General features: G+C 33.7%; 58 protein-coding genes (2 of these 58 only partly in view). 23 read left to right on the top strand and 35 right to left on the bottom strand.

Annotated elements, in window-relative coordinates; genetic code table 11:
* From JS605_RS14135 to thrA, 10 genes are all read right to left on the bottom strand, one after another.
* Positions 1-507, bottom strand: the start of a protein-coding gene (locus tag JS605_RS14135) for an alpha/beta fold hydrolase (RefSeq protein ID WP_203258368.1). Its footprint begins 537 nt before the window's first position; the window shows 507 of its 1,044 coding nt (coding positions 1-507); it begins with the start codon at positions 505-507; the stop codon falls past the left edge of the window.
* A complete protein-coding gene (locus tag JS605_RS14130; protein ID WP_203258367.1) occupies positions 504-1,154 on the bottom strand; it encodes a hypothetical protein in 651 nt (216 codons plus the stop codon). The genes JS605_RS14135 and JS605_RS14130 overlap by 4 nt, the downstream gene beginning before the upstream one ends.
* A 146-nt stretch (positions 1,155-1,300) precedes the next feature.
* Positions 1,301-2,569, bottom strand: coding sequence for a mechanosensitive ion channel family protein (locus JS605_RS14125; RefSeq protein ID WP_203258366.1), 1,269 nt, complete (start codon positions 2,567-2,569; stop codon positions 1,301-1,303).
* On the bottom strand, positions 2,566-2,856 hold the full coding sequence (locus tag JS605_RS14120; RefSeq protein WP_203258365.1) for a DUF3817 domain-containing protein: 291 nt from the start codon (positions 2,854-2,856) through the stop codon (positions 2,566-2,568). Before JS605_RS14120 ends, JS605_RS14125 begins: the two co-directional genes overlap by 4 nt.
* 62 nt (positions 2,857-2,918) lie before the next feature.
* Positions 2,919-3,536 (bottom strand): YqaA family protein, encoded by a 618-nt coding sequence (locus JS605_RS14115; protein ID WP_203258364.1) that lies wholly within the window; start codon positions 3,534-3,536, stop codon positions 2,919-2,921.
* A gap of 125 nt (positions 3,537-3,661) precedes the next feature.
* Positions 3,662-4,675 (bottom strand): T9SS type A sorting domain-containing protein, encoded by a 1,014-nt coding sequence (locus tag JS605_RS14110; protein WP_203258363.1) that lies wholly within the window; start codon positions 4,673-4,675, stop codon positions 3,662-3,664.
* A gap of 87 nt (positions 4,676-4,762) precedes the next feature.
* Positions 4,763-6,052 (bottom strand): threonine synthase, encoded by a 1,290-nt coding sequence (gene thrC, locus JS605_RS14105; RefSeq protein WP_203258362.1) that lies wholly within the window; start codon positions 6,050-6,052, stop codon positions 4,763-4,765.
* Between the two features lie 60 nt (positions 6,053-6,112).
* Positions 6,113-6,469, bottom strand: coding sequence for a four helix bundle protein (locus JS605_RS14100; RefSeq protein ID WP_203258361.1), 357 nt, complete (start codon positions 6,467-6,469; stop codon positions 6,113-6,115).
* A 51-nt stretch (positions 6,470-6,520) separates the two neighbouring features.
* Entirely contained in the window at positions 6,521-7,444 is a 924-nt protein-coding gene (locus JS605_RS14095; protein WP_203258393.1) for a homoserine kinase, read from the bottom strand.
* A gap of 71 nt (positions 7,445-7,515) precedes the next feature.
* Entirely contained in the window at positions 7,516-9,960 is a 2,445-nt protein-coding gene (thrA, locus tag JS605_RS14090; protein ID WP_203258360.1) for a bifunctional aspartate kinase/homoserine dehydrogenase I, read from the bottom strand.
* A 343-nt stretch (positions 9,961-10,303) separates the two neighbouring features.
* Here thrA and JS605_RS14085 point away from each other — a divergent pair, with 343 nt between their 5' ends.
* A complete protein-coding gene (locus JS605_RS14085; protein WP_203258359.1) occupies positions 10,304-11,857 on the top strand; it encodes an NAD(P)H-hydrate dehydratase in 1,554 nt (517 codons plus the stop codon).
* Between the two features lie 58 nt (positions 11,858-11,915).
* Here the strand turns inward: JS605_RS14085 and JS605_RS14080 are convergent, their stop codons facing one another.
* From JS605_RS14080 to JS605_RS14055, 6 genes are all read right to left on the bottom strand, one after another.
* Positions 11,916-13,295: a TlpA family protein disulfide reductase gene (locus JS605_RS14080; RefSeq protein ID WP_203258358.1), complete on the bottom strand. Its 1,380-nt coding sequence runs from the start codon at positions 13,293-13,295 to the stop codon at positions 11,916-11,918.
* 88 nt (positions 13,296-13,383) lie between these two features.
* Positions 13,384-14,238: a substrate-binding domain-containing protein gene (locus JS605_RS14075; RefSeq protein ID WP_203258357.1), complete on the bottom strand. Its 855-nt coding sequence runs from the start codon at positions 14,236-14,238 to the stop codon at positions 13,384-13,386.
* Complete coding sequence (locus JS605_RS14070) at positions 14,239-15,102, bottom strand: nucleoside phosphorylase (protein ID WP_203258356.1); 864 nt, start codon at positions 15,100-15,102, stop codon at positions 14,239-14,241. It abuts the gene before it with no gap.
* A complete protein-coding gene (locus JS605_RS14065; protein WP_203258355.1) occupies positions 15,092-16,036 on the bottom strand; it encodes a DUF1835 domain-containing protein in 945 nt (314 codons plus the stop codon). The genes JS605_RS14070 and JS605_RS14065 overlap by 11 nt, the downstream gene beginning before the upstream one ends.
* A 3-nt stretch (positions 16,037-16,039) precedes the next feature.
* A complete protein-coding gene (locus tag JS605_RS14060; protein ID WP_203258354.1) occupies positions 16,040-16,369 on the bottom strand; it encodes a translation initiation factor in 330 nt (109 codons plus the stop codon).
* 82 nt (positions 16,370-16,451) lie between these two features.
* Complete coding sequence (locus JS605_RS14055) at positions 16,452-17,402, bottom strand: isopenicillin N synthase family dioxygenase (RefSeq protein WP_203258353.1); 951 nt, start codon at positions 17,400-17,402, stop codon at positions 16,452-16,454.
* Between the two features lie 159 nt (positions 17,403-17,561).
* On the opposite strand from JS605_RS14055, the gene JS605_RS14050 reads away from it, so the two are divergent.
* Positions 17,562-19,538 (top strand): alpha-ketoacid dehydrogenase subunit alpha/beta, encoded by a 1,977-nt coding sequence (locus tag JS605_RS14050; RefSeq protein ID WP_203258392.1) that lies wholly within the window; start codon positions 17,562-17,564, stop codon positions 19,536-19,538.
* Here JS605_RS14050 and JS605_RS14045 read toward each other — a convergent pair.
* Together JS605_RS14045 and JS605_RS17655 are read right to left on the bottom strand one after the other, a co-directional pair.
* Complete coding sequence (locus JS605_RS14045) at positions 19,535-20,098, bottom strand: ExbD/TolR family protein (protein WP_203258352.1); 564 nt, start codon at positions 20,096-20,098, stop codon at positions 19,535-19,537. The genes JS605_RS14050 and JS605_RS14045 overlap by 4 nt on opposite strands.
* Positions 20,099-20,164: 66 nt before the next feature.
* The gene (locus JS605_RS17655) at positions 20,165-20,296 is read right to left on the bottom strand and encodes a hypothetical protein (RefSeq protein ID WP_262896326.1); all 132 of its coding nucleotides are present in this window, start codon (positions 20,294-20,296) and stop codon (positions 20,165-20,167) included.
* Positions 20,297-20,825: 529 nt separating this feature from the next.
* On the opposite strand from JS605_RS17655, the gene JS605_RS14040 reads away from it, so the two are divergent.
* Positions 20,826-21,500: a hypothetical protein gene (locus JS605_RS14040; protein ID WP_203258351.1), complete on the top strand. Its 675-nt coding sequence runs from the start codon at positions 20,826-20,828 to the stop codon at positions 21,498-21,500.
* A gap of 298 nt (positions 21,501-21,798) precedes the next feature.
* Here the strand turns inward: JS605_RS14040 and mgrA are convergent, their stop codons facing one another.
* Together mgrA and JS605_RS14030 are read right to left on the bottom strand one after the other, a co-directional pair.
* Entirely contained in the window at positions 21,799-22,812 is a 1,014-nt protein-coding gene (mgrA, locus tag JS605_RS14035) for an L-glyceraldehyde 3-phosphate reductase (protein ID WP_239000354.1), read from the bottom strand.
* A 95-nt stretch (positions 22,813-22,907) separates the two neighbouring features.
* Positions 22,908-25,214 (bottom strand): S9 family peptidase, encoded by a 2,307-nt coding sequence (locus JS605_RS14030; protein WP_203258350.1) that lies wholly within the window; start codon positions 25,212-25,214, stop codon positions 22,908-22,910.
* A 219-nt stretch (positions 25,215-25,433) separates the two neighbouring features.
* On the opposite strand from JS605_RS14030, the gene JS605_RS14025 reads away from it, so the two are divergent.
* From JS605_RS14025 to JS605_RS13985, 9 genes are all read left to right on the top strand, one after another.
* On the top strand, positions 25,434-26,987 hold the full coding sequence (locus JS605_RS14025) for a DEAD/DEAH box helicase (RefSeq protein WP_203258349.1): 1,554 nt from the start codon (positions 25,434-25,436) through the stop codon (positions 26,985-26,987).
* Between the two features lie 16 nt (positions 26,988-27,003).
* Positions 27,004-27,846 (top strand): DMT family transporter, encoded by an 843-nt coding sequence (locus JS605_RS14020; RefSeq protein WP_262896325.1) that lies wholly within the window; start codon positions 27,004-27,006, stop codon positions 27,844-27,846.
* A 285-nt stretch (positions 27,847-28,131) separates the two neighbouring features.
* Positions 28,132-29,232, top strand: coding sequence for a Re/Si-specific NAD(P)(+) transhydrogenase subunit alpha (locus JS605_RS14015; RefSeq protein WP_203258347.1), 1,101 nt, complete (start codon positions 28,132-28,134; stop codon positions 29,230-29,232).
* A gap of 4 nt (positions 29,233-29,236) precedes the next feature.
* Entirely contained in the window at positions 29,237-29,545 is a 309-nt protein-coding gene (locus tag JS605_RS14010; RefSeq protein WP_203258346.1) for an NAD(P) transhydrogenase subunit alpha, read from the top strand.
* Entirely contained in the window at positions 29,545-30,924 is a 1,380-nt protein-coding gene (locus JS605_RS14005) for an NAD(P)(+) transhydrogenase (Re/Si-specific) subunit beta (protein WP_203258345.1), read from the top strand. Before JS605_RS14010 ends, JS605_RS14005 begins: the two co-directional genes overlap by 1 nt.
* Positions 30,924-31,973, top strand: a complete 1,050-nt coding sequence (locus JS605_RS14000) for a glycosyltransferase family 9 protein (RefSeq protein WP_203258344.1) — start codon at positions 30,924-30,926, stop codon at positions 31,971-31,973. Before JS605_RS14005 ends, JS605_RS14000 begins: the two co-directional genes overlap by 1 nt.
* Positions 31,974-31,987: 14 nt before the next feature.
* On the top strand, positions 31,988-33,289 hold the full coding sequence (locus JS605_RS13995) for an MFS transporter (protein ID WP_203258343.1): 1,302 nt from the start codon (positions 31,988-31,990) through the stop codon (positions 33,287-33,289).
* Positions 33,290-33,365: 76 nt separating this feature from the next.
* On the top strand, positions 33,366-33,926 hold the full coding sequence (locus tag JS605_RS13990) for a DUF4251 domain-containing protein (RefSeq protein ID WP_203258342.1): 561 nt from the start codon (positions 33,366-33,368) through the stop codon (positions 33,924-33,926).
* A 230-nt stretch (positions 33,927-34,156) separates the two neighbouring features.
* Entirely contained in the window at positions 34,157-34,630 is a 474-nt protein-coding gene (locus JS605_RS13985; RefSeq protein ID WP_203258341.1) for an Hsp20/alpha crystallin family protein, read from the top strand.
* A gap of 63 nt (positions 34,631-34,693) precedes the next feature.
* On the opposite strand, the gene JS605_RS13980 is transcribed toward JS605_RS13985, so the two are convergent.
* From JS605_RS13980 to JS605_RS13955, 6 genes are all read right to left on the bottom strand, one after another.
* Positions 34,694-35,596 carry a hypothetical protein gene (locus JS605_RS13980; RefSeq protein ID WP_203258340.1) on the bottom strand — a complete coding sequence of 301 codons (903 nt, stop codon included), beginning with the start codon at positions 35,594-35,596 and terminating at the stop codon, positions 34,694-34,696.
* Between the two features lie 73 nt (positions 35,597-35,669).
* Complete coding sequence (locus JS605_RS13975) at positions 35,670-36,293, bottom strand: response regulator transcription factor (RefSeq protein ID WP_203258339.1); 624 nt, start codon at positions 36,291-36,293, stop codon at positions 35,670-35,672.
* Positions 36,290-38,053: a tetratricopeptide repeat-containing sensor histidine kinase gene (locus JS605_RS17715; protein WP_203258338.1), complete on the bottom strand. Its 1,764-nt coding sequence runs from the start codon at positions 38,051-38,053 to the stop codon at positions 36,290-36,292. The genes JS605_RS13975 and JS605_RS17715 overlap by 4 nt, the downstream gene beginning before the upstream one ends.
* Entirely contained in the window at positions 38,053-38,559 is a 507-nt protein-coding gene (locus JS605_RS13965) for a hypothetical protein (protein ID WP_203258337.1), read from the bottom strand. The genes JS605_RS17715 and JS605_RS13965 overlap by 1 nt, the downstream gene beginning before the upstream one ends.
* Positions 38,560-38,570: 11 nt before the next feature.
* Entirely contained in the window at positions 38,571-39,566 is a 996-nt protein-coding gene (locus JS605_RS13960; protein ID WP_203258336.1) for a hypothetical protein, read from the bottom strand.
* 4 nt (positions 39,567-39,570) lie between these two features.
* On the bottom strand, positions 39,571-39,909 hold the full coding sequence (locus JS605_RS13955) for a hypothetical protein (protein WP_203258335.1): 339 nt from the start codon (positions 39,907-39,909) through the stop codon (positions 39,571-39,573).
* Between the two features lie 383 nt (positions 39,910-40,292).
* Here JS605_RS13955 and JS605_RS13950 point away from each other — a divergent pair, with 383 nt between their 5' ends.
* Positions 40,293-40,679 (top strand): pyrophosphohydrolase domain-containing protein, encoded by a 387-nt coding sequence (locus tag JS605_RS13950; RefSeq protein ID WP_203258334.1) that lies wholly within the window; start codon positions 40,293-40,295, stop codon positions 40,677-40,679.
* Positions 40,680-40,797: 118 nt separating this feature from the next.
* Here JS605_RS13950 and JS605_RS13945 read toward each other — a convergent pair whose 3' ends face one another.
* Entirely contained in the window at positions 40,798-41,862 is a 1,065-nt protein-coding gene (locus JS605_RS13945) for a branched-chain amino acid aminotransferase (RefSeq protein WP_203258333.1), read from the bottom strand.
* A 91-nt stretch (positions 41,863-41,953) separates the two neighbouring features.
* Between JS605_RS13945 and JS605_RS13940 the strand changes: the two genes are divergently transcribed.
* Positions 41,954-42,457, top strand: a complete 504-nt coding sequence (locus JS605_RS13940) for a DUF4920 domain-containing protein (RefSeq protein ID WP_203258332.1) — start codon at positions 41,954-41,956, stop codon at positions 42,455-42,457.
* A gap of 140 nt (positions 42,458-42,597) precedes the next feature.
* On the opposite strand, the gene JS605_RS13935 is transcribed toward JS605_RS13940, so the two are convergent.
* From JS605_RS13935 to JS605_RS13925, 3 genes are all read right to left on the bottom strand, one after another.
* Positions 42,598-43,437 carry an OmpA/MotB family protein gene (locus tag JS605_RS13935; RefSeq protein WP_203258331.1) on the bottom strand — a complete coding sequence of 280 codons (840 nt, stop codon included), beginning with the start codon at positions 43,435-43,437 and terminating at the stop codon, positions 42,598-42,600.
* A 111-nt stretch (positions 43,438-43,548) separates the two neighbouring features.
* Positions 43,549-44,538, bottom strand: coding sequence for a glycosyltransferase family 2 protein (locus tag JS605_RS13930; RefSeq protein ID WP_203258330.1), 990 nt, complete (start codon positions 44,536-44,538; stop codon positions 43,549-43,551).
* Complete coding sequence (locus tag JS605_RS13925; RefSeq protein ID WP_203258329.1) at positions 44,535-44,981, bottom strand: type I restriction enzyme HsdR N-terminal domain-containing protein; 447 nt, start codon at positions 44,979-44,981, stop codon at positions 44,535-44,537. The genes JS605_RS13930 and JS605_RS13925 overlap by 4 nt, the downstream gene beginning before the upstream one ends.
* Before the next feature lie 63 nt (positions 44,982-45,044).
* Here JS605_RS13925 and holA point away from each other — a divergent pair, with 63 nt between their 5' ends.
* The 9 genes from holA to JS605_RS13880 all read left to right on the top strand — a co-directional run bounded on the left by holA (position 45,045) and on the right by JS605_RS13880 (position 53,440).
* Positions 45,045-46,049, top strand: a complete 1,005-nt coding sequence (gene holA / locus JS605_RS13920; RefSeq protein ID WP_203258328.1) for a DNA polymerase III subunit delta — start codon at positions 45,045-45,047, stop codon at positions 46,047-46,049.
* The gene (locus tag JS605_RS13915) at positions 46,049-46,714 is read left to right on the top strand and encodes a uracil-DNA glycosylase (RefSeq protein ID WP_203258327.1); all 666 of its coding nucleotides are present in this window, start codon (positions 46,049-46,051) and stop codon (positions 46,712-46,714) included. The genes holA and JS605_RS13915 overlap by 1 nt, the downstream gene beginning before the upstream one ends.
* 453 nt (positions 46,715-47,167) lie before the next feature.
* A complete protein-coding gene (locus JS605_RS13910) occupies positions 47,168-48,007 on the top strand; it encodes a 1,4-dihydroxy-2-naphthoyl-CoA synthase (protein ID WP_203258326.1) in 840 nt (279 codons plus the stop codon).
* Entirely contained in the window at positions 47,995-48,909 is a 915-nt protein-coding gene (gene menA / locus JS605_RS13905) for a 1,4-dihydroxy-2-naphthoate octaprenyltransferase (protein ID WP_239000352.1), read from the top strand. Before JS605_RS13910 ends, menA begins: the two co-directional genes overlap by 13 nt.
* Positions 48,910-48,974: 65 nt before the next feature.
* A complete protein-coding gene (locus JS605_RS13900; RefSeq protein ID WP_203258325.1) occupies positions 48,975-49,652 on the top strand; it encodes a metal-dependent hydrolase in 678 nt (225 codons plus the stop codon).
* Between the two features lie 5 nt (positions 49,653-49,657).
* Positions 49,658-50,350 (top strand): DUF2490 domain-containing protein, encoded by a 693-nt coding sequence (locus tag JS605_RS13895; RefSeq protein ID WP_203258324.1) that lies wholly within the window; start codon positions 49,658-49,660, stop codon positions 50,348-50,350.
* A gap of 6 nt (positions 50,351-50,356) precedes the next feature.
* On the top strand, positions 50,357-51,391 hold the full coding sequence (locus tag JS605_RS13890) for an o-succinylbenzoate synthase (RefSeq protein WP_203258323.1): 1,035 nt from the start codon (positions 50,357-50,359) through the stop codon (positions 51,389-51,391).
* Positions 51,392-51,394: 3 nt separating this feature from the next.
* Entirely contained in the window at positions 51,395-52,354 is a 960-nt protein-coding gene (locus JS605_RS13885; RefSeq protein ID WP_203258322.1) for a CPBP family intramembrane glutamic endopeptidase, read from the top strand.
* A gap of 9 nt (positions 52,355-52,363) precedes the next feature.
* Positions 52,364-53,440 carry an AMP-binding protein gene (locus JS605_RS13880; RefSeq protein WP_203258321.1) on the top strand — a complete coding sequence of 359 codons (1,077 nt, stop codon included), beginning with the start codon at positions 52,364-52,366 and terminating at the stop codon, positions 53,438-53,440.
* 261 nt (positions 53,441-53,701) lie between these two features.
* On the opposite strand, the gene JS605_RS13875 is transcribed toward JS605_RS13880, so the two are convergent.
* From JS605_RS13875 to gcvT, 5 genes are all read right to left on the bottom strand, one after another.
* Complete coding sequence (locus JS605_RS13875; RefSeq protein WP_203258320.1) at positions 53,702-54,448, bottom strand: YebC/PmpR family DNA-binding transcriptional regulator; 747 nt, start codon at positions 54,446-54,448, stop codon at positions 53,702-53,704.
* Positions 54,449-54,550: 102 nt separating this feature from the next.
* The gene (locus JS605_RS13870) at positions 54,551-54,844 is read right to left on the bottom strand and encodes a 4a-hydroxytetrahydrobiopterin dehydratase (protein ID WP_203258319.1); all 294 of its coding nucleotides are present in this window, start codon (positions 54,842-54,844) and stop codon (positions 54,551-54,553) included.
* Positions 54,845-54,956: 112 nt separating this feature from the next.
* Complete coding sequence (locus tag JS605_RS13865) at positions 54,957-55,787, bottom strand: sugar nucleotide-binding protein (RefSeq protein ID WP_203258318.1); 831 nt, start codon at positions 55,785-55,787, stop codon at positions 54,957-54,959.
* A 23-nt stretch (positions 55,788-55,810) separates the two neighbouring features.
* Positions 55,811-56,725: a glutaminase gene (locus JS605_RS13860; protein WP_203258317.1), complete on the bottom strand. Its 915-nt coding sequence runs from the start codon at positions 56,723-56,725 to the stop codon at positions 55,811-55,813.
* Positions 56,722-57,671: the 3' portion of a glycine cleavage system aminomethyltransferase GcvT gene (gcvT, locus tag JS605_RS13855; RefSeq protein WP_203258316.1), read on the bottom strand. Its footprint extends 133 nt past the window's final position; 950 of the gene's 1,083 nt are visible here — the last part of the coding sequence; the start codon falls outside the window, past its right edge — the gene reads right to left on this strand; it ends in the stop codon at positions 56,722-56,724. The genes JS605_RS13860 and gcvT overlap by 4 nt, the downstream gene beginning before the upstream one ends.

Raw genomic sequence — 57,671 nt, 5'->3', positions numbered from 1 at the left:
TTTGGTGTTACCAGAGCCGTCTACATTAATCCACCCTAAAAAGGTGCTTTGGTCTTTAAGCAAGGTCGCTGGTCCTAATGTACCACCCCAACTATGTCCCATTAGAAATAATTTAGAATCCTTTCCATATTTATGTTGAATCACTTTTACAAGTGCTAAAACATCTTGAGCCATGATATCAATACTGATTCCGCTTTCTGAATAGTTACTTTGCGACATCCCTGATCCTCTTTGATCAAAATATACTACTGCGCATTCTTTTTCTATTTCACTTTTAATTGTAGAGTTTCTGTAGCTTAATCCAAAGCCTCCAGGACCTCCATGAAGGATTATAAGAAAAACTTTTTCTGAGGCATTGCCATGAATATAAGCAGGCATATCTGCATTTTCATGACGTACAAATATGGTTTCATTTAAGTTGTTCAAATTCTCATCATTAGAACATGAAAAGGAGGTACATATAATAACTATTAGTACTAATGTATATCTATTTATTATTTTTTTCATCTCTTTTTTTTCTTTTTGAAATTAAACCGGTATCCATATTGGAAATTAAAACTTGGTAAAGCTCCAGCGTTGTATGGAGTTCGTAGCATAAAGTTTATGTTAAAATAGCGTCCTGTTATTTTTTTACCAGGTCTTTGTTTTCCAATTCCTATAGAAATAGATGGCGCATAATATCCTCTTCCTGGAAGAAAAACTTTTGATACATTGTCTCCATTAACTTCATACGTTTCAGGTAAAAAAGAGCGGTAGTACCCAAAAGGGTTGAATTCAATATTGAATTCTTTACCTTTTTTATTGATACGTCTCCAGGTAAGTCCATAGTTTGTAAAAACTCCTGTATCTGTAGAAGTAGAAAAATTAGTAGTAAAACCCAAATTACCATTTAACAAAAACTGATGTGTATTTGTTCTTTCTTTTCCTCGTCTATTTTTTGTTTTTAGTGTTTCTTTTAGAAGGTATTCTGAACCAAAATTTAAACCGTTGTTCCAAAAGATATTTCCAGAATAGGCTATCTTAAATTCAGTTCTTTCTAAAAATGATTTTGAAGAGAGTTTAGGTGGTTCTTTAGTAGTTTCTAGGTTTTGTGTAAATCCTATTCTCCAGAATAGTATTAAACACATGCCGAGTAATCGTAGTTTTAATTGCATATATATAAGTTATGATTGATGGCGTAAAACTATCTTTATAACTTATCTTTATCTGTTAAAGTATGCGTAATTAAAAACTAATGAAATCACAAAAAACCTTACTATATCATAGTTTTATTATGATAACATTAACTTAATAGTGTTTTCTATGCACTTGGGAACTTAGTGGGCAACTCAAAAATCTCTAAATCAAAATATGATACTGAAGCAAGTACATGGTCGAAAATATCAGCCATGATATATTCGTAGTTTACCCAACGTTTGTCACTACTAAAGGCATAAATTTCGATGGGCAAGCCTTGTGCTGTTGGGGCTAATTGGCGCACCATAATCGTCATATCTTTATTGATGGCCGAATGGTTTTCAATATACGTTTGAATGTATTTTCTAAAAACCCCTATGTTCGTCAGGTTTCTACCATTTAAAGCGATATCCTTATTGATATGGTGTTCAGCGTTGTATTTGTCAATATCCCTTTGTCTTTGCTCTAGATAAGGTTTTATTAATTCGATGCTCTTTAATTTGTTGATATCATCCTCATTAAGGCATTTAATGGTATCTTGTTTTATATTAAGAGCTCTTTTAATTCGGCGTCCTTCAGAACTAGACATGCCTCTCCAATTTTTAAACGATTCGGAGATAAGTGCATAAGTTGGAATAGTGGTAATGGTTTTGTCAAAATTCTGCACTTTTACCGTTGCTAGAGTAATTTCTATAACGTCTCCATCTGCTCCATACTTTTCAAAAGTAATCCAATCCCCAATGCGCACCATATCGTTAATTGATACCTGAATACTTGCAACAAAACCGAGAATTGTGTCTTTAAAGACTAAAATAATAACAGCAGAAATGGCGCCTAGTCCAGTTAAGAATTTTAAGAAAGGAATTCCTGTTACAATTGCAATTGCAGACATTATACCGCCTAACCAAGCAAAAATCATGAATACTTGAATATAGCTATCAATTGGTTTATCCTTAAATCTAGGTAAGGTTTTTAAATAGTCTTTTAGTGTGTTTAGCAAACTTCTAGCTATCCAAAGTGTTAATAGGATTGCAAATACTTTTAGACCCTTTTCTATGATAATTTCAAAATTCCCAAAATCTACAAATACATCAGGAACAAATTCAATAGCAACTAAAAGCGGTATAATATGCGCTATATTAGTCGGTACCTTATTGGATATGAGTAAATCATCAAAATTGGTTTTTGATTTTTTTGCAAACTGGGAGAATGTACCAATAAGTAATTTTTTTATAATAATATCTATAAGGAAAATTATCAATAACAATCCTACAAGTAACACTAGCATATTGAGATACTCAGCAGATTGCTCTGAGATACCAAGCTCAATAAGTTTTTTGTAAAGCCAGTGTTTTATGCCTGTTTCACTTTCAAAAGCATTCTCTTGTATCATTTTACTGCTTTTAGATATTTTCTATCAATATAAAATGTTCCAAATGGAACTATGGCGGCTAACAGCACATAGCTAAATTCTTTATTAGTCCATTTAAAATCTGGTTTAATAAGAAAGGCTAATGCTATATAAGCAACAAACAATAACCCATGTGGCATACCGAGTAACTTTACATATTGCGGATCATCTGCAAGGTATTTAATGGGGGTAGCAATAAATAGTAAAAGTATATAAGAGAGTCCCTCTAAAAAAGCAACAACTCTAAATATATTTATAAATGAAAACATAAGATATAGTTTTCAGCAAAAGTAGTATAGAAGTGCTATAAATACTAGGTTTTAAGATTTTTTTAAAGCACATTAAAAATAATTAGCCCATAGATTACAAAGCGCAATAAACGTAACGATCCATAAACCACAACATTTTTAAAAGGGAAATTAATAATTCCTGCAGCTATGCAGGAAATTGAAAAAGGTAGTGGTAACAAAGCTCCAACTATTATTAAAAAGCCTCCCCATTTACGGGAGTTTTTTAACTGCTTTTCCATTTTTACCTCTAAGTATTTATGTACTGATGGAATTTTAGTAATCATTTGTCCGATCCAATATGATAATAAACCACCTGTATAAGATAACACAGCTAATACGCTTAAATATGACCAGGGACTAGGCATTTTTCCTGACCATGCAATAAAAATTTCTGGAGGGATAAGGCCTAACAATGTCTCAGAGACAAAAAAGAAACTTAATATACCGTAAGCGGGTAGTATTTCAGTAAGTTTTACTAAAGCTCCATTAATATCTAGAAAATAATCTAATAGATAGATTAAGGCAACAGCACCAATGATGTATGGTAACGCTTTTTTTACGGCATTCCACACAAAACCATAAAACCCAGTATAACTATAATATTGATGTAATAGTTCTAGTTTAGACTTGCTGGACTTAGTTTTTCTTTTTTCTTTCATAGCAAAAGCAAAGATAGATTTATGGGCTTAATTTTTAAATTCTAAAAGTGTTAATTAAGTTTTGTTTAACATGTATTGAAAAAAAATCCAATTGAAACCCAATTGGATTTGAGATTATATGTTGTTTATAATTTAACAAACCGTTTCGTAAAATTGATTGTTGCGGTATCTTTAAGGGATAGGGTATAGACACCGCTTTTTAAATCGCTAATGTTTATTAAGGTCTTATTATTTTGAAGCTTAACTTCACGAATATTAGCTCCTAAAACGTTTCGTATAATTAATGTTCCGCTAATATTGGATGGGTTACTCAATTTTAGTGTATTGGTGGCGGGGTTAGGAAATAATTTTACTTCTGCAAGTTTTGAATTTTCATCAATTGATAATGTAGTGCATGAGGATTCGCTGTTTGTAAGGCTAAATGCATTACTGTCGCTTACGTTAGTACGACGTAATACCATTTTATCCATAAAAAAGAAACTAGATCTGGCATCAACAATAATGGAATAGTTACCAGGATTATTAAATGTCGCCCAGATAAATCTAAAAGAGTCTCCATCATTTGTATTAGTAACAAACCCCCAACGTTGATCTATTGGTAAATTTACGGGATGTCTATTCATAAAAGCTTTGAAATATCCGGATGTACTTGAGCCTTCTGGACAATCTCTATCAGGATTACTAGTACAACTTGGTCTAGGCTCCACAGCTTGAGTAGAAGTTGCACTATTTTGTTTTGTAGCATAAAAGTCATCGGCAACTATACGTAACCAAGCATCATTATGCTCACCTCCAGAAGTTCCTGTGCCTATACGTCCTCGCCATGCAAATCTGTAAGTGCCAGTGGTATTGATTTTTATGTTGTATGTTATTTGCGCATTGGAAAGCGCATTAAATGATTGAGGCCCATCCCAATAAATATAAGTAATTGTTGACCCGGATAAATTTGGATCAGCCTCACTTCCTGTTTTCCAGTTTGATCCAGAAGGTAAAATACCAGACTCCATTTCAATGGTTAGCAATCCATTTTGTTCCTCAAAAGGTAGTGAGCCATCACATGGCGAGGTTTGTGCGTGTAATTGCACACTAATAATTGAGAGGATTAATAAAAAATTTAGTTTAAATGTATTTTTTTTCATTGCACAAATTTTATGTTACAATTTCTAAAAAAAAGAGCTTTAAACCGTCATGAGGTATCCTGTAGTTTTTGGTTTTAGTATATGGGCTTACAAAAGATAATCCTTTAAATCATCATAAGTAGAAATTACTGTTGCTTCCTTTTCCTTCCCCATTACTGATTGAATCTGTTTTGGCAAAGATTGTTTGGTTTTAATAACATCTTCTACTACATCTAAAAACTTAGTAGGGTGTGCGGTTTCTAGAAAAACACAGTGCGCATTAGGGTTTTCTTTCAAATACGATTTACAGCCTAAATATCCAACAGCCCCATGAGGATCGGCAACATAATTGTAATTATTATACATTTCTAACATTGCTTCTTTAGTTTCTTCATCAGTAAAACTATAAGAAGACAAGTTGTGCTTTAACGTTTCAAACTGATTTTTATAAATCTCTTGAATTCGTATAAAATTACTAGGCGCACCAACATCCATAGCATTACTTATGGTTTGTATAGATGGTTTTGGTTCGTATAATTGAGATATTAAATAACGTGTTACAACATTATTTGCATTATTTGATGCTATAAAGTGCTTAATGGGAAGCCCTAATTGCTGTGCCATCATACCTGCGCAAATATTACCAAAGTTCCCACTGGGAACGGAGAATACAATATCATCATATTGTTTGTGTAACTGTTTATAGGCAAACATAAAATAGAATAGTTGTGGTAACCAACGTGCTACATTAATAGAGTTTGCTGAAGTTAATTGCATTTTGCTTGTTAGTTCTTCGTCAAGAAATGCAGTTTTTACCATGGCTTGACAATCGTCAAACGTACCATTTACTTCCAGTGCTTTTATATTTTGGCCTAGCGTTGTTAGTTGCTTTTCTTGTATATCGCTAACTTTTCCACTTGGGTATAAAATCACAACATTAACACCTTTAACTCCCAAAAATCCATTAGCAACAGCACCGCCAGTATCACCAGAAGTTGCAACCAAAACTGTAACTTCTTTGTCATTGTCTTGGTTAAAATAGCCTAAACAACGTGCCATAAAACGTGCACCTACATCTTTAAATGCCATGGTTGGTCCATGGAATAACTCTAATGTTGAGATATGGTCGTTTAGCTTTACTACAGGAAAATCAAAAGACAAGGTTTCTTCAACAATAGTTTTTAAAACTTCCTTAGGAATTTCAGGAGAAACAAATTGCTTTATAGCTTCAAACGCTATTTCTGTATAAGATAAACTATCAAAATTATCCCAGAATGATTGTGGTAATGGCGTGATGCTTTCAGGAAAATACAAGCCTTTATCTGGTGCTAAGCCTTTTATAACCGCATTTTTAAATGTTGAATTTGGTGCTTGTTTATTTAGTGAATAGTAGTTCATGGTTTAAATTGACCGAAGACTAAAGACCGAAGACCGATCAATGGTTACGGAAACTTTCTTTTATTTAATGTTTTTTCTAAAAGCGATCATCATATTCATTAAATGATGGGCTTCTTTATATAATTTAGTGAAATTTAATTCTGTTATATAGTTTCTTCTTTTTGCTTTAAATAAACAGGTTACTACTTCTGCTAGTGAACGAATTGCATACCCTAAGAATTTCTTTTGCTCAGGATTGGACTGACCTATTGAACCTTCTGAAATGTTTAAAGCAATTGAATCAGCAGCTCTACATATCTGGGAGGATAAATTGAATTTTTCCCTTTCTGGGAATGACAAACTCAATTGGTAGAGAACCTCTCCTATATCCATGGCTTTTTGCCAAATATCAAGTTTTTCAAATTTAAACTTATTCATTTTTAAGCTATTGTTGAAGACGTCAATCTTCCGTCTTCAGTCACCTGTCTTTTAAGCAATAATCTTTACCCCTTCAGTGTTTATTTTTGAAATGTGTATATCAAAATCAATATCAGAATTTGCATAAACACCTAGCATGGCTTCTTTTATCTTGTTTGCCTGTTCTAAACCTTTACTTAGTGCAAAAATTGATGGTCCTGAGCCAGAAATGCCAGCGCCTAATGCTCCTGCATTTAATGATGCTTGTTTTACTTCAGTAAATAGAGGAATCAATTTGCTTCTGTAAGGTTCTACCACAACATCTGTTAAAGCGCTTTTAATTAAATCGTAATTGCTAGTATGTAGAGCATGTACTAAACTCCCTAAGTTGGCCCATTGTGTTATGGCTTTGCTCAAAGGTACTTTGTTAGGCAGTATGGCTCTGGATTCAGAGGTCTTTATTTCTATTTGAGGATGAATTATAGTTGCGTATAAATCATCAGGAGAAGGGATTTCTAATATTTGTAACGGTGCTACACTTTTTACCAAAGTAAAGCCACCAAAAAGAGCAGGAGCTAAATTATCCGCATGTTCACATTTGCTTGCTAAAGCTTCTCCCTTTAAAGCGAACTCTGTTAATTGGGTTTTGTTAAAGGGTCTACCGATTAGCTCATTCATGCCAAAAACACTCCCTACTGCACTTGCAGCACTACTGCCAATACCACTACCTGGTTTGATATTTTTATAGATCTCAATTTCAAAACCAAAATCAACATCCAAAGCGTCATACATAGCTAATGCGGAAACACCAGCAACATTCAATTCCGCTTCTTTAGGGAGATTAAAACCTTCAACTCGGGAAATAAAAATACCTTTTTTATCAATTTTCCGGACTACCATTTCATCTCCCACATTATCTAAGCAGAATCCCATAACGTCAAAACCGCAGGAAACATTGGCTACTGTAGCTGGCGAAAATAGTTTTATTTCATTCATTTTTTCTATTAAATATTGTTCGGCTGCACTGCTGCAGGTAATATCACTTTCTATGTGTAACTCCATTACATTTAGTTGTTACCTAATCTTATAATGTCTGCAAACAATCCTGAAGCTGTAACATCTGCACCGGCACCTGCACCTTTTATAATCATAGGCTGCTGTGAATAGCGCTCTGTATAAAACATCACAATATTATCACTGCCCTCCAAATTATAAAAAGGATGACCTACAGGGATTTCTTGTAAACTCACACTAGCTTTGCCATCATCAAATTTTGCAACATATTTTAATTGGCAGTTATTTGCTTTTGCTGAAGCATATAAACTTTGGTAATGGGCTTCATCTGCTATTAGTGTTTTATAAAACTCTTCTACAGAACCGCTTTTTAAACCTGATGGAGATAAAAAGGATGTATTTTCTATATCGTCCAAATTTAATTCAACTCCACTTTCTCTTGCGAGTATTAAAATTTTACGTGCTACATCAACACCGCTTAAATCAATCCTAGGATCTGGCTCTGTATACCCTTCGGCTGCTGCTTGTTTTACTACATCGTAAAACTTGGTAGAGTCATTAAAATTATTAAATACAAAGTTTAGGCTTCCTGAAAGTACAGCCTGTATGGATGTAATTTTATCTCCAGAAGCTACCAAATTATTTAAGGTGTCAATAATTGGTAAACCTGCGCCAACATTAGTTTCAAATAAAAATGGTGCATTATATTTTAACGATAGACGTTTTAGTTCTTTATAATTGGAAAAATCACTAGAACACGCAATTTTATTACAAGCCACAACCGCAATGCTTTCTCTTAAATAGTTATTGTAAAGTGAAGCAACATCGGCATTTGCCGTAACATCTACAAAAATACTATTGCGAAGGTTTAAAGATTTTGCTTTTTCAAAAAAGCCTTTTAATGAGGCGGTTTCGCCATTGTTTAAATCTGTTTTCCAATCTTTAAGATTTAATCCAGAGCCATCAAAAATCATTTTACGAGAATTAGATAATCCCGCAACTCTCAAATTAATTTTTAAATGTTCTTTAAGATACTTTTTCTGTTGTTTTATTTGTTCCACTAATCGTTCTCCTACGTTACCAACTCCGGTAATAAAAACATTTAACTGTTTAGTAATGCTTTCAAAAAACGCCTCGTGTAGCGTGTTTAAGGCCTTGTTGACATCGTTTTCGTTTATGACAATGGAAATATTACGCTCTGAAGCACCCTGAGCAATAGCCCTGATGTTGATGTTGTTTTTCCCTAAAGACGAAAACATCTTACCACTAATACCTTGATGGTTTTTCATGTTATCTCCAACCAGAGCTACAATAGATAAATTCTTTTCTACAATTAAAGGTTCAATTTTGTGTAACGCTATTTCATTTTCAAACGTAATATCGATAGACGTTTTTGCTATTTCAATATCTTTTTCTTCAATACCTATACAAATAGAATGTTCTGAAGAGGCTTGCGTAATTAAAATAACATTTACTTTTTCATTAGAAAGCGTCTCAAATAAACGCTTAGAAAACCCCGGGATTCCTACCATGCCACTTCCTTGAAGCGTTAATAATGCAATGTTTGAAATATTACTAATGCCCTTAACAGGTGTACTTATACCATTTGTATCTTTGGAAATAATTGTTCCTACAGCTTCTGGTTCCATAGTATTTTTAATATGGATAGGTATGTTTAAATCTAGTACAGGCTGTACTGTTGGAGGGTATAATACCTTAGCACCGAAATGAGACAATTCCATGGCCTCTTGATACGATATGGTTGTAATAGGATAGGCTTGTTTTACTATTTTAGGATTTGTAGTATACATACCGCTTACATCTGTCCAAATTTCAAGCTGTTCAACATGTAATGCAGCAGCAACTATAGCTGCCGTAAAATCTGAACCACCACGCCCTAGAGTAGTCTGTTCCCCAAAAGTGGAATTTGCAATAAAACCGGGTAGGATAGTAATATTTTCTTTAGTAGACTCGAAATATGTTTTAATATTAGCATTGGTAACTTTGTAGTCTACTTCGGCTTTAGTGAAATTAGAATTTGTAATTACCAATTCTTGAGAGTTCTTTCTACTAGCCAAAATAGTTCTGTTTTTCATAGTTTCGGCTATAATAAAAGAAGACAACAATTCGCCAAAGCTTACTAATTTATCTGATGTTTTGGGGGAGATTTCATTAATTAGAAAAATACCCTCTAATAAACTATACAGTTCATTTAATTTTTCTTCAGCGTAAGCTAAAATAGAAGTATTGTTATCTGGGTTTAACTCTTTAATAATAGAGTGGTGTGTGTCTTGTATAGTTTTAAAAGTATCTTTAAAACTTTCATCCTTGCCTTGGGCTTGTCTCCCTGCTAATAACAATTTATCAGTAATACCTCCAACAGCAGAAACTACACATATTACTTTACTATTCTGCGCATAAGAGTTTAAGATATTTATAACTTTATTTATATTTTTTGAAGAACCTACAGAAGTTCCTCCGAATTTTAAAACTTTCATTTTATGTAATGAATTGAAATTGTAACTTAAAATTTAAAAAGATGTAATTGTAGAAATTACACGTAAGCCTGAAATAATATATAACTAATAACCCCAAAGGGTTGTTGTGTTTGTAGTTGTAGCTAAAATAATAGTTGTGTTTGAAGACTGAGTAAACACGATTGTAAATTTATTTTGGCTTGAATGATTCATTTTCGTTATATAAAACATTTCAAAAGTATTACTTTTAGCCTAATAAAAAAACTAAACTTATTTTTTTGCAAGATTCTTATCATCGTTAATTTTTCATTTAAAAAAAACGACTAATTGCGAAAAGAATTGAAAGATTGATAATAGACGTTTTATGAAGATATTTTCTAAAGAACAAATATATGCGGGAGATAAACTTACCGCAGAACGGCAAAACATTACATCTACTGAATTAATGGAGCGTGCAGGTACCCAAATTTTTAATTGGATGCACGCACGCATGCAAGGTGCTCAAGTGCCTGTACACGTATTTTGTGGTATTGGCAATAATGGTGGGGACGGATTGGTATTAGCTAGGCATTTGGTAACACATGGTTATAATGTACATACTTACGTTATTAATTACAGTGATAAACGTTCTAAAGATTTTTTGATAAATTATGATAGGATAAAAAACGTTACTAAAAAATGGCCCACACTTTTAAAATGTACAGAGGATTTTCCACAAATACATCCAGATGATATTATAGTTGATGCAGTTTTTGGTATTGGGCTAAACCGACCTGTAGATGATTGGGTAAAAAAACTATTTCAGCACTTTAGAGCTACAAAGGCATTTACGTTATCTATTGATATCCCTTCTGGATTGTACACTGATAAAGCTGTAGAAGATCCTGACGCTGTTGTTTATGCAGGGTTTACTTTAAGCTTTGCTTCTCCAAAATTAGTGTTCTTTCTGCCAGAAACAGCCAAATATACGGTGCAATGGGAAATTTTAGATATTGGATTGGATCCAGAATATTTATATACTACCCAAACTGAAGTTGAACTTATAGGTAAACATGAGGTTTTGCCAAATTATATCCCTAGAGATAAGTTTTCGCATAAGGGACAATTTGGACATGCATTAATTATTGGAGGGTGTTATGGGAAAATTGGAGCTGTAACATTAACAAGTAGGGCTGCATTATCAGTTGGAGCTGGATTGGTAACTGCCTATGTGCCTAAATGCGGTTATGTACCTTTACAGTCCAGTCTTCCTGAAGTCATGGTGATTACAGATACTGAAGAAGAAAAAATCACCGCGATTGATTTTGAAATAGAACCTACTGTAGTTGGTTTTGGAATAGGAGCAGGAACAGATACAAAGACTGTGGCTGCTTTCGAGGAGTTCTTAAAATCTAATAAAGTTCCTTTGGTTATTGATGCTGATGGACTTAACATACTGGCTAAAAAGAAGGCATTGTTAAAACTATTACCAGAACATACAATTTTAACACCACACCCGAAAGAGTTAGAACGGTTAATTGGTTCTTGGAAGGACGACTTTGAAAAGCTTAAAAAAGTAAAAGCTTTTTCAAAAAAACACAAGATTATTGTAATTGTAAAGGGAGCCAATACCATTACAGTGTTTAACGAACGCTTTTTTGTAAATACTACAGGTAATCCAGGTTTGGCAACTGCGGGTAGCGGTGATGTATTAACAGGTATTGTAACTGGATTGATAGCTCAAGGGTATCACCCATCAGTTGCTGCTATTTTTGGGGTGTATTTACATGGGAAATCTGCTGATATTGCTGTAGAGGATTTTGGATACCAGAGTTTGATAGCAAGCCATGTTATTGAATACTTAGGGGAGGCGTTTATAGATTTGTTTAAACAACCTGAACCACCTCAAACTCAGGAAGAATCTGAAGCGAATGCGTAATAATTACAAACGACAATAAAAAAAGCCGCAATTTGCGGCTTTTTTTATGGAATATTTTTTAAATATTAAGAAGGTCCTTAAATAAGTCTCTTAATTTTGGATTTGATGGTCTAGGAGCATTAGCATCTACAATGTTTCCGTTTGGATCAATGAGAATAAATCTTGGAATACCTTGAATTTGGTAGTCTTTTACGAACTGGGAATTCCAGTCGTTATCTGCAAATAGCTGTACACCACCTAATTCTTTATCGTTTACCATGGTTTCCCATTTAGAGAAGTCTTTTTCTTTATCAATGGAAACACTTACAAATTCAATATTTTTATCATGAAAATCGGTTTCAACTTTCTTTAATGACGGAATTTCTCTAACACAAGGCCCACACCAAGTAGCCCAAACGTCTATATAAACATATTTGCCTTTTAGATCATCTAAAGATGTTGTTTCTCCATTATGGTTTCTGTAATCTGTAAACTTTGGAGAAGGCTTACCTTTAGATAATGCAGTTAACTTTGTATACTTCTCTTTTACAAAAGCATTGTTTTTTTCATTGCTGGAATTTTCAATGAACAAATTATAAAACTTCTCTAAGTCCTTTGAATGACTCATGTTGTTGGCAGCAAAAGCATAAAGCATATCTTCTTTTACTTTTTTGTTTTCAATACTGCTTACTGCTTTAATATAAGCTATGTCATTATCAATACTATCTTTTTCTGAAATTGTTGATGCTTTATCTCTAAATTTACTTGTTAACAGTAATTTATAATTTTCAGAGAAAAAATAATCGTCTTCATTTATAACATCAAAACCTTGCACTTCTTTTAAGAAATCATCAGATACCTTGAAGTCATTATTCTTAGTAACATATTTATGATAACTTTCATATTCGTTTATTCTCGCCAGATAGTTATAATTTAAATTACGTTTTTCTAGATACGTAAATTCATCGGGCAGAGTTTTGTAAAGCTCTAGTAGGCTATCACTGGATTTTTTAATTGTTTTAAACTTATTTTTAAATTCCGTTTCGTTTAGCTTGTATAACTCCCATCGGTTTGCAAGTAGGGTCTTTTCGTATTTTCGTTTTTCATATAAATATGTATTCACTTTATCGCCGTCTCCAGTAAAGGTAAGTGTATTGTCAAGGTCTTTTACATCATAACTCACATTTAAGTTATATCCTGGCTTAACATATACAAACACTGGGTTTGTACCATCAAAAATTATATAAGAGTTTTTGTCCGTATCTAGTGTGTCTGTAAAAGTACCATCGGCTTTTATATCCAGAGGTTCGCTAAAAGTTCTATCATAACTATTTATGGTTACAGCTCCTTTTTTGTTGGTAATTTTCCCTGAAATAACAGCATAATCCACTGTTTTGTCTCCTTTTTTATCACAGGCAAGAAACGCAATTAAGCTCAAGGTAATTAGAATTTTCTTCATATTTTGATATTTTTGTTTTACGAAAATATACATTTAGTTTAATTATAAGGCTTTTATTAACAATTGTTTAAGGTTGGAATTTTAAGGGTTACAGTTTGTGGGTTATATCCTGATATTTTACAGTTTTTGGAATAATATCTAGAAGCTTAAGTTGTTTTTGTACGTTCATAATGGTGGATTCATCAATAAGTTCTTGCGACCACTCCGTAATGGCTATCCAATCCTGAACATCTTCAATTTTTTGGTCATATTCATTTGCTATCATTCTATCAATACTCGGTATGTCTTTAAATTCTGAGGTTGTGGTATTAATAATTCTTAAAATCGTTTTTAAATCTTCGCTATTATTTTTAATATAATCTTCATGTGCCGCTATTACAAAGCAAGGCCAGGGGGAAGGGCAGTCATCAATGCGTCTAAAAGTACCATCATCAACTAATGGTTTTGTTGTGTATTTTTCCCAAAGAAAATAATCAGCTTTCCCATCCGTTAGTCCTTCTACGGCACCATCTAAGTTTTTTATCACTTCAAAATCTAAATCTTTCTCTAAATCCCAATTGTTATGCTCTGCATTGATATATGCCATTAAATGAGACCCAGAGCCATATCTGCTAATAGCGGCTTTAGTGCCCTTTAAATCTTTAGTAGTTTTGTATTTAGAATGATGCGCTACATGTACTCCCCAAATAAGTGGAGTTTCAACAAATGTCTGCACAATTTTGCTAGGATTTCCTGCAATAATATCTTTAATAATGCCTTCTGTTAAAATAACAGCAACATCAATCTCTTTTTCTCGAAGCGCCTTACACATAGCCCCTGTACCTCCATGGTAATCATGCCAGCAGAGGTTTATGCCTTCAGTTTTATACTCTTCATTTTTAAGTGTTAGGTGCCACGCTAAATTGAAATGCTCGGGCACTCCGCCAATATTTACGTTCTTCATCTAAATTCTTTCTAAGGTATAAGTGATTAAATTTTCTATGGTTTTAAGCGGGTTTTTACTAAATGTACCGTTTGCTCTGTTAGCAATAATAGCATTAAGCGATATGGCATTGTGCCCTAATAAATTAGATAAACCGTAGATGCCTGAAGTCTCCATTTCCAAGTTGGTAATTTTGGTGCCCTTGTAATTAAAGCTATCCATTTTTTTATTTAATAAAGGGGTTTCTAGCGGTAATCTTAAAGTGCGTCCTTGTGGGCCATAAAAACCATTTGCTGTAGCTGTTAGTCCCTTTAATGTAGAAGTGCTCTCAAATTTGGATATTAGAGATTTTGCTCCCTTAACTACAATAGGCCTTGCTTTAGCGATACTCCAGTTTGTATGGTTTATAAATGCTGTTTCTATGTCTTTATGCGAAATGCTTTCTATTTGATAGGAGTGGAGCATGCCATTTAAGTCCATGGCATATTCACTTATTAAAAAAGTATCTATGGGAATCTCAGGTTGTAGTGCGCCAGAAGTACCGATCCTAATGATATTTAAACTTTTAACCGTCTTGTTTACAGTTCTGGTTTTAAAATCGATATTAACTAAGGCATCCAACTCATTTAATACTATATCTATATTATCGGTACCTATGCCTGTAGATATTACAGAAACTTTTTTATCGTTAATGATCCCTGTTTGGGTTTTAAACTCTCTCTTCTGGGCTTCAAATTCTATGCTGTTAAAATGCTTTGTTACTAAATCTACCCTATCTTGATCTCCCACCAGTATTATTGTATCTGCAATATCATTGGGTTTAAGATTTAGATGATAAATACTGCCATCTGGATTTAGGATAAGTTCTGAAGCTTTAATTGGCATGCAATGGCGACTTAATAAGTTTGTTTTCTGATTTGCTAAATTGAAAATCTAGATTTTTTACACCACCAAATACCATCTCGTTTTTTAATGTTTTTAGGGCATTGTGTTGGCCATGGATTGTTTCATGTCCTTTTCTGTTGAGTTCTATACTATTATCTGAAATCGTGTAAAAGGGGTCTAGATAGTCAATAATGCGTTTCATTTGCAAATCGCCATAACCATAAAACCCTTGGTAATTTAATGCATAACCTAACAAATGGTGTTTAGATTTTATATCGTTCTTTTCAATAAGTTTTAAAATATTAGTTTCTAGAATATTGAGACCTGTAATAGAATCAGGGAAACGTTCTAAATGCGCTTTTAAGCAGTTGCTTAAATATTTAAAGGAGGACGACTTTACTATATATGGTTTAAATAAATTGTGATCTACACCACAATAGATATTCCATAATGTACGTGCGAGTTCTAAGTCTGTATCCAATAATTGTATCTTGTTCTTAAAATGCTTCATGAGCTGTCCTGAACTTAATTCTGATAACCCTTTAAGTTCTTTAGCTCCTGAAACCCTTCCGCTACATACTAAATAAACAGGAAGCGTAATATTTTTTTCATTCAGCAGGTTGATTACTGCTAGCATGTTGATATGACAAAACAAATCATATTCAAACCACAACACAACTTCAGTATATCTTTTATTCGCCTCATTTAGTTGGGATAACGCTACTTCAATCTTATTGGGGTCTAAATCAATATCGTAATAAGCTTTTAAAAATTTACGTCTTGCTGCAATCAAATCATCAGAGTGCACTACCTCCTTAGTAGGGCCTTCGCATAACATTTCCTGCCATGTTACAATTTCCCCTTCTATTTTCAGTTCATTAAGATATGCCGTTAATACGCCTCCGTTGGTAATATGTAAAACCTCTTTACCCATAAATTATCCGCCTACACGTTTTACGTTAAATCCTTTTTCTTTTAGAATGTGCATGATTTTATCTCTATAATCGCCCTGGATTATAATTTTGTCATCTTTAAAGCTACCACCAACACTTAGTTTGGTTTTTATCTCTTTTGCTAAAGCTTTAAAATCTTCGGTAGCTCCTGTGTAACCTTCAAGAATTGTTGTGGGCTTTCCTTTTCGCTTTTCGTATTTACAAATTATCGGGTCATCCTGCATCCAGATATTTGAATCTTCAGAAGTGTTATCGTCTGTAGTTTCTGGTTCGTGGTCAGGAAAGAGTTTTTTTAGTTGATCTTGTAAATCCATGTTTTAAGTTTGCGGTTTGCAATTTAGTAAGCAATAAGTTTTATTTAGAAATATTTGACTGAATACTGCTACTGCGAATTGTTTACTTTTTAATAAGTCCTAATTCAATTAAACGTTCTGTTAAAAATTCTCCCGCTGTAATATCCTCAAATTGTTTTGGAGTGTTTTCGTCAATACAATTCTCGAGTACATCAAGCTTCATGTCGCTTACTGGGTGCATAAAAAACGGAATGGAATATCGGGAAGTTCCCCAAAGTTCTTTTGGAGGGTTTACCACTCGGTGTATGGTAGATTTTAATTTGTTATTGGTATGTCTAGATAGCATATCCCCAACATTAATCATTACTTCGTCTGGCTGGGCAATAGCATCTATCCATTCGCCTTTATGGTTTTGTACCTGTAAACCACGACCTTGTGCTCCCATTAACAAAGTTATTAGATTAATGTCGCCATGTGCAGCAGCACGAACAGCTTCTTTAGGCTCTTCTTTAATAGGCGGGTAGTGAATTGGTCTTAAGATGGAGTTGCCATTTTGTATGTAATCATCAAAATATGTTTCATTCAAGTTGAGATGTAAAGCCAAAGCTCGTAGTACATATTTTGCTGTTTTTTCAAGCATTTGGTATGTTTTTTTACCTACTTCATTAAAACGGGGGAGCTCTTTAACCTCAACATTTTCAGGGTAATCGTATTTATCTCTTTCATTTTCGTCAATATATTGGCCAAAGTGCCAAAACTCTTTTAAATCCCCTTCCTTTTTGCCTTTAGCACTTTCTTTTCCAAAAGAAACGTATCCGCGTTGTCCTGCAATTTCAGGAATTTCGTATTTCTGTTTTATTTCTACAGGTAAATCAAAAAAGTTTTTTACTTCATTATATAAATTTTCAACTAAGGTATCATCTAAAAAGTGTCCTTTAAGTGCTACAAAACCAATCTCCTCGTATGCCTTGCCGATGGCATTCACAAACTTTTGCTTTTTTATGGTATCGCTAGAAATAAAGTCGCGTAAATCTACACTAGGGATGCTATTCATTCTTTTAAGTTTGAATTGTGATATAAACAAATGTACAAAAACAATCTGTTGTTTATTTATTGAAATATGTGCAATTTTTATATTAATAAAATGAGATTAAGTTATATTTGATAAAGTTTAACCGCTCTTTTTATGAAAAGCTCAAAGCCTGTATCTAAAATGAAGTTTTCAACATTGGAATTAGATGCCGAAATACTTTTAGATTTATACATGAATATGCTTAAGCCTAGGCTTATTGAGGAAAAGATGTTGGTGCTTTTAAGGCAGGGTAAAATAAGTAAGTGGTTTTCTGGCATAGGGCAAGAAGCTATAGCTGTAGGTGTGACAATGGCTCTAGATAACCATGAATATATTTTACCAATGCACAGAAATCTTGGGGTATTTACCACTAGAAAGGTGCCGTTGTACCGTTTGTTTGCACAGTGGCAAGGTAAGGCTTCAGGGTTTACAAAAGGCAGGGATCGTTCATTTCACTTTGGCACTCAACAGTATAAAATTGTTGGTATGATTTCGCATTTGGGACCACAATTAGGTGTTGCTGATGGAATTGCCTTGGCAGCAAAACTGAAAGATAAAAATGAGGTAACAGCTGTGTTTACCGGAGAAGGAGGAACTAGCGAAGGCGATTTTCATGAGGCGTTAAATGTGGCTTCTGTATGGCAACTACCCGTTTTGTTTTGTATTGAAAATAATGGTTACGGACTTTCTACACCAACTTCTGAGCAGTACAATTGTGAGAATTTAGCTGACAGGAGCTTAGGGTATGGTATGGAATCGCACCGTATTGATGGTAATAACATTATAGAGGTTTTCACAAAAGTAAAGGCGTTAGCTGAAAGTATACGTAAAACACCTAGACCAATTTTACTAGAGTTTAAGACTTTTAGAATGCGAGGGCACGAAGAATCCAGTGGCACAAAATATGTTCCAGATGCGCTTTTAGAAGAATGGAAAGGAAAAGATCCTATTTCGAATTTTGAAAGCTTTTTGGAAGCCGAAGGTATTTTAAACGCCTCGCAAAAGGCAGATATTATTTCAAATATTACTTCAGAGATTAACCAGCACTTAGAGGTCGCCTTTAATGAAAATGAAATAGATATTAATGCAACTAATGAGTTAAGTGATGTATTTAAAAAGCATGATTATAAACAAGTTACATCAAATTCAAACACTGAAGAGATTAGGTTTATTGATGCTGTTTCCGAAGGGTTGAGACAAAGTATGGAACGTCACGAAGATCTTGTAATTATGGGGCAAGATGTAGCGGAGTACGGTGGAGTTTTTAAAATTACTGAAGGTTTTGTTGAACAATTTGGGAAAGAACGGGTGCGCAATACACCCATTTGTGAATCAGCAATTGTTGAAACAGCTATGGGCTTATCCATAGCAGGAATGAAAAGCGTTGTAGAAATGCAATTTGCCGATTTTGTGTCTTCAGGATTTAATCCAATCGTGAATTATTTAGCCAAGTCGCATTATCGTTGGGGGCAGCATGCGGATGTTGTGATACGGATGCCTTGTGGTGGTGGAGTTGGTGCTGGCCCGTTTCACTCACAAACTAATGAAGCCTGGTTTACTAAAACACCAGGTTTAAAGGTAGTATATCCTGCTTTTCCATATGATGCTAAAGGCTTATTACATACAGCTATTAATGATCCTAATCCCGTATTGTTTTTTGAGCATAAAGGATTATATAGAAGTATTAAGCAAGAGGTGCCAGCAGACTATTACACATTGCCGTTTGGAAAAGCTAACTTAATAAAGACCGGAAATGAAATTACAATTATTAGTTATGGTGCAGGTGTGCATTGGGTATTGGATACTATAAATAAATATCCAGAGTTATCTGCTGATGTTATCGATTTAAGAACGCTTCAACCTCTAGATACAGAAACCATTTATAACTCTATTAGAAAAACAGGCAAGGTAATTATCCTTCAAGAGGACTCTTTGTTTGGTGGACTTGCCAGTGATATCTCTGCAGGTATTATGGAAAATTGTTTTGAATATCTAGATGCTCCGGTAAAAAGAGTAGCGAGTTTAGAAACTCCAATTCCCTTTGCCAAAGCACTAGAAGATCAATATTTACCTAAAGATAGGTTTGAAAAAGCACTAAATGCACTTTTGTCGTATTAATGTGTTCTGGTTTCTGCTTCAGAAAGAATAAAGGGGTAGGCATCCTTAACTTCTTGTAATTCTAATTTTGTTAATTTATCAAGAGGACGTTTTAAAACGTTGTCGCAATACGCTTTCCTGAGTTCAAAGTAAGCTTTGGTTAATTCGTCTTGTACTTCAATAAATTGATTGTAATTCGCATTTCTATCAGATTGTAAAGAAATTATGGCTTTACTTGGGTTGTCTGATAAGGTAGCTATTTTACTACCATTACAATAAGTACAACTGCCATCTCCATTATTATCAATAAAAGTTCTGGCTATATCTTTAACCTCGGCTACCTTAACAATTTTATCATCCATCATTACTTCGTTTTTTGAGTTGATGGCAATTTTTAAGATGTTCCTATCAGGAATGGGGATATTGCAATCTTCCCCTGGAGGGCATTCTTTTGGTAATTTTCTGTAAATACCTTGATCTTTGGGAATTACTGCTGTTACTAAGAAAAAAATTAATAATAAAAATGCGATATCTGCCATAGATCCCGCATTTACTTCTGGGTGTTCTTTTGTTCGTCTCATGATTTTTGCGTTATTGTTAAGTAATCTTAAATCACAAAAACAATACCATAAAACGATGCCATACTTCTAGCGCATGTTGTGGTGCACATGTTTCCATGTGTTTTGATTAGCCTTAAAACTTAGCATACGCTTGTGTATAAACAAATTTTCTTCTGTAATGTTTTTAAGGTGGTTTGGTATTTTAATAACTGTTCGCATTTTGATTGTTTTTTTGATGACAGGTGGAGTAGAGGCACTACTTATCTATAGCGCCTTTTACTGTTCCACAGTTTAATTTTTGTTCCATTAAAAGTTTCTGTTACTTGATTCGTGTTTAAAGTTCTCATAATTGATGTTTTTTTTGATTGATAAATTAATTTGATGAATTAAGAGTTATCTGTAACGTCTTTTGTTGTTCCATTTGTTAGACTTTGTATTGCTTAAAGTTTCTGTTAATTGGTTACTGTTTAAAGTTCTCATGATTTTTCGTTTTTTGATTGATTTATACTTAATAGACGACATGAGATTATTTTTGTTACAGTACTATGTATAACAAAGTAATAAATTAACAAATTTTAACAGATTTATATGTTTTAAGAAAGGATAAGGGGTGTAAAAAGACTATTTAGGTATAGTTATTGTTAAATAGTTATAAAATATAAGGTTATTGAATTACGTTTTAAGATATTAAATATCTTTGGGGTATAGTTTTAGGATGTATGGCTTTATATTGAAGCTAATTTGTAATATGAGATTTGTAATTACTTTTATAATATGTGTTGTTTTTGCAGCAACTGCAAATGCCCAAATTGATTCTAGAAAGAAATCAGGGACAATTATTCCTGCTATTGAAGCACCAAAGGATTCTACGGATAGTAAAAAAATAGCTCCTGAAAAAATAAAGCCTAACGATCAGTTAAGCGGTGTTAAATCTCCAAAAATAGTTGGTAAACTAGAATTGCCTAAAAAAGAATTCTCTATGTTTCCACAAGAGGAGTTTGGTAATCCTGGGGAATTGCATACAAAAAAGCTAGAAAAGATAGAAAAGACATTATTGCCAGAAGGTCATGGTGAGAATGCTGGTTTAAAAGAAGATGCTTACTGGGGGGATTACAAAACAACATCAAAATTTTTGAGAATTCTCTACAGGGATTATTCTGCGATTGATGGGGATCTATTACGTGTTTATGTGAATGGAGATATTATAGAACAAAGAGCATATTTAACGCAAGGTTTTAGCGGATTTAAACTGGATTTAAAAGATGGTTTAAACGAAATTGTCTTCCAAGCTATAAATACGGGGGCTTCTGGGCCAAATACTGCCGAATACCGTATTCTAGATGAGAACGATAAAAGAATTTCAAGTAAAGTTTGGGCGCTTGCAGCTGGTATTAAGGTTACGGTTGTAATTGTTAAGGAGTGATTTTACTATTTATAATATCTGTCTCTTTTTTACAATTTTTGATTTATCTTTTATTTGAAAAGCTTAAAGTTCGAATTCCAATTATTCTCATTTTCTTGCTTATTCTAGGAGGTCACTATTTTATATTTCCAGATTTTTTTTACCCAGAAAAAACAGAAACGATTAAAAACTGTGGATTACCAATCTTAGGAATTCTTTTGATATTTTGGATGTTTGGAACTTTTATGACTCTCATTACTCATATTGTTTGGATGATAAGAAAGCTAAAAAAGAATGAGAATAATTTTTTCCATTCAAACTAGCCAATAGCCTCATCAATTAATTTCAGCTCCTCATCCGTAAAACTCAAATTATCCAAGGCCTTTACATTTTCTTTTAATTGATTTGCTGAACTCGCACCAATTAAAACGGAAGCTACTTGTTTATGCCTTAAAATCCAAGCAATCGCCATTTGCGATAGTTTTTGCCTCCTTTTTTGCGCAATCTCATTTAATTTCTTAATCTTATCAAGGTTGTTTTTTACGGTTTCAGCATCCAAGTATGTCATGTTTTTGGCTGCCCTAGAATCTTTGGGGATACCATTTAAATATTTATCAGTTAGCATACCTTGCGCTAGAGGAGAGAACGTTATACATCCTACGCCATTAGCTTCAAGAGTATTTAAAAGGTCATCTTCAATCCAGCGATCAAGCATTGAATATCGTGCTTGATGTAATATAAATGGTGTGTTGGATGCTTTTAAAAGTTCTGCAGCCCTTTGCGTTTCTTTAGGTTTGTAGTTAGAGATGGCCACATATAAAGCCTTGCCTTGACGAACAATATCGGTTAGGGCTCCCATGGTTTCTTCTAGAGGTGTTTCAGGATCTGGCCTATGGTGGTAAAATACATCAACATAGTCCAATGCCATTCGCTTTAAGCTCTGGTCTAAGCTTGCCATTAAGTACTTTCTTGAACCCCAATTGCCATAAGGTCCTGGCCACATATCAAAACCAGCTTTAGTGGCTATAAACAATTCATCTCTGTAAGATCTAAAATCTTTTTTGAAAATGGTGCCAAAATTTTCTTCAGCAGAACCATAAGGCGGCCCATAGTTATTTGCTAAATCAAAATGCGTAATACCTAAATCAAAAGCACAATGCAAGATATCCCTAGCATTTTGAATGCTGTCTACAAAACCAAAATTATGCCATAAACCCAGTGAAATAGCAGGTAGGAGCACACCGCTATCACCTGTTCTTTTATAAGTCATGGTTTCATATCGCTTAGGTGCGGCTTGGTAGTCTATTGAGCCAGATTTGTCGTTGATTTGCATGAGAACAATTTTTGTTTAAATGTACTATAAATCTATTGCAAATAAAAAGCCATTTACCTCTGTAAATGACTTTTTATATTTTATTTTACCCTTATTTAATCTTTAATGGGTTGCTTTATTTTTGGTTTTAAGTGTTTTGCATAAAAACCCATCATAGCTTCGTACAATTCTATTCTATTTTCTTCTTTAGCAAAACCATGTCCTTCATCATACTTAACCATATAAGGTACATCCACATCTCTCGCTCTTAACGCTGAAACTATTTGATCGGATTCATTAATATTTACCCTAGGGTCATTAGCTCCTTGAACTACGAATAGTGGTTTTTTAATTTTATCGATATGATTTACAGGAGACACTTCTTCCATAATTGCTTTTTCTTCTGGCACATCAGGATCGTACCAAATTTCTTTTATAATCTTTAAATAAGGTTTCCAATATTCTGGCATACTATCCATGAATGTAAACAAGTTGGCAACACCTACATAGTCCACACCACAAGCATATAAATCAGGTGTTTTTGTTAAACCTCGTAATACGGCATATCCGCCATGGCTTCCTCCGTAAATGGCAGCATTATCTTTGTCAACCCAACCTTGGTCTATTGCATATTGTAAGCCATCTTCAACATCATCCATGGCTTTTCTTCCTATTTGTTTAAATCCAGATTCAAGAAATTCCCTGCCATAACCACCAGAGATTCTAAAGTTTACTTGTAATGTAGCATAACCACGACTTGCAAATAATTGTGCTTCTGGGTTAAAGCCCCAAGAGTCTCTCACACCTTGCGGGCCACCATGTACATTTACTATAACTGGTACTTTTTCTCCTTTTAAAGCAGCTTTTGGTAGTGTAATGTAACCATGTATGGTTTTTCCATCCCTACTCTTAAATGAAATAGGGCGCATTTCTGCCATGTCGCTCTCAATAAGATTAGGCATTAAGTTGTATAGTAACTTAAATTCTTTGGTTTTGGCATCATAAGAATAATACGTCCCGTATAGTTTGTCGCTTTGAATAAAGATCAAATACTTACTTTCATCATCCGTTTTATCAGTTATGGAGTAGTTGTATCCAGCAAATTTATCAGTTATTTTTTTGTGCAATTTTTTATAATATTTACTAACTGGCACAATAACTTGTTTGTCGCCTTCGTAAGAGAAATAATCTAATTCATAACCTCTTTTTCTAGATAAACTTAAACCAGAAACATCGTAGTCCTCATTAGAAAACAATTTTTCTATAACTTTATCTTCTTTTAAATCATACAAATACACTTGTGATTTGTCGCTGTCTAGGTTAGATACAACATAAGCATCATGGGGATACTCTGTAGCATAGTTAAAACTAGATATGCTAAAGCTATCTTTCCAGCTTAATTGCTTAAAAACGTTATAGTTTTCGCCATCTAATGTGTAGTAGAAATCTATATCAACACCATCACGAAGCTTAGCAAAACCTCTTAGGTTCCCGTCTTTATCAAATTCATAGCCAGTAATAGGATTTGCAGCATCTTCATTTTTGTATAATTGTTTTAATTCTCCTGTTACGATATTAATTTTGTATGGTTCAAATATTTGAGGATTGTTTTTGTTCATAGAAATAATCATATGGTTTTTATCCTCTTTTAAACCATTTAGAATATTTACTTTAACACCTTCAAAAGGAGTTAATTCTTTTTGGTTAGCCCCATCAATATCTACAGCAAATAAATGGTAATCTTCATTACCACCTTTATCCATCACATAAATTAATCTACTATCATTTGCCCAACCATAACCTCTTATAAGTTCCTCTTTCTCTTCAATAACCTTGGTTACTGCATCTGTTTGTGTGTTTTTTACATATACATGATTTTTTGCATTTTCGTCTTTTTCTCTGTAGGACAAGTACATCCCATTTGGAGAGAATTGAAATGATCTAGCTTTAGGCCTTGCAAAATAATCAGCTACAGAATATTTGTAATTAGTAGGATTCCAGTTGGCTAACTTTTTAAGATCCGTGTCTGATGTCGGTAAATCTGTATCCCCAGGAAGTGTCTTTACGGTTTTTTCTAAGTTTAAAGGCAATTCCATGCCGCCTTGATAAAATGTACCGTTTAAAGAATTATCATTTAAAGTAGCTACGTACTTGATACCAGCTTTGGTAAATTTGATGGTTAATGTATTCTCATCAAAAGTTGTAACATCCATTGGGATGCCTGTAGCTCCTTGAGACGGACTGTCCATAGTAGAGGAAAGGCTATCGCCGTCGTTTTTAATATCAAAAATCAAAGGCATTTCCATGCCTTGTACAGATAGTGTTCCTTTCCAGGAACCCTCAATGTTTTGTGCGTTAACATGCATAGTCATACCCATAAATAAAAAAAGAGCACTGCTTAATTTTAAAATAGAAGTTTTCATTTACAATAATAAGTTTTTTTAACAATTCACTAAGATAATTCTTTATTCTAGGGCATTAGAGTGTTAGCGTATTGTTTTGTTACATTTTTCATTAAATTTTGTGATTTTTTAACATTTGAGGCTAAAATTATTATCAACAACGGGTTGAATAACTTTAGAAAAAACAACTTTAATAAACCCAATAAAGGTGTTATTTTTGCATTTTACCAAACTACACTTATGTCAATTTCGAAAACTGAACTGTTAGAAAGGAAAACTGGGAAGGAATTATACAGCTATCAAAAAGGTGCGATAGATAAAATTTTTACTGCTTTTGAGGAGTCTCCATCAGACTATCATTTGTTATACCAATTGCCTACTGGAGGTGGGAAAACAGTAATATTCTCAGAGATTGTTCGTCAATATCTTAACATTAAGAAGAAAAAGGTTTTGGTAATGACACACCGTATAGAATTGTGTAAGCAAACGTCTAATATGCTTACAGAATTTGGTGTTGTAAATAAGGTGGTAGATAGTAAAGCGGATTTAAGTGATCAAGCAGAATATAGTTGCTTTGTGGCTATGGTTGAAACACTAAATAATCGTTTGAATGACGATAAGTTAGATATTTCTGATATTGGTTTGGTAATTATTGATGAGGCACATTACAATTCATTTACCAAACTGTTCAAGTTCTTTAGTCAATCTTTTGTTCTAGGTGTTACTGCAACACCTTTAAGTTCTAGCATGGAGCTGCCTATGACTGATAATTATGATGAACTTATAGTAGGTGAATCTATTGAATCTTTGATAAGTCGTGGGTTTTTGGCAAGAGCGGAGATGTTTAGTTATAACGTTGGTTTAACCAGTCTTGTTGTTGGGGCCAATGGTGACTATACGGTAAAATCTTCTGAGGATTTGTATACCGATGATAATATGCTTACCAAATTATTGCGCGCTTATGAGGAGCGGTCAAAAGGTAAAAAAACATTAATCTTTAACAACGGAATAAACACATCTTTACATGTGTATGATACGTTTAGAAGAGCAGGATATCCCATAGCTCATTTAGACAACACGAATACAAAGAAAGAGCGTGCCATGATTTTAAAATGGTTTAAGAATACGCCAGATGCAATTTTAACCTCAGTTAGTATTTTAACTACAGGTTTTGATGAACCTACTGTTGAAAGTATAATTTTAAATAGAGCAACAAAATCGTTGACGCTCTATTATCAGATGATTGGCCGTGGTTCTCGTGTTTTAGAAAATAAAGATACCTTCCAGGTTATCGATTTAGGGAATAACTTTCATAGATTCGGGCCATGGGGCGATAATCTAGACTGGCAACGTATTTTTAAATCTCCTAATTATTATTTGGATTCTTTATTGAGTGATGAGGAATTAGAAAGCAATTTTAGATATGAAATGCCAGATGACTTACGCGAAGAGTTTAAAAACTCTGAAGATGTACATTTCGATGTGCAAAAAACTTACGTAGATGCAGTAAGGAGCGGGGAATCCACAAAGGTGGTGTTGGAGCGATCTATTGCGCAACACGCTAAAATATGTATCGAAAATAGTGAGGATGTTTATGATGCTATTGCACTAGCAAAAAAATTAGGGGATGATATTGACTTTAGGATTAAACGTTATACTAAATGCATCAGTAAAAGCACCCATAATTTTGTGGAATGGCTTCGTGGAGATTACCGTAAAAAATTAAATTCTTACTTAAGGGCAAATTTTGACGAGGTATTTGAAGAGGTTCATGGTTATGCACCAAAAGAATAACGTATTACTTTAGTTTTTGGAGCTTAAAAAAGCGATAACATTCATGATTATAAGCACGTTGTCCTTTGCGTGTATGAATGCTATTGTTAAGCATTTAGTGCATATGAGCGCCTTTCAAATCGTTTTTTTTAGGTCGTTTAGTTGTCTTTTTTTTACGTTTACATTCCTCATTAAAAATAAGATACCTCTGCTAGGTAATAATCAAGGTTTATTAGTTTTACGAGGCATTGTTGGGGTTATTTCTATGACTTTGTTTTTTATGTCTACAAAATACTTACCCATTGGTACAGCTGTATCCTTACGCTATATGGCTCCCATATTTGCAGGGGTTTTTGCAGTGTTATTACTAAAAGAAAAGATGAAATCCATACAGTGGTTGTTTTTCTTGGTTGCGTTTTCAGGAGTAATTATCCTAAAAGGTTTTGATACCTCTCTTAGTGCTTATGGTTTACTATTAATTTTTATTTCTGCAATTTTTAGCGGATTGGTATATGTCGTTATCAGCAAAATAGGGAAGAGTGATCACCCAGTAGTTGTGGTTAACTATTTTATGGTAATAGCATCTATTGTAGGAGGTGTTTTGTCAATTAATGATTGGATAATACCTGTAGGTAAAGATTGGTTTTTGGTTTTTGGTCTTGGTTGTTTTGGGTATTTTGGGCAAGTGTATATGACCAAAGCATTTCAAATCGCCAAAACCAATCAAATAGCGCCTTTTAAATACATGGAGGTTGTCTTCACTTTGCTGTTGGGCGTTACTGTTTTCAGTGAGGTATATACATTTTATAGTTTGTTTGGTATCGCTTTAATAATTGCTGGATTGGTACTAAACGTAACACATAAACCAAAACCTAAATAGAAGTTATTGATAAGTGGTACATGCTAATCCTCCTCATATTTATTTCAAAATATTTAAAATACCTTGTTTTTCTATTATCATTAAAAGCTTTTCAATCAAAATTAAGTAATGGTAAACTATTCGTAAAAGTTATTTTCCAGTATAAATAGTACCATCATTTAGCTATATTTGTTTCTTAATTTTTTGTTAAAGCTGATGAGGCTTAGTTTTCAAATTAATTTGACAAACCATAAGCTTTATATAGTTTAAAGAATTATACAAACTAAAAACTAACTATAAACCAACATGAAAATTGGTATTTTAAAAGAAACCCAAGCGGGAGAAAACCGGGTTTCACTATCTCCTAATATTACAAAACAACTTACAGACAAAGGATTTCAAGTTATTGTAGAGGAATCTGCAGGAACAAATTCTTCTTATCAGGACACTGATTTCACTAGTGCTGGGGCTTCAATTGAAAAGCGAGGCGTGGTATTTAAAGAGGCTGATTTGCTAATTAAGATAAATGCCTTTGATGAGGAAGATTTAAAATTGGTCGATGAAGGTCAGATTTTAATAAGCCAACTGTATCATAAATCCAATCCAGATTTAATAGAAGCCATAGCCAAAAAAGGGGCTACAGCATTTTCTATGGATGCCATGCCAAGGATTTCTAGGGCACAAGACATGGATGTATTAAGTTCCCAGAATAATTTGGCGGGATACAAAGCCGTTATTTTGGGGGCTTATGAGATGACTAAAATTTTCCCGTTAATGATGACGGCAGCAGGCACCATAACCCCGTCTAAAGTTTTAATATATGGTGTTGGTGTTGCTGGATTACAGGCCATTGCAACAGCAAAACGATTGGGTGCTGTAGTTGAAGCTACAGATATTAGAAGTGAAACCAAAGAACAAGCAGAATCTTTAGGGGCAAAGTTTATTTCGGTAGATAATGAAGGAGAAACATCTGAAGGAGGTTATGCCAAAGAAGCATCCGACGATTACGTGCAAAAGCAAAAAGACGCTGTAAATAAATCGTTGTTTCAAGCAGATTTGGTAATTACCACGGCAAATATACCTGGTAGAAAGGCACCCGTTTTAATAACCAAAGAACAGGTGGAGCAAATGAAAAATGGCGCTGTAATTATTGATTTGGCGGCTGCTCAAGGTGGTAATTGTGAATTGAGTCAACTCAATAAAAAAGTAGTAGTTAATGGTGTGAAAATAATAGGAACCACCATAGCTCCAGAGAGCGTATCTACTAATGCCAGTGAGTTATATGCTAAAAACATATACAATTTTATTATGCATTTAACCGAAGATGCCAAATTTAAATGGGATTTGGAGGAAGAAATAACGAATGATACACTAATTGTAAAAGACGGGACCATCCGAAATACATAGAACCATGAACGAATTTATTCAATTTATTAGCGATAATCTTCAAATTGTTTACATACTAATTCTAGCCATATTTGTTGGTATTGAAGTTATTAAGAGTATACCAGCTGTATTACATACGCCATTGATGTCGGGAGCTAATGCTTTAAGTGGGGTGGTAATTGTGGGAGCTATTTTGGTTATGCTACATTCAGATCCAGATAATTATTTGGCATTAGCACTAGGTTTTATTGCTGTTGTTTTAGGAATTATAAATGTTGTTGGTGGTTTTGCTGTTACCAACAGAATGTTACAAATGTTTAAAAAGAGAAAATAATGAGTGTATTGTTAAGTATAATTTATTTGATAGCTACAGTAACATTTGTTGTAGGATTAAAAAGACTTGGGCACCCAGATACTGCTAAAAGTGGTAATACAATAGCTGCAGTAGGCATGGTGTTGGCTATTTTGGGTACTATCTTTGTCCATGATTTAAAGGTAGCTCCTATCATTTACATTCTAATAGGTACAGCCATAGCTTTAGGTGCTATAATAGGCTATTTAATAGCTATAAAAGTAGAGATGACTAAAATGCCAGAACTTGTTTCTTTGTTTAACGGTTTTGGTGGTGCAAGTGCTGCTTTAATTGGTTTGGTAGAACTTAGTAAAAGTGTTGCAGATGCTTTACAAGCAACAACTATTGTCTCGGGTATAGTTATTGGGGCTATAACCTTTTCTGGAAGTTTAGTGGCTTGGGGAAAACTTAATGGTTCTCTTAAAAGTGTGGTAAAAATTCCTCAGTATAATCTTGTTAATAATGTTTTCTTTTTAGCCATCATAGCATTGGCGGTATTTATGATTGTTTCTGGTAATTATAGTACGTTGTTTACCTATGGTATTTTGGTAGGAGGGTTAGTTTATGGTATTCTATTTGTTTTACCAATTGGAGGGGCAGATATGCCAGTTGTAATTTCATTGCTAAACTCTCTTACGGGTATTGCGGCAGCTATAACGGGTATTTTATATGATAATATGGTAATGCTTGTTGGTGGTATTTTAGTAGGATCGGCAGGTATTATATTAACTGTAGCTATGTGTAAGGCTATGAACAGAACACTTGCTTCGGTAATATTTGGTGCATTTGGTGGCGATGCTGCTGTAGAAGGTGGCAGTAAAACCCAAGGCACCATAAAAAAGACCACTGCCAGTGATGCAGCTATTATGATGAATTATGCTGCTAATGTTATTATTGTACCAGGTTATGGATTAGCTGTAGCACAGGCGCAACATGTGATTCATGAATTAGAAGAAATCTTAGTAGATAAGGGGGTTAATGTAAAATATGCGGTACACCCTGTAGCAGGAAGAATGCCTGGACATATGAATGTGTTGCTAGCTGAATCTAATGTTGATTATGATTTATTGGTTGAAATGGAAGATATTAACCCTCAGTTTACTAATGCCGACGTGGTTTTAGTGGTTGGTGCTAATGATGTTGTAAACCCTGCAGCTCACAACGATCCATCCAGTCCTATTTACGGAATGCCTATATTGGATGTTGAGAATGCAAAGCATATCATTGTAAATAAAAGGAGTATGAATGCTGGTTATGCTGGTATCCAAAACGAATTATTTTTTAATTCTAAAACATCTATGTTGTTTGGGGATGCTAAAGCAGCCCTAACGGAATTGGTTGGCGAACTTAAGAACATGTAATGGGGTTTAACGGTTGGATTAATCAAAAGCGCCGTAAAATAATGGGCGCTATTACCAAAAGTGTTGGGAGTTCTTATTCCGAACCCTCTCCAGATGAAGTAAAACATCTTCAAATAAAAAAAGTGTTGATTGTAAGACCCAATCATCGGTTGGGTAATCAACTATTAACTACTCCGTTAGTACAAGAAGTAGAATACACATTTCCAGATAGTACTATAGATGTATTCGCCAAGGGAGGTGTGGCTTTTCCCGTATTAAAAAATTACACTTCAATAGGTAAAATTTATCAATTGCCAAGAAAGCCTTTTAGTAACCTATTTAAGTATGTGATGTGCTGGGTTTCCATAAAAAGGCAAAAGTATGATTTGGTAATTAATGCAGATGGGAATTCTTCATCAGGAAAATTGCTTACAAATTTAGCTAGAGCACCAATCAAGGTTTTTGGGGATTTACATGAGGATATTCAAAAGAATCATGAAGACTATCTACATATTTCCAAATACCCCATTTATAATTTAAGACGTTATCTGTTTAAGTTAGGTTTTCCAGAAACCAACCATGCACTGCCGGTTTTAAATTTAAAATTATCAGATACTGAGATAAGCATTGGTAAACAAATATTAGATGATTTGAATAAGAACGAAAAACCAACCATCTGTATTTATACTAATGCCACGGGGAATAAGTGCTATTCTGAGGAATGGTGGGAAGCATTTTATGTGAAATTAAAAGATAGTTTTGCCGAAGACTACAATATTATAGAAATGTTGCCTATTGAAAATATTTCTAAGATAAACTTTAAAGCGCCTCATTTTTACAGTAAAGATATCCGGGAAATGGCAGGGATTATTGCTAACACTTCTGTATTTATAGCAGCAGATAATGGAGTGATGCATTTGGCAAGCGCTGCTTTAACACCAACTGTAGGCTTGTTTTCTAGGGACAATCAAGCTATTTATGAACCTTATGGTAATGGTAGTTTAGCGCTGCATACCAAAGTAAAATCCCAACAGGATTGTATTGAAGCGGTAAGGCATATTCTTAAATAAACACAGTAATTTTTTTGAAAAACCCTAATAGATTCTCCTTTATCAATCCCCAAAAAACTCCTTTTTTTTATGGGTATGTAGTTTTGGTTTTTGGTAGTATTGGGGTTTTGGCCAGTATACCAGGGCAAACCGTGGGAGTTTCTGTATTTACTGACCCTGTAAAAGATGCTTTGGGGTTAACAAGAAATCAGTTTAGTAATGCGTACATGTTTGGTACACTTTTAAGTGCTTTTTTCGTGTCTAAGGCAGGGGTGTTGTTCGATAGGTTTGGGGCACGTTATGTCGCATTTTTTTCAGCATTTTTATTAGGGGTTTCTTTGTTATTATGTTCAAAATCAGTTACGATTAGCAATAGTATTGGAGGTGTGTTCGGTACAAACTCTTGGGTAATACCTTTTATTGTAATCACGATTTTATTCTTTTTAATACGTTTTTTTGGTCAAGGAGTTTTAACCATGTCATCACGTAATATGATCATGATGTGGTTCGATAAGAATAGGGGTAAAATAAATGCCATTAGTAGCATTACAGTGTCTTTAGGGTTTTCTGTTGCGCCACTATTGATAAATTACCTTATAGATGGCTATGGATGGAAGATGTCTTGGCAAATATTAGCCGTTTGTCTTATTATTTTCAGTTTCTGTATTATTCAGTTTTATAGAAATAACCCTGAAGATTTTGGTTTCAAGCCAGATGGTATATTAAAAAAGGCTAAAACTTTAAAAGAGGAAAGGGTTGAAAAGCATTTTACTTTAAAAGAGGCCAAGCAAACCCGTGCTTTTTGGGTAATAGGATTAATCTTGGCGTTTAATAGCTTTTTTGTAACTGGTTTTACATTTCACGTGGTTTCTATTTTCGAAACTCAAGACTATTCCAAAACCCAAGCTATAGCTGTGTTTTTACCAATATCAATTATAGCTGTTATCGTTTCTGCCCTAGGTAATGTTCTCAGTGATTATATACACCATAAGATATATCTGTACATTATGCTTTTCTCAGGAGTTCTGGCATCTTTCGGCTTATATTTCTTAAGCTATACCATTGGCGTTTATGCCTTGATTTTAGGTTTGGGTGTGTTAGGGGGGCTTTTCGCTGTGGTTAATGCGGTAACATGGCCCCGTTATTTTGGCAGAAAGCATCTAGGTGCAATAACAGGAAAGGTAATGAGTTTTTTAGTAATAGCCAGTGCTGTTGCACCAAGCTTATTTAGTTATTGTTATACTACTTTAGGCTCTTATGCTAACATAAGCTATATTACGGGTGGTTTTCTGCTTTTTTTAGTATTAGCTTCTACAAAGGTCAAGAATCCGCAATAGCATTGTGTTACCATACTATTTTTAACGAATTTTTATAAGTACACTGTTCATCTTTTTTGTAATTTGAGAGTTAGTTATGAAAAAGATTTATTTACTACTACTATTTGTAATGTTGATTACAGTGTCTTGCAAGACCTCTAAAGCAACAACAACCGATGAGCAGCACGAGGCTTTTAAAACACTAATAGCATCCCAAGAGTTTACTATAGAGTCAGATTGGGCCTACCCACAGCTCACTAATGCCATGACGCAAGTACTCAATTCCCTAAATACATGGACAAACAATAATGGAGGTTCCGTCAACTTAATAGGTAATGCTAATTTTTTAACAATAAAAGGAGATAGTGTTACATCCTACTTGCCGTATTTTGGAGAGCGGCAAATGCAAGTTGGTTATGGAGGAACAGATAGTGCCATCCAGTTTAATGGATTAATGGAAAATCTAAAAATAGAGGATGGTAAAAAAGGAAGCAAAATTATGTCCTTTATGGCTAAAAGTAATTCTGAAAACTTCAACGTTATTATTACGATGTTTCCAAACCATGAAAGCCAAATTACGCTTAACGGTAATTCACGCTTCTTTATTCGATATAGTGGGCAAGTAATGAAGATACCCAAAGTAGCGGAAGAATCTTAACTCCTTTTAGTTTACTTTAAAAAACTCATAAAATTTAAATACGCCAAAACGTCATTTATTTTGGATGATAATATGACGTTTTGGCATTTTTATGTTTATAATGAATGTAAGTACTGTCAAAAACCTCTTAGTTTTTATTTTGGTATTTCATTTGCTCTATAGTGCGTGAAGCTTACAAATGGCTTTTTAAATAAGAGAAATTTAAAGTTTAACTAAAAAATTATAGTAGTATGAGTTCATTAATGAATGTTTCGAAAAATGGAACGCACAAAAATTCTGGATTAAGTCACAATGGGTGGTCTAATTGGATTGACGATTTATTTAACGTGGATACTTTTCCTGGGGTAGTGTCAAGTAATTTCAACACCAGCGTTTCCTTACCTAAAGTAAATATCAGGGAGACCAATGATGAGTATTTTATAGAGATGGCAGTGCCTGGAATGAAAAAAAGTGATTTTAATATAGATATTGATAATGAAGTTTTATCTATTTCTGCAGAGCACAACGTAGAAGAAGAAAACACGGAAGGGAATTTTACACGCAGAGAGTTTGGTTACAATTCGTTTAAACGAACATTTACTTTGCCAGATTCTATAGACGATCAAAAAATTAAAGCTAAGTATGAAGATGGTATTTTAAGTATTAAATTACCAAAACTAGAGGAAGCTAAGCCTAAGCCTGTGAGAACAATTAAAATTTCATAGTAGAAAGGCACAGCATTAATTAAATAAAAAAGAGGTTAAAAAACCTCTTTTTTATTTACATTATTACTTATCCAATAGCTTTATTAATTTTCCTGTAACATTTAAGCCAAACAAAACTTGGGCTCCAGAAAACCCAGGAATATTCAAATCTTTTTTCTTATTCGAAGAATATTGTACATATAAATGTACTGAGTTTAAATACGTGTTAACCGAAAAATCAATTCCATTATAACTTTTTCCTGTAATTTCATTGCCTGCAATATTTTGTGTTTTATTTTTAAAGTCTCCCAAAATATTTCTGTGAGTAAAATGCAAATTAAATGTTAGATCTAGTTTATTATCGTTTTCAAGATTAAAATCAAACGGTCTAAAATATACTCCTAAGCGTGCAATTAAAGGAGAAGCATCAATTTCAGTATCCTCATCTATTTTCCATAAATTATCTGAAATTTGAAAGCTTCCACTAAATCCAAAAAGTTGACTAACTTGTGCTAAGGTTGAAAAGGTAAATGACTGCCCATCTATATTAGGATTCATTAAGGAATTTCCAAATTGACTTAGAGTATTCATCTCTATAGATTGCCTTCCGTTATAGGAAAAGTACATATTACAAGACAGCCTTTCACTAGCAAAATTAACACCTAGGCTTCCTGAAGGAGAAGTAGCATCTTCAATATCGCTATCCGCTGTTACAAGCCCTAATAGGGATCCACCTCCATAAAGATTTATTGATTTTATTTTAAGCCAAGCATCATGCTTTCTTTGTTTTTTTATAAACTTTTCTAAATCATCGTCACTAACTTGGCCAAGAGTATCATTTAAAATATTAAAAGATTTATAATCACTTACATCAATGTCTGTCTGGTTAATATTTTTAAAATCCCTTACAGAATTTGGTATGTAGTCTTGTGAAAAGATTTTTATTGGTAAGATAATTAACAAAAAGGTTGCAACTAAAGCTTTCATTTTATATGTTTTATTGTTTGTGTAAACTTCAATAAAACATTGTGATGGTTCAATACCCAGTATTGGGTATATTCTAGAACTTATACTTTTTCTCTAGGGCATATCGCATTAGTTCTCCCTTACCCTGCAAACCAAGAATACGTGCCATATTTTTACGGTGGGTATCTACGGTATGAATGCCAATAAACAATGTATCTGCGATTTCACGAGATGTTTTACCTTGACCAATCAATTCTAAAATTTCAATTTGTCGTTTTGTTAAAATGCCTTTAGACTTATTTGATGGCTCTGACTGTAAGACATTGGTGTTTATGTTCGCATCAAAGTAAGTGTTGCCTTTATGGACAGTCAAAATTGCTGTATGCACTTCTTTTAATGTTGAATTTTTGAGTATATATCCAGAGGCTCCAGCATCAAGCATTTGTTGAATGGCTTCGGTTTGGTCAAACATAGTAAAGGCAAGAACTTTTACATGTGGATGTTTTTTCTTTATTTCTTTTGTAGCTTCAATACCATTTATTTTGGGCATCCTAATATCCATTAAAATAACATTAGGGTACTTTTTGTCTACGATTTCTAATAAAGCTTTGCCATCATTGGCAGTGCCTACTATAGAAATATCGTCTTCATATTCCAAAAGTAATTTTATCCCGTCGATGAGAGATTGGTGATCTTCAGCTATAACTAATCTAATCATATGGGTATATCAATTATTATAGTTGTTCCTATGCTTTTTTCAGATTCTATGGTCATTTTGCCATTTAAGTGTTCCACACGTTTATCAATACTGCTAATGCCCATGCCTTTGTGGCTTTTTGTTACTTGTTTGGGATTAAACCCTACACCATTATCTTCAATCATAATGTTTAAAACATCATCATGATTGGTAAGATGAATTGTAGCTTCAGTAGCTTCAGCATGTTTTATAACGTTTGTGATTAATTCTTGTATGATCCTAAAAATTGTGAGTTCCAAACTGTTTTCCAGTCTGTTTTCCAAACCATGATGAGTAACTTCAACTGAAATTGTATTCGCCATAGAAATTTTATCAGCCATGTTTTTTACAGCAACAAGAAGCCCTTGTTTTGCTATAACTCCAGAATTTTTTACATGAGCAATGGAACGAATTTTTTGGTAAGCATCATCAAGAAGGGTAGTGGTTTTATCAAACAATTCAGGGGTCTGCTTGTCTTTTAATGCATTAAAGTGTAGTTTTACTGTAGCCATGAGTCCACCTAAATCGTCGTGCAGATCGTTAGCAATACGCTGGCGTTCTTTTTCTTGGCCTTCAATCATGGCATCTATACTAACTAACTCTTGCTCTTTTAAAACTGTTGCTAGTCTTTGACTTTCCAAAACTTTGGCTTGTTCTGCTAATTTTTGTTTTTTTCGGGTGTTTTTTTGGATGAGCAACATAATGGTACCGCCCAATATTATAAAAGCAATTGCACCTATCAGCAAGTTTACGCTTTGTTTACGTTTATTTTCGCTTTCCAGGTTGTCGGCACGTAGTTTTTCGTTATCGTATTTCTCTTTTATTTCTGATATAGCTATGTTTTGTTTAACGTCATTAATACTATCCTTGAGTCTGTTTAATTTATCAAGATAAATGGCGGCATTTTTGAAGTCTTTATTTAGTAAATAGGCATCGGAAAGATTGGTATAGAAAATGACTTTAGTTTTTGCCACATTATCACTTAGAATAATAGAATCGGCTTTTTTGTAAAATCGAATTGCTTTAGGATATTCTTTTAAATGTTTATACTGTTGAGCTTGATTATTGTAGTTATAGGCTAGATTCTTATAATCTTTAAACTTTAAAAGAATAGGAGTTGCTATTTTAGTGTAGTGCAGTGCAGAATCTGCGTTTTCAAATAATGAATAGTGAACTGTACCTATATTCATAAAATTATGAGCTTCTTTAAGTGAATTTCCTTGTGCTCGGTATATGGTATTTATTTTTTTAAAATATTCTAGCGCTTTAAACCCATTCTTAGTATCTAAAAAACCTACAGCTATGTTATGGTAAGCTCCTATTAGTGCTGTAGTATCTTTGTTGGATTTTGCAAATGATTCAATTTCTTTAATTAGATCTGATTTTCGAGAATTTAATTCATTTTGATGACTTAGAATGTTTAGTAATAGAAAGTTGCAGTCTAAAACATCTTTTTGTTTACCTAAAGCATTAAATATTATTTTCGATTGTTGTGCAGCTTCATATGCTATATGTTGATTATCTAACTTAGAATTATATTTAGCTAAATAGTATAACCATGTGGCTTTATCGTAAGGTAATATTTTAGAGGTATCAATATTTTTAAGTTGTAAACCTGCCTCAATATAGTTTTTTACGTTATAAGCGTCTAAGAATTTTGAAAAATCATGGTTTTGACCAATGCAAAAACCAGCAATTAAAAAAATTGCTGGTATAATAAAATATTTTATTTTTATTATCACTAAGGGTTAGCTACAATTATATTGCCTTTAGATGTATCTGGATGTACTTGAAATCCACCTATTTTTATACTCTTGGGATGATCTAATTCTTCATTAGAAAGTTTACCACAGACAAGATAATGTTTTTCAGAGTTTGCGAGATCGTTATTATAAACGAGTATATCAATTTCATAGATATGATCTAAATCAAGTTTTTTAAATTTAAAGTTATCTTTTTTTGCCTCTGTATAATGTAGGGTATGATTTTGAGGAGATACCGCTTCATCAACATTTTCTACATGAATTTCTAAGGCCTTTTTTTGTTTGCAAAAATTACATTTAGACATATGATAATATTTGTCATCTGGTATATTGATTAGATTCAACTCAATGTCTGAGGGATATTCTTTTTTATTATCCCAACCTTTAAAAGTTCCAATTATATTAAATAATGCGTCTGTGGTTCTCGTAAACAATACAATAGGTAGTGTTGACTGTCTGTCTATTTCTACTACTTTTCTACTCATAATAATTAGTTTTAAATAAATTTAACAAAATTCATATCAGGCAAGTTTTTATAAGGGTTTTTATTGTTAAATATAAACCTCATTTGATTAGCAATGGAATAGTTTTTATTATCTCCTCCCATTAATAAACCTATAGCTTTTATATCATTGTTTACTGACTTTAATACTAAGCTACCTGAATCACCATTTTTACTTATATCATCAAAAAGAAGCTGTTTTTTAAAAATTACCTTCTTTGCAGATGTTTTATATGGTCTAGTTTTTACATAAGCGTTTTTTGATCTAATTACTCCCGTTGTTTTACCAGTAGTAGCTCCAATTTTATATATTTTATCTCCAACTTTGATCTTTTTATCCTGTTCGATTCCAACAGGTGGTTTTTCTCCAGAAATGTACATTTCATGACTATGGTCTATATCAAATAATTTTGCAAATGCCACATCTACTTCGTCTCCAATATGACCATATTTAACTTGAGCAATTATGTCTCTTGGTTGATACCCATCAATAGAAAAACCCCGATGTGGTTGGCTTATAAATCTATCAGGTACAAATTTTGCCCCACAGAGCACATGATGATTAGATAAGATAAATTTACTTTTAGATTTCCTTTTTCCGAATGATACTTCAACAATTGCACCAAGTGTTCCGTATCCTAAGTATTGATTAGCTATGTTGACGCCATATTTCAAAGGTCTTTCTTTGATATTATGAAATTGGAAGCTAAAGTGATTAACGTATTTATGTTGAGTGTGATGCTTTTTATCTATTTTTAAATTCTTATTTTTTAAAATACAGCTTCCATCATTGCAGATTACAGGTATGTAATCTGAGGAAGAATCAACCAATCCAATTTCAATAAAATATTCAGAATCATTAGGGTTTTCAATAGATTTTGGAACTGAGGCTATGTATTCAACATCGGGTCTAGACTCAAAAATTGAATTATAATTATCATCAATTATCTCATTAATCAAGATTTTTGGTGCGTATTTAAAATCTTCCATTTTTTTACACTAAAGGATTAAACAAATACACCAAAACAAACACTGCAATAGCTCCAGAAGCACTAATAGTTGGTTCTTTTTCTAAAAGAGACATTGTGTTAGGCTCCACTGTGCCATCTGAGTTTTTTCGCATTAATTGATTACCGTCAGGTTTATGGTTTAATGAAATCATTCCGGGAATAGAAATACTAATTGAAGCTGCCGCTAAAGCAATTAAGACTCTACAAAACCAAAAGTAGGTGTCTTCAAAATCTAACTGCATTTTGTGGGTTACCAGCATGATTACTGCAAAAGCAATAACACCAAATAAAAACATGGTAACAGGAGAAACTAATTTTTTCATGAGGGATGATGGTTTAATTAATTGATGTTACAAATATGAAGACTTGGGAATAATAAAAACATACCCAATACTGGGTATATTTTATCCTTCAAAGTATAAAGAAAAGTGGTGCAAGAAAGAAATGCTAGATAAAAAGCAAAAAAAACAGATATAGTGTTTTTACTACAATAAAAACTTTATCGCACTAATAAGTAAGATAAACGCTATAAAAGCAATAAGTATCCAGATGCTACCTTTGTAAAAGCGTTTATGTAGCTTTAAATCCTTACGATAAGTAAAGCCAATGATGATTGCGAAGACTATAAAAAAGATAATTCCAAAAATGATTTGACCTTTACTAAACATATGGCTATTTTTATGCAAATTTAAGCAAAACACCATACATGAAAAATAAAATTGAAGCAGTTAAAGCATTTCACACGGCATTTAAAATAGGGCATAGAGAAAGCCCAAAGGCAGATTTAGGTAGGGATAAAAACAAATTACGTTTTAACTTGATGAAAGAAGAAAATGAAGAATATCTTGATGCTGCCAATGATAACGATTTGGTAGAAGTTGCTGATGCGCTTGGGGATATGCTTTATATTTTATGTGGTACAATTATAGAACATGGTTTGCAGTATAAAATAGAGGAGGTTTTTGATGAGATTCAACGCAGTAATATGAGTAAATTAGGTGAGGATGGACAACCTATTTACAGAGAGGATGGCAAAGTACTAAAAGGCCCTAATTACTTTAAACCAAATATTCAGGAGATTCTAGAAAAATAGATTTTTCAAATAATTTTATAACAACAAAAAAGAGAAGCTATTTTTTGCTTCTCTTTTTTTATTTATAAGTTGAGTATCACTCTCTCTTTGGGAGAGGATAGGAGAGGTCTTTTAACTGTTATACTTTATACCTCCATCCAAAAGGGTCTTCAGTTTTATTTGTTTGTATATCGGTAATACGTTGCTTTAAAAAGTCTGCATAAGTACTTTCCAATTTAGGCAAACCATAATCCGTACCCTTATATCCAAAGGCAGCAATAGGCGATACTACTGCGGCTGTACCAGCCCCAAACATTTCTTTAAGAGAGCCATTTTTTGCAGCTTCAACAACTTCGGTAACTGTAATTTTTCTAACCTCAACAGGAATGTTTTCACTTTCAGCTAGTTCAATAATACTCTTACGGGTAATACCATCTAAAATTCTATCGCTGGTAGGCCCAGTAATAAGCGTATCGTTAATACGAATAAAAATATTCATTGCTCCAGCTTCTTCAATATATTCGTGCTTATGGTCGTCTGTCCATATAACTTGTTGGTAGCCTTTGGCCTTTGCCAACTGTGTTGGGTAAAACTGGCCAGCATAATTACCACCTGCTTTGGCAAAACCTACACCACCATTGGCAGAACGGGAATATTTTTCTTCAATTAAAACTTTAACCTCTCCAGAGAAATAAGACCCTGAAGGTGCCGTACATATAATGAATTTATATTCATCAGCAGGAGAGGCATGAAAGCCTTGCCCTGAGGCAAATACAAACGGACGAATATACAGTGAACTTCCTTCATTAGTAGGAATCCAATCTTTGTCTAATTTAAGTAACGCTATTAAACCATCCATGAAATAAGCTTTTGGCAACTCTGGAATAGATAATCGCTTCGACGAAATATTTAGGCGCTCACAGTTATCCTCAGGTCTAAAAAGCCAGACATTTTCATCAACATCCTTATACGCTTTCATGCCTTCAAAGACCGATTGCCCATAATGAAAAATCTTAGCCGATGGATCTAAAGTTAAAGGTTGGTATGGCATAATTTTAGGCGCGTGCCATTTACCATCTTTGTAATCGCATACGAGCATGTGGTCTGAAAAAACACTTCCAAACTTTAAATTGTCAAAATCTACTTCATTTATTTTGCTGGACTTTGTTTTTACAATCTCAATGTCGTTGATTATAGTGCTCATGTCATATTAATTTAGCTTACAAATTTATAAAATTCATTCTCAAAAAAGCGGTATCTTTACATAAATGCATTAAAATTCTAAATTAAAAATCATGAGAGTAGCGATCGTATTGTTTATCTGTGCTTTAGGCTTTACTTCTTGTAAAAACAAATCGAAAGTAACAAACGCTGATACACATCAAAACGAAGCGCTAACATATACTTCTTTTGGAAAAGAGATTTTAGCAAATGATGCTGTAATCGCTAAGTCTATGGCAAACCATTATGATGCGATGCAAGAGGGCGATAGTATAGATGCAAAGATAAGAGCGACAGTAAACAATGTATGTCGAGCAAAAGGCTGTTGGATGACCTTAGACCTTGGGAATAACAGGGAAGTTATGGTAAAATTTAAGGATTACGGTTTTTTTGTTCCAAAAGATATTTCAGGTAAAGAAGTTGTGATAAATGGTAAAGCTTTTGTACAAGAAGTTTCAATAGATGAGCAACGCCATTACGCTGAAGATGCTGGTAAATCTTCAGAAGAAATTGCAGCTATTACACAACCAAAACGCACATATTCCTTCGAGGCCGATGGTGTTTTAGTAGCCCAATAAATTTTGAGCTCTAGTGTTTATCTACATGCCACTTTATTCACAGTGTGGAAGAAAAGCTGGATGATTTTATACTAATTGACAATGAAACAAAAAAAGCCCAACTTTTCAGTCGAGCTTTCATAATATTTTTAAAGAACTTATTAGTTGCCTCCAGCTTCTAGGTTTTTCATTTCTTTTTCAACCAATTCGTAGAACTGGTCTAATTTTGGAAGTACTACAATTCTTGTACGCCTGTTAGTGGCTCTGTTTTCAGCAGTTTCATTGTCTACCAATGGCACATAAGAGCTACGACCTGCAGCAATTAAACGTCCTGGATTTACACCTAAACTTTCTAAAACCCTAACTACAGAAGTAGCTCGTTTTACACTTAAATCCCAGTTATCTAGTAGTACGCCACTTTGGTAAGATCTGCTATCGGTATGTCCTTCAACCATACACTCAAAATCTGGCTTGGCATTTACTACTTTAGCCACTTTCGCTAAAACTTCTTGGGCTCTTGTGGTTACGTTGTAACTTCCACTTTTAAATAATAACTTATCTGATATAGAGATAAATACAACACCTTTTTCAACATTTACTTCAATATCAGGATCGTTTATTCCAACCTCGCGTTTAAAGCTTGTTACTAAGGCAAGAGTAACACTGTCCTTCTTGGTTAAAGCATCTTGAAGACGTGTAATCTTAAGATCTTTCTCCTTTAAACTTTCCAAAGTCTTTTCTACATTGCTAGCACCTTTTGCAGATATAATCTGTAAGTTATCATTGTATTTTTTTAAGTCGTCTACTTGTCCTTCTAAAAGCGTTACTTTGGCTGTTGCCGAAGCTCTTTCCTCTAAACAGGAGTTTAATTTCACTGTAGCAGAGTTAAGTAAATCTTGAGTTTCTTTTTGTTTTTCCTCTAATGCCAAAAATTCTTTTTTGGGAACACAAGAACTTAAAATGAATAAGGATGATAAACTAAGTATTAGTATTTTCTTCATAATTGATAAATAAGGTTTTTGTATGGAATTAATTATTGCCTCTTTGTCCCGACAAAAGTATATAAAAAACGGTTGAAACCAGAACAGTTAACAAAACTTTTACTAACCGACTTATAAACTTTTATAGTGTTTTTTTCTATTTACGAAATACGACCAAACTATAGATGTTTTTTGGTAGTATCTTATTTTAAGTGTTGCTGTTTTTCGTTTTCTAAGAAGACCGTAAAAATGGGCATAGAAACTAAAGTGCGCTTTAAAGATCGCTAGAATATGGTTAAACTTTAATTCTACAAGGAATTTTAAGCCAGCTATCCCATCTAAAACTAACCGTATAAAGACTAAAAATAGAATATTACCCTTAGCATTTTTCACGAGGGTAAATAGGCTATTACGAAAATTAAGAAACGTTTTTCTAGGGTTAGAATTGTTTAATGTAGCCCCACCTACATGATAAACTTCAGAATTACCATTATATACTACATCATAACCTAAGTTTTTTGCACGCCAACATAAATCTATCTCTTCCATGTGTGCAAAAAACGATTCATCAAAGCCACCAAGTGCTTCATACACATGTTTTCGTATAAATAAGCAAGCTCCAGAAGCCCAGAAAATGGATTGCATATCGTTGTATTGCCCATAATCTTCTTCTAAGGTATTAAAGATGCGCCCTCTGCAATATGGATAGCCAAATTTATCTATAAAACCTCCAGCTGCTCCAGCATACTCAAAAAACTGCCTTTGCTTAAAGTCCAAGAGTTTGGGTTGTACTATGGCTGTGTTTTCGTTGTTAATAAAGGTTTGTTGTATGGGTAACAACCATCCTTTGGTTACTTCTACATCACTATTTAGAAGGCAAAAAACATCTGCATCAACATTTTTTAAAGCATCATTATAACCTTTAGCAAAACCACCATTAATAGTATTTCTTATAATATTTACTTGCGGGAAAGTAGATTTTAAAAACAAAACCGAATCATCTGTAGACGCATTATCTGCTACATAAATAGCAGCAGTTTTGGAGTGTGCTATCACTGAGGGCAAAAACTGTTCTAAGAGTTTTTTGCCATTCCAATTTAATATAACTACAGCAATTTTCATTTTGTATAACTTGGAATATCTCTTAAAAATTGATAGCGTTCGTTGTTAAAATCCATCTCACAATAATAATGATTTAATCCGTTAGTAACCATCAAGTAGTCCGAGTTAAGCACTAAATTATATCTAGCAATTTGATCAAACACCTTTTGGTTTATGGCAATGGTAGGTGATTTGCATTCCACTACAAGTTGAATATCGCCATTGGGCTTAAACACAATAATATCGTAACGTTTTTTTAAATCATTAATTTTTAGCTCCTTTTCAACATTAATTAATGATTTAGGATAATTTTTGTCTTCAATTAAAAAATGAATGCAATTTTGCCGTACCCATTCCTCTGGTTGTAAAACCACAAACTTTTTGCGAATAATGTCAAAAATTAAAACTTTATTTTCGCTATTTTTGAAACGAAATCGATATGATGGGAAATTCAATTTGTGCACCTCACAAATGTATTATTATAATGATACAATTAATGTATTTCCCCAAAAATTTTCTATAGGAATTTGGACGAGGTTAAGCAATTAGTTACCGATATTAAAAATAGAAATCTCAAGCCCATTTATTTTTTAATGGGAGAAGAAGCTTATTACATAGATAAAATTTCTGATTTTATAGAGGACACTATCCTCACAGAAGAAGAACGCGGTTTTAACCAAATGGTATTGTATGGCAGGGATATCTCTGTAGAAGATATCGTTAGTAATGCTAAGCGTTACCCAATGATGGCAGAATACCAAGTGGTAATTGTAAAGGAAGCTCAAGATTTATCCAGAACTATTGAAAAATTGTCTCAATATGCTGAAAACCCACAAACTACAACGGTTTTAGTAATTAATTATAAATACAAAAAAATAGACAAGCGAAAAAGCTTATATAAAGCCTTAAAAAAGACTGGTGTGGTTTATGAAAGTAAAAAGCTCTACGAAAATCAAGTTGCAGATTGGATAAGGCGTGTGTTATCACCAAAAGGTTATACCATTACTCCCAAATCAGCACAGATGCTAGTAGAATTTTTAGGTACAGACTTAAGTAAGATTAATAATGAGTTGGAAAAACTCCAAATAATCTTACCCAAAAACAGCCAAATTACACCAGAAGTTATAGAGGAAAACATAGGCATTAGTAAAGATTATAACAATTTTGAATTACGAAAAGCCATTGGTAATAGAAATACTGTAAAGGCACACCAAATTATTAATTACTTTGCAGAAAACCCAAAGGATAATCCTATGGTAGTAACAGTATCCCTTCTTTTTAATTTCTTTTCACAATTGTTACATTTTCATGGACTCAAGGATAAATCGCCAAGAAATATAGCTTCTGCTTTAAAAATCAATCCTTATTTTGTTAATGAGTATACTGTAGCCGCAAGACACTATCCTATGCGTAAAGTTAGTGATGTGGTAGCTACATTGCGTAGTTTTGATGTTAAAAGCAAGGGGGTAGGGGCTAATGCCGTGCCTCAAGGTGATTTATTAAAAGAATTATTGGTTAGAATATTAAATTAATGGAAGTAGATATCCATAAAAGTTGGAAGCCTTATCTAAAGCATGAGTTTGAAAAGCCATACTTTAAAAATTTAGTAGACTTTGTAAAGCGGGAATATGGAAGCTACCGTTGTTTTCCGCCTGGAAGGGAAATTTTTAATGCCTTTAATTATTGTGCTTTTAATGCTGTAAAAGTAGTTATAATTGGTCAAGACCCCTATCATGGGCCAGGACAAGCCAATGGCTTGTGTTTTTCGGTAAAAGAGGGTATATCCCACCCACCTTCATTAGTAAATATATTTAAGGAAATAGAAAATGATGCAGGGAAGCCATATCCCAATAGTGGAGATTTATCCCGTTGGGCCAAACAAGGTGTGTTACTTCTTAACGCTACATTAACTGTACGAGCGCATCAAGCTGGAAGCCACCAAAAACAAGGCTGGGAAACCTTTACAGATGCTGTTATACATACTATAAGCACTAAAAATAACAATGTGATATTTTTACTCTGGGGTGGTTATGCAAAGCAAAAGGTAAAACTAATCGATAAGACGAAACATGAGGTCCTAACGTCAGGACACCCATCACCTTTAAGTGCCAATAGGGGGTATTGGTTTGGGAATAGACATTTTAGCAAAACAAATGAATTGCTAGTTAGATATAATAAAACCCCAATAAATTGGTAATGTAAAATTAGCTTCCAGTGGGAGCTAATTCTTCATCGTAATCTAATGAGATTTTTTGTGATTTTAGTACAATTGGCTTCGAATCACTTTTATTTACTTTATTAGTTTTATTACAACTAAATATTAAGAGTAAAAAATTGATAGCTACCAAGCATAAAAGAACGATAGTAGTTGTTAATATCATGGGCAAATTTAGATTTAGTCGCTAAAAGTATTAAAAAAATCGTTAAAATGCAATTTTTTGATTTTTTATGTAAAAACTATATGGCAAATTTAGAAAAAAATACTACAAAACTTACATCACATAGCATACTGATATTAATTTTTACTAATTCTTTAAAAAAAGACCTTCTATTTTCAGGTCTTTTAAATTTTTGTCTGTTGAATTTATTATTTATTCAACTTTAGAGTTATTTTTAAAATAAAATTTATTTTTGAGGCAAACTTTATACTATGAGCGAACCAAAATGGGTTATTGCTAAGGAATACGAAGACATCACGTATAAGAAATATAATGGTGTGGCCCGAATTGCATTTAACAGGCCCAATGTAAGAAATGCATTTAGACCAAAAACCACAAGTGAACTTTATGATGCGTTTTATGATGCCAATGAAGATACCTCCATTGGAGTAGTTTTGCTCTCTGCAGAAGGGCCTTCAACCAAAGACGGTGTATATTCATTTTGTAGTGGAGGAGACCAAAAGGCTAGGGGACATCAAGGTTATGTAGGAGAGGATGGCTACCACCGCTTAAATATTCTTGAAGTGCAACGTTTAATCCGCTTTATGCCAAAAGCAGTTATTGCGGTAGTACCTGGTTGGGCAGTTGGCGGGGGCCATAGTTTACATGTAGTTTGTGACTTAACCTTGGCGAGTAAAGAACATGCCATTTTTAAGCAAACCGATGCTGATGTAACGAGTTTTGATGGTGGCTATGGTTCTGCTTATTTAGCTAAAATGGTTGGACAAAAGAAAGCTAGGGAGATTTTCTTTTTAGGAAGAAATTATTCAGCACAGGAAGCCTATGATATGGGTATGGTTAATGCAGTAATACCCCATAATGAATTAGAAAGTACAGCATATGAATGGGCCCAAGAAATATTAGTAAAATCTCCTACATCCATTAAAATGCTTAAGTTTGCTATGAATCTTACAGATGACGGTATGGTAGGACAACAAGTATTTGCAGGGGAGGCTACACGATTAGCTTATATGACCGATGAGGCTAAAGAAGGACGCAACGCATTCTTAGAAAAACGTAAGCCGAACTTCGAAAAAAAATGGATACCATAATGCAAAATCTTTCTATTTGGATTTCAGCAATGCGTTTGCGAACATTGCCTTTATCTATTTCTGGTATCATAATAGCATCAAGTTTTGCAGCTTACAATGGTTGTTTTGAATGGACTGTGTTTATTCTGGCTATTTTAACAACTATTAGCTTACAAATACTTTCAAACTTAGCTAACGACTACGGAGACGGTGTAAAAGGTACTGACAACAATGATAGGATAGGTCCTGAACGCGCCATACAAAGTGGAAAAATTACACCAGATGCGATGCTCGAGGTAATTAAATTAAATATCCTAATCTGTATTGTTTTTGCTTTTCTACTAATATTTAGAGCCTTTGGTTCCCAGCATTTTTTATTAACGCTTTTATTCTTCATTTTGGGCATAAGCTCTGTTATAGCTGCAATGCGATATACAGTAGGACATAAAGCTTATGGTTATCGCGGCTTGGGAGATGTTTTTGTATTTATATTTTTTGGACTTGTTAGTGTTATAGGGTGTTATGTGCTTTATGCGAAAACAGTAGATCATGTTGTGTTTTTACCGGCGATAACAATAGGTTTATTATCCGTGGCCGTACTTAACCTCAACAATATGAGGGATATAAAGTCTGACGCTGCATCTGGCAAATTAACTTTGGCAGTAAAACTAGGTATTGATAAAGCTAAAAAATACCACTACGCCTTAATTGTTTCAGCCATAATTATTTCGGCCATATTTGGTATATTATACTATACTTCTATATATAATTTAATTTACGTTTTCGCTTATATTCCGCTTCTAAAACATCTTAAAACAGTTAAAAATAATACAGATCCCAAAGATTTAGATGCAGAATTAAAAAAAGTAGCACTGTCTACATTTTTCCTTTCAGTGCTTTTAGCTGTGGGGCATTTGTTATAAGTACATGTTTAATAGTTTTAGTGGTATTCCTAAAATCATTAATTTAGTATCATAAAGATTTAAAGATGAAAATAACATTTTTTGGACATGCAAGTCTAGGAATAGAAATTGGGGAGTTTAATATTCTGATAGACCCTTTTATCACAGGAAATCCTAAAGCAAATACCATAGACACCGATGCTTTAAAAGCAGATTATATACTGGTAACACATGCGCATCAAGATCACGTACTGGATGTTGAGGCTATAGCAAAACGAACAGGAGCCACAATAGTATCAAATTACGAAATTGTTACATATTACGAACAAAAGGGGCTTAGTGGACACCCCATGAACCACGGTGGCTCATGGCAATTTGACTTTGGAAAAGTAAAATATGTAAATGCGATACACACTTCCTCATTTCCTGACGGGAGTTACGGAGGACAACCAGGAGGGTTTATTATAGAAACAGAAAACAAGTGCATTTATATTGCAGGAGATACAGCCCTAACTTACGATATGAAACTTATTGGTAAATCGCATGATTTAGATTTAGCAGTATTGCCAATTGGGGATAATTTTACGATGGGAGTAGATGATGCCATTATTGCATCTGATTTTATAAAGTGTGATAACATATTGGGATACCATTATGACACATTTGGATATATTGAGATTGACAAAGTAAAAGCAAAAGCGAAGTTTGATACAGAGCTTAAATCCCTAACTTTATTGGATATTGGAGCTTCCATTGAAATATAATGTAAATGAAGAAATACTTTTTTCTACTCTCTATCACTATTTATTGTTCCATTAACGTATCTGCCCAAATAGATCAATCTAAAACAGGGGCTTGGTATATGTACTTTTATAAGCATCAGTTTAAAAATAGCCAATTCGGAATTCAGGGAGATCTACAATACAGAAACTGGAATACCATAGGCGATTTAGAGCAACTATTAATACGTTCAGGGATTACTTTCTCACCAAAACAGGCAACCATTTTACTTACTTTAGGCTATGCCAATATAACCACTGGACAATTTGGGGACAGTAACGCTACTGTTTCAGAAAACCGAATATACCAAGAAGCCTTTATACCTCAAAAACTAGGTAACAGATTGCATCTAGCACATCGATTTAGATATGAGCAACGTTTTGTTGAAAATCAGGACTTTAGAACTAGGTATCGGTATAATCTGTTCTTAAATATTCCCATCAATCAAAAAACATTAACCGATAAAACCTTCTATGTAGCTCTGTACAATGAATTGTTTATAAATGGTGAGACCAATATAGGAAATAGCAATAGCGTACAATTATTCGATAGAAATAGAACCTATTTAGGTTTAGGCTATGTTTTAAAACCTAGTATGAAATTTCAATTTGGTTGGATGAATCAAAAAACCGTTACTTGGGGAAAAGGTCAGTTGCAATTTAGTTTTCATCATAGCTTCTAGGCAAATATGAAAGCATCATTTCAGCACTACATTTTAAATTTTAAAACCCCAAGTGGTACATCACGAGGTGTCCTAAAAACTAAAGATACTTGGATAATTAAGATAGATTCACAAGGAAAAACAGGAATAGGGGAGTGTGGTATGTTTAAAGGATTATCAGCAGATGACAGACCAGATTTTCTTGAGACATTAGCATGGGCTTGCGCAAATGTTAATAAAGGACAGGCGTATTTAATTTCAAAATTAAAAGCCTTTCCAAGCATCCAGTTTGGATTAGAAATGGCCTTTACATCTCTAGAAGCACAATATCCTTTTGAGTTATTCCCATCTGATTTTACAAAAGGTAACACTCCAATACCTATCAACGGTTTGATTTGGATGGGAAACAAAGCCTTTATGCAACAACAAATTGCAGAAAAAATTGATGCTGGCTTTAATTGTATAAAAATGAAGATTGGAGCTATTGATTTTCAAACCGAAGTAGAACTTCTAAAGGGTGTTAGGCAACAGTTTACATCCAAAGATATTGAATTGCGAGTAGATGCCAATGGTGCCTTTCATCCAAATGAAGCATTAGAAAAACTAAAAATACTCTCCGACTTTGATTTACACTCTATAGAGCAACCTATAAAACAAGGTCAAATTGAAGACATGGCTCGTCTTTGTGAAATTACACCTTTGCCCATTGCCTTAGATGAAGAACTTATAGGTGTTTTTGATGTAACAAAAAAGGAGGAATTACTACAAACTATTCGTCCACAATATATTATATTAAAACCTACTTTAGTAGGCGGCTATCAAGGAAGTGATACGTGGATTGGCATCGCAGAAAAAAATAGTATAGGATGGTGGATAACTAGTGCTTTAGAAAGTAATATTGGCCTTAATGCAATCGCCCAATATACCTTTAAAAAGCAAAATCCGCTTCCACAAGGTTTAGGTACAGGAGGTTTATTTACCAATAATTTTGATTCACCACTGTATGTAAACCAAGGAGGTTTACACTATGATAAAGATAAAAATTGGAACATTAAATTATAGATTATGTATATAGAGCAAGCTTACAAAGGGTTAACAGATGTATGGAGATATATTGTTGGGGGTGCTATCATTTTTTTTGCATGGCAAATTATAGGGTCTATTCCCCTAATAGCCGGATTATTTTTGAAAATGGATGGATTTGCTAATTTCCCATCTAATATTTCTGGTATGATAGAGCTCTTAGGTAGTAATCTTTTTCTGTTTTTGATGCTTATTTCTTTCGCAATTGGACTTGTTGGAGTTTTTGTTTCATCAAAATATCTTCATAATTTATCCATAAAAAAATTAACAACGACTAGAACTAAAATTGATTGGAAACGATTTTGGTTTATCTTTTTGTTGTGGGGAGGCATTACAAGTGTAATGATGTTAATCGACTATTTTTATATTAGTCCTGAAAGTTATGTTTGGAATTTTAAACTAGAGCCTTTTTTAATTCTTTTAGTTTTAGGTCTATTCCTTTTACCATTACAAACCAGTTTTGAGGAGTATGCATTTAGGGGGTATGGGATGCATTTTTTGGGTACTTTATTTAAAAATAGGTGGTTACCTTTAATTGTGACCTCTGTTGCTTTTGGTTTAATGCATATTTTAAATCCTGAAGTAGAAAAGTTAGGCTATATAATCATGGTATATTATATAGGTACAGGATTTTTCCTAGGTATTATAACACTAATGGATGATGGTTTAGAATTAGCATTAGGTTTTCATTTTGCAAATAATTTATTTACGGCACTTCTGGTTACCACAGATTGGACAGTATTACAAACTGACAGTATACTTAAAGATATAAGTGATCCTTCAGAAATGGGGATTTCAGAAATAATTATCCCTGTACTAGTAATCTTTCCAATACTTTTATTTATTTTGTCTAAGAAATACAAATGGACCAATTGGAAGGATAAATTATTTGGTCCCGTTGTAGAGCCAACTAAAGACGATTATAAGATTTTAGAAGACTAAAACTAGGATATGATTCCAGATTACACCAAAGTACACAACAGATTTATGTTAGAAGGATACCATTATAATCGTGAAGATTTAATGGACGTAGCTTACAGTTTTGTAAAAGAAGGACAGCCCTTCCAACAAGAATTAGGGCTTTTTTTGTTAGATTGGTTAGACAACAAGGATTATATAAAAGTTAAAACCTCAGGTTCTACAGGAAAACCCAAAACACTCAAAATTAAAAAGCAGGCTATGGTAAACTCTGCTATTACCACTGGGGACTTTTTTAATTTAACTCCTGGAAAAAAAGTGCTAAACTGCCTGCCATCTAATTTTATTGCAGGAAAAATGATGATGGTAAGGGCTATAATCCTAGGGTTAGAAGTAGATATGGTAGTACCTTCTGCTTTACCCAGAATAGATTACGAGAAAGATTACGACTTTTGCGCTTTTACGCCCATGCAATTAAAAAACTTCGCAAAATATTTAAAATCCATAAAAACCGTTATTGTAGGAGGGGGGCGTGTTTCTAATCACATTAAAGATTTAATTAAAAACAAGAAACCACAGGTATACGAAACTTATGGTATGACAGAAACAGTGTCGCATATCGCCGTAAAAAAACTAAATAATTTTACTGATACTGATAATGGGAACCATTTCATGACCTTACCAGGAGTACAAATTTCAACAGATGATAGAGGTTGTTTAGTGATTGAAGCACCTAAACTTTCTGACGAAACTATTGTGACTAACGATTTGGTTAAGATTTATTCAGAAAACCAATTTGAGTGGATTGGGCGTTTTGATAATATGATTAATACTGGAGGTATTAAAGTATTCCCAGAAAAAATAGAAGAGAAGCTACAAGATAAAATGAATGGACGACAATTTTTTGTTCACGGTATTGAAGACGATACTCTTGGAGAAAAAATAGTGATGGTTGTAGAGGGCTCTAAAAACGATCTAGACAGTAATCTATTTGATGTTTTAGATAAATATGAAAAGCCAAAAGAAGTGTTTTTCACAAGAAAGTTTAAAGAAACAGCATCTGGTAAAATTCACAGGGCTAAGACGATTGAATCCGTTATAACATCATAAAAAGTTTCCTATCCATGGTCTTAATAATAGTAAAGATGGATTTGGTATCATACATACTTCGGTTGTAGTAACTAAGGAGGAATAGCATCTTTATGTGATTTCTCGTCGCTCGTTCCTCGCTCCGTCGAAATGACAAACACATTACATTAATACATTACTTTTTATAAACTGGAGTATCAACCATGAAATTACAGGGGATAATCTATATAGACAAAGCCTTTCTTAAAAAGAGAATTATTTTACGAGTGTGCTACTGAATAACTAATCTGCTGTTTCTTGCATCGTGTGATACACATTTTGTACATCATCATCCTCTTCAAGTTTTTCAAGGAGTTTTTCAACATCAGCCGCTTGCTCTTCTGACAGGAGCTTTGTAACTTGTGGGATACGTTCAAAACCTGATGATAAAATTTCAATACTATTTTCTTCTAAATACGATTGAATTTTTCCGAAACTTTCAAAAGGGGCGTAAACCATAACACTGTTAATTTCGTTGCCGTCTGCATCTTCATCGGTATCTTCAAAAATTTCTTCAACACCAAAATCTATCAGTTCTAGTTCTAGCTCTTCCAAATCAAGGTCTTCGCCTTTTATTTTAAAATTACACGTATGGTCAAACATAAAAACCACAGAGCCAGAGGTGCCTAAACTTCCATCACATTTATTAAAATAGCTTCTTACATTGGCCACGGTTCTCGTGTTATTATCAGTTGCGGTTTCTACTAAAACTGCAATGCCATGAGGTGCATAACCTTCAAAAACCACCTCTTTATAATCGCCTTGACTTTTATCTGACGCACGTTTTATAGCACGTTCTATATTATCTTTAGGCATGTTTACAGACTTGGCATTCTGTATCACAGCACGTAAACGGGAGTTGCTATCAGGATCTGGACCGCCTTCTTTTACGGCCATTACAATGTCTTTACCTATACGAGTAAAGGCTTTACTCATGGCAGACCAACGTTTCATTTTTCTTGCTTTCCTAAATTCAAAAGCTCTTCCCATAATTTTTAGTTAAAAGTTACTAGTATTTAAAGTACCTAAAGTAAAGGCACGCAAATTTATAAAAATATTGTTTTTGTGTTGTTAAAATTACAGCTTTAAAAACTAATCGTCAATAGGCTCTACAATAGTTTCAATAGCTTCTGCTAACTTAAAATCTTTATGCGTAACTCCACCAGCATCATGAGTAGATAACGAAATGGTTAATACGTTGTATACATTAGACCAATTGGGATGATGGTTTAGCGCTTCACACTCAAAGGCAATACGGCTCATGGCACTAAAACAGTCCTTGAAATTTTCAAATTCAAATTCGGCATGTATAGCATTGTCATAGTATTCCCAATCTGGAAAACGCAATAATTTTGCTTCTATTTCTTCTTCTGAAAGTGTATTCATGTTACATTAGTTTATCATCTTTAAACTATAATTGTTTGACTGATACTAATGTAAAGAATTTCATTAAGTAAAAGCGGGTATTTTAACAAGTTTTCAGGTCTTTAAACGAATATCATTTTAATTCTTTTAATAAGTCCTGACTCTGAATTTGGAGGTGTTTTGGGAGCTTGTTAAATTTTGGCAATACTGCAAGATACCTATCATCATTAGTGGTATATACCCTTTTATAATGTGGGGTTTCGCTTAGCTCTAAGGAGGATACCATTTCTTTTATAAACTCATCATGATGTACTAAGTCTGTGCTTCCTAAATGAAAAACACCATATTTATTTCTGTTAATAATGTAATGCACTTGTTGCGTTACTTTAGACTCTGTAGTAACGTTCATGATAAGATTAGGAAATATTTCTACTGGTGCTTTTTCCTTGATGTTTTGCAAGATTTCTTGTAATCTTGGGGATGTACTGCCAAAAACCATAGGTAAACGTAATATGGCCACTTGCTTTTTGGGCAGACGTAAAAGCATATTTTCAATTTTTATCTTAAAATGCCCATACACACTATTGCTTAGTGTTTTGTCTTCCTCGTAACTTGGATATTTACTATAGGCATCAAATACATTGGCAGACGACAGGAATAGTAGTTTTATCTTTTGGGTAAACACATATTCTGCTAGGTGCATGTGTAGCAACACTTGCTTTGAAAAATCGCCCCTAAGTGCAGAAATTATTAAGGTGGGTTTCACTATATCTAAAATCTCATAGATATCATCCTCCTCAAAATTATACTGAAAAAAATGATGGTTCTTTTCAAATTGTTTGTTAGATGTATTATAGGTCGCAAATGTCCTAAAATAGGAGCAGAGTTCCCCATAGATAGCATTACCTAAAAAACCACTACCACCTAATATGAGAATTTTATGTTTATCTTTACCTTTCATCATGAACTCAAACGTCTAAAAAGAACTTAAAATATAGATAATCGTGTTTTTGTAGTAAATTGTTCTAAAGCATACATACCAAGTTTAGAATTCCCTCTGGCATTTAATCCGGGGGACCAAACGGATATTACAAAATGTTCTGGCAACAAGGCTACAATACCGCCACCAACACCACTTTTACCGGGTAAACCAACCTCAAAAGCAAATTCTCCAGCTTCATCGTAAAAACCACAGGTTAGCATAATGGCGTTAATACGCTTAACTTTTTGTTCTGTAAGTCTTGGGATATTAGACATACATTTACCACGATTGGCAAACATGTAGAATGCATTTGATACCTGCTCGCAGGTCATACTCAAGGAACATTGTACAAAGTAAAAATCCAGCACTTCGTAAACATCATTTTTTAAGTTGCCAAAGGATTTTAATAAATGTGCTGCAGCATAATTTCTGTACCCAGTTTCTTTTTCAGATTTAGCTACCTTTAAATCGTAATCAATAGAGTTATCTCCTGTAATATCCCTTACATAGCTTAAAAAATCTTGTTTTGGATTTTTAAGTTGGGAAACTAAAATATCAGAAATTACTATGGCTCCGGAATTTATAAAAGGATTTCGGGGAATGCCTTTTTCAACTTCTAAAAGCGCTAATTGATTAAATGGATGGCCAGAAGGCTCAACATCTAAACGTTTTAATATATCATTATTATCAACAGAAGCGGCAAGTGCCAATGCTAAAACTTTGGTAATACTTTGTACAGAAAATGCTGTTTTAAACTGTCCAACACCATAAGTGTCCCCACTATTCATTTTAAGGTGTAATGCAAAGTTATGGATATCAACATCTGCCAATTCTGGAATATAGGAAGCAGGAACACCTCTGTCTTTTATAGACATCACATCCTGATAAATACCGTTTAAAACCTCCTGATAATCTGTCATTTCTTATAAAAGGGCAGTTTTACGACGGTTGCAGGGATTGCTTTTTTTCTAATCTGAATATGGATGTTACTACCAGGAGCTGCAAAAATAGGGGTGACGTAGCCCATACCAATACCCTTACCTAAAGATGGGGCCATGGTCCCAGAAGTTACATTTCCAATGATATTCCCATTGCCATCTACAATATCATAACCTTGGCGTGGAATACCACGATCGTTTAATTCAAAACCAACGAGTTTACGTTCGGGGCCACGTTCTTTTTCGGCTTTTAGAGCTTCGGAATTTGTAAAATCCTTCGTGAATTTGGTAATCCAACCCAAACCGGCCTCAATAGGAGAGGTAGTATCATCTATATCGTTACCGTACAGGCAATATCCCATTTCTAAACGTAGGGTGTCGCGTGCCGCCAATCCTATAGGTTTTATGCCATAATCGGCCCCAGCTTCTAGCACGTTGTTCCAAATTTGCTCTACTTCGCTATTTTTACAATAAATCTCAAAACCACCGCTACCAGTGTATCCCGTGGCGGAGATAATTACATGATCTATCCCTGCAAAATCGCCAACAACAAAATTGTAGAATTTGATTGCCGATAAATCGTGACTAGTCAAGGATTGCATGGCTTCTACAGCTTTTGGACCTTGAATAGCGAGTAGGGAATAATCCTCACTTAAATCTCGCATGGTAGCGCCCACATCGTTTTTAGATTGTATCCAATTCCAATCTTTTTCGATATTACTGGCATTTACTACTAATAAATACGTGTTTTCTTTAATGTAATATATAATTAAATCGTCAACGATACCACCATCATCGTTGGGCAAACAGCTGTATTGTGCTTTACCAATGGTTAATTTTGAAGCGTCGTTACTAGACACTTTTTGTATTAGCTTTAAAGCATGTGGGCCTTCAACCAAAAACTCTCCCATGTGTGATACATCGAAAA

The organism is Hyunsoonleella ulvae, from assembly GCF_016827605.1.
GTDB lineage: Bacteria > Bacteroidota > Bacteroidia > Flavobacteriales > Flavobacteriaceae > Jejuia > Jejuia ulvae.
The sequence above is the reverse complement of the archived record's forward strand: the minus strand, read 5'-3'. Positions and strand labels throughout refer to the sequence as shown.

Bases quoted from the DNA above. Each gene is read 5' to 3' on its own strand.
- JS605_RS14065 (WP_203258355.1), bottom strand. From the start codon at position 16,036: ATGGGTAAAGAGGTTTTACATATTACCAACGGAGGCGTATTAACGGCA.
- JS605_RS14025 (WP_203258349.1), top strand. From the start codon at position 25,434: ATGTCAATTTCGAAAACTGAACTGTTAGAAAGGAAAACTGGGAAGGAA.
- JS605_RS13900 (WP_203258325.1), top strand. From the start codon at position 48,975: ATGAAAATAACATTTTTTGGACATGCAAGTCTAGGAATAGAAATTGGG.
- JS605_RS13865 (WP_203258318.1), bottom strand. From the start codon at position 55,787: ATGATGAAAGGTAAAGATAAACATAAAATTCTCATATTAGGTGGTAGT.
- JS605_RS14005 (WP_203258345.1), top strand. From the start codon at position 29,545: ATGAGTGTATTGTTAAGTATAATTTATTTGATAGCTACAGTAACATTT.
- JS605_RS14055 (WP_203258353.1), bottom strand. From the start codon at position 17,402: ATGAATAGCATCCCTAGTGTAGATTTACGCGACTTTATTTCTAGCGAT.
- JS605_RS14130 (WP_203258367.1), bottom strand. From the start codon at position 1,154: ATGCAATTAAAACTACGATTACTCGGCATGTGTTTAATACTATTCTGG.
- JS605_RS13980 (WP_203258340.1), bottom strand. From the start codon at position 35,596: ATGAAAGCTTTAGTTGCAACCTTTTTGTTAATTATCTTACCAATAAAA.
- JS605_RS14015 (WP_203258347.1), top strand. From the start codon at position 28,132: ATGAAAATTGGTATTTTAAAAGAAACCCAAGCGGGAGAAAACCGGGTT.
- JS605_RS13965 (WP_203258337.1), bottom strand. From the start codon at position 38,559: ATGAGTAGAAAAGTAGTAGAAATAGACAGACAGTCAACACTACCTATT.
- thrC (WP_203258362.1), bottom strand. From the start codon at position 6,052: ATGAACTACTATTCACTAAATAAACAAGCACCAAATTCAACATTTAAA.
- JS605_RS13870 (WP_203258319.1), bottom strand. From the start codon at position 54,844: ATGAATACACTTTCAGAAGAAGAAATAGAAGCAAAATTATTGCGTTTT.
- JS605_RS14030 (WP_203258350.1), bottom strand. From the start codon at position 25,214: ATGAAAACTTCTATTTTAAAATTAAGCAGTGCTCTTTTTTTATTTATG.
- JS605_RS17655 (WP_262896326.1), bottom strand. From the start codon at position 20,296: ATGCGAACAGTTATTAAAATACCAAACCACCTTAAAAACATTACAGAA.
- thrA (WP_203258360.1), bottom strand. From the start codon at position 9,960: ATGAAAGTTTTAAAATTCGGAGGAACTTCTGTAGGTTCTTCAAAAAAT.
- JS605_RS13915 (WP_203258327.1), top strand. From the start codon at position 46,049: ATGGAAGTAGATATCCATAAAAGTTGGAAGCCTTATCTAAAGCATGAG.
- JS605_RS13875 (WP_203258320.1), bottom strand. From the start codon at position 54,448: ATGGGAAGAGCTTTTGAATTTAGGAAAGCAAGAAAAATGAAACGTTGG.
- JS605_RS14040 (WP_203258351.1), top strand. From the start codon at position 20,826: ATGAGATTTGTAATTACTTTTATAATATGTGTTGTTTTTGCAGCAACT.
- JS605_RS14120 (WP_203258365.1), bottom strand. From the start codon at position 2,856: ATGTTTTCATTTATAAATATATTTAGAGTTGTTGCTTTTTTAGAGGGA.
- JS605_RS14080 (WP_203258358.1), bottom strand. From the start codon at position 13,295: ATGAAGAAAATTCTAATTACCTTGAGCTTAATTGCGTTTCTTGCCTGT.
- JS605_RS13890 (WP_203258323.1), top strand. From the start codon at position 50,357: ATGAAAGCATCATTTCAGCACTACATTTTAAATTTTAAAACCCCAAGT.
- JS605_RS13930 (WP_203258330.1), bottom strand. From the start codon at position 44,538: ATGAAAATTGCTGTAGTTATATTAAATTGGAATGGCAAAAAACTCTTA.
- JS605_RS14050 (WP_203258392.1), top strand. From the start codon at position 17,562: ATGAAGTTTTCAACATTGGAATTAGATGCCGAAATACTTTTAGATTTA.
- JS605_RS14010 (WP_203258346.1), top strand. From the start codon at position 29,237: ATGAACGAATTTATTCAATTTATTAGCGATAATCTTCAAATTGTTTAC.
- JS605_RS14075 (WP_203258357.1), bottom strand. From the start codon at position 14,238: ATGAAGAACGTAAATATTGGCGGAGTGCCCGAGCATTTCAATTTAGCG.
- JS605_RS13885 (WP_203258322.1), top strand. From the start codon at position 51,395: ATGTATATAGAGCAAGCTTACAAAGGGTTAACAGATGTATGGAGATAT.
- JS605_RS13990 (WP_203258342.1), top strand. From the start codon at position 33,366: ATGAAAAAGATTTATTTACTACTACTATTTGTAATGTTGATTACAGTG.
- JS605_RS14095 (WP_203258393.1), bottom strand. From the start codon at position 7,444: ATGAATGAAATAAAACTATTTTCGCCAGCTACAGTAGCCAATGTTTCC.
- JS605_RS13975 (WP_203258339.1), bottom strand. From the start codon at position 36,293: ATGATTAGATTAGTTATAGCTGAAGATCACCAATCTCTCATCGACGGG.
- JS605_RS13960 (WP_203258336.1), bottom strand. From the start codon at position 39,566: ATGGAAGATTTTAAATACGCACCAAAAATCTTGATTAATGAGATAATT.
- JS605_RS14125 (WP_203258366.1), bottom strand. From the start codon at position 2,569: ATGATACAAGAGAATGCTTTTGAAAGTGAAACAGGCATAAAACACTGG.
- JS605_RS13860 (WP_203258317.1), bottom strand. From the start codon at position 56,725: ATGACAGATTATCAGGAGGTTTTAAACGGTATTTATCAGGATGTGATG.
- JS605_RS13910 (WP_203258326.1), top strand. From the start codon at position 47,168: ATGAGCGAACCAAAATGGGTTATTGCTAAGGAATACGAAGACATCACG.
- JS605_RS13985 (WP_203258341.1), top strand. From the start codon at position 34,157: ATGAGTTCATTAATGAATGTTTCGAAAAATGGAACGCACAAAAATTCT.
- JS605_RS13935 (WP_203258331.1), bottom strand. From the start codon at position 43,437: ATGAAGAAAATACTAATACTTAGTTTATCATCCTTATTCATTTTAAGT.
- menA (WP_239000352.1), top strand. From the start codon at position 47,995: ATGGATACCATAATGCAAAATCTTTCTATTTGGATTTCAGCAATGCGT.
- JS605_RS14060 (WP_203258354.1), bottom strand. From the start codon at position 16,369: ATGGATTTACAAGATCAACTAAAAAAACTCTTTCCTGACCACGAACCA.
- JS605_RS13945 (WP_203258333.1), bottom strand. From the start codon at position 41,862: ATGAGCACTATAATCAACGACATTGAGATTGTAAAAACAAAGTCCAGC.
- JS605_RS13895 (WP_203258324.1), top strand. From the start codon at position 49,658: ATGAAGAAATACTTTTTTCTACTCTCTATCACTATTTATTGTTCCATT.
- JS605_RS14070 (WP_203258356.1), bottom strand. From the start codon at position 15,102: ATGCCAATTAAAGCTTCAGAACTTATCCTAAATCCAGATGGCAGTATT.
- mgrA (WP_239000354.1), bottom strand. From the start codon at position 22,812: ATGCAAATCAACGACAAATCTGGCTCAATAGACTACCAAGCCGCACCT.
- JS605_RS13950 (WP_203258334.1), top strand. From the start codon at position 40,293: ATGAAAAATAAAATTGAAGCAGTTAAAGCATTTCACACGGCATTTAAA.
- JS605_RS13940 (WP_203258332.1), top strand. From the start codon at position 41,954: ATGAGAGTAGCGATCGTATTGTTTATCTGTGCTTTAGGCTTTACTTCT.
- JS605_RS14085 (WP_203258359.1), top strand. From the start codon at position 10,304: ATGAAGATATTTTCTAAAGAACAAATATATGCGGGAGATAAACTTACC.
- JS605_RS14100 (WP_203258361.1), bottom strand. From the start codon at position 6,469: ATGAATAAGTTTAAATTTGAAAAACTTGATATTTGGCAAAAAGCCATG.
- JS605_RS13880 (WP_203258321.1), top strand. From the start codon at position 52,364: ATGATTCCAGATTACACCAAAGTACACAACAGATTTATGTTAGAAGGA.
- JS605_RS14115 (WP_203258364.1), bottom strand. From the start codon at position 3,536: ATGAAAGAAAAAAGAAAAACTAAGTCCAGCAAGTCTAAACTAGAACTA.
- JS605_RS13955 (WP_203258335.1), bottom strand. From the start codon at position 39,909: ATGAAAAAATTAGTTTCTCCTGTTACCATGTTTTTATTTGGTGTTATT.
- JS605_RS14000 (WP_203258344.1), top strand. From the start codon at position 30,924: ATGGGGTTTAACGGTTGGATTAATCAAAAGCGCCGTAAAATAATGGGC.
- JS605_RS14045 (WP_203258352.1), bottom strand. From the start codon at position 20,098: ATGAGACGAACAAAAGAACACCCAGAAGTAAATGCGGGATCTATGGCA.
- JS605_RS14110 (WP_203258363.1), bottom strand. From the start codon at position 4,675: ATGAAAAAAAATACATTTAAACTAAATTTTTTATTAATCCTCTCAATT.